Origin of the sequence: Ensifer adhaerens (assembly GCF_001270265.1) — a bacterium.
In the GTDB taxonomy this organism is placed as follows: Bacteria; Pseudomonadota; Alphaproteobacteria; order Rhizobiales; family Rhizobiaceae; genus Ensifer; species Ensifer adhaerens_B.
The window spans coordinates 1-56658 of sequence record NZ_LGAP01000006.1 but is presented as its reverse complement, the minus strand read 5'-3'; the positions used below and the strand labels follow the sequence as shown (position 1 = coordinate 56658).

Sequence of the window (56658 nt, the reverse complement as noted above, 5' to 3'; positions counted from 1 at the left end):
TTCCCACGCAGCACGGGATCTAGCGACGAAGCCGCTGTCCGTGCGCTTCAACTGGTCCTCGAGAGCCTAGAGGACTCGAAGGCAGAAGATATCGTCACCATCAACATTGCCGGCAAGTCGGCGCTGGGAGACTTCATGGTCGTTGTCTCCGGGCGATCGAGCAGGCATGTGGCGGCGATTGCCGACCATCTGACCACGGATCTGAAGGACGAGGGCTTCGGCAACGCCCGCGTCGAAGGTCTGGAAACAGGCGACTGGGTGCTAATCGATAACGGCGATGTGATCATTCACATCTTCAGGCCGGAAATCCGGGAGTTCTACAACATCGAAAAGATGTGGGCGACACCGGAAATCGAGGACGGCACGCTGCATTGAGACCGCCGGGTTCGTCGGACGTCTGAGCCGTCGCGCGAGCCGAGTTGCGGTCATGCATGTTGGGAATGTGGCTGTCATCGCCGAAGCGGCGTATCACAGCCGAGATGATTGTTGCGACTGACCGTAGCTTGCAGCGCTGCCGCGTCTGGTATGACGCGTAAAGGTCGCTGTTGGGCTTTAGAGCGCTGCAGGATCTTCTCCTTGAATCGATCCCGGTTTCAGGAGGTATGCAGGTGCGCGGTCCAGCGCAGGCGGAGACGGATTTTGTCATGCGTATCGGACTTTTCGCAGTCGGCCGCCTGAAGGCGGGGCCGGAAAAAGACCTTGCGGCCCGCTATCTCGATCGTTTTGCCAAGGCCGGTCCGGCAATCGGTCTTGAACTTTCCCGCGTGGTCGAAGTCAACGAAAGCCGCGCGTCCAATTCCGAGACGCGCAAACGCGACGAGGCATCGCAGCTCGAAAAGGCGCTCGCCGAAGGCAGCCTGCTGGTGCTGCTCGACGAACGTGGCAAGGCGCTTGATTCCGAGGGCTTTGCATCGCTGCTCGGCACCTTTCGCGACGGCGGCAAACGCGACCTGATGATCGCGATCGGCGGTGCCGACGGGCTCGACCCGAGCCTTCATTCCCGCGCCGACGCCGTGCTCAATCTCGGCAAGATGACCTGGCCACACCAGCTGGTGCGCATTCTGATCGCCGAGCAGCTCTATCGCGCCGTGACCATCCTTTCCGGACATCCCTACCACCGTGTCTGAGACGCACGACGCACCGGCGATAACGCGAATATGTGTTGGTCGCATCCCCCAAATCAGATTAGGCTTTTTTTGAAGAGGGCGTCGCGCGCCCGGCAAGGAAGCGCGGCGAACGCTCAGAAACGTTGAAACTGCGCATGACGCTTTCCGAAAATCGTTTCCGGTTGGCGGTGATAAGCGCAGGCATTTCCGGTTGGACGCCTAGGGACGAATGACGCGCCGAAGCATGATGAGCGCTTTCGAAAAGATCGGTGGCAATGCATGGCGGCCCAGCCGCTATGCGGCGCTGCTGGCGCTTGGACTTGCCGTCGCGCTCCCCGCTGCGGCCCAGGATGCCCCGGCAACGCCTGCGACATCGGGCGCGGATCAGCAGCAGGGGCCGCCCGATCCGGCCGCGAACCTGACGCTTCGTCGCGATAGCACCCGCAGCGAACTCGATGCGCTGTCGAAGACCATTACGCTGTCGCAGGAGCGCGCCGACGAGCTGGCAGCAACCATAGCCGAGATCGACAAGAACAACGAGGCACTGCGCGCCGCCATCGTCGATTCCGCCAAGAAACGGCAGGATCTGGAGCAGCAGATCGTCGACGGCGAGAAGAAGCTGAGCGAGTTGCGCACCAAGGAAGATACGGTACGCCGATCGCTGCGCGCCCGGCGCGGCGTGCTTGCCGAAGTGCTGGCGGCGCTGCAGCGCATGGGCCGCAACCCGCCGCCGGCGATCCTGGTGACGCCCGAGGATGCGCTCGGCTCCGTTCGCAGCGCCATTCTGCTCGGTGCTGTCGTGCCCGGAATTCGCGAGGAAACGGATAACCTCGTCGCCGACCTCAAGGCGCTCGCCGATATCCGCGCCGGCATCGGCAAGCAGCGCGAGGAGCTGACCGCGGCGATGACGGCCAATGCCGAGGAAGAGCGCCGCATGTCGATGCTCGTGGCCGAGAAGGAAAAGCTGCGTCAGAAAAGTGCCGCCGAGCTCGCCGCCGAGCAGCGCAAGGCGCAGGAACTCGCCTCCCAGGCGACCAATCTCGAAGGCCTCATCGGTTCGCTGGAAAACGAAATCGCCTCGGTGCGCGACGCGGCGGCCGCCGCCCGCGCCCAGGAGGAAGAGCGCCTGCGCATGAGCGAGGCCGAGCGCGAAGCCGCGCGCGAGCTTGCCCGCAGCGCCGTGCCCGACAAAAACCGCATTGCGCCAGCATACGTGTTTTCGGAGCTGAGGAGTAAGCTTGCCTATCCGGCCGCGGGATCGCTTTTGCGAAAGTTCGGCGATGCCGATGGTACGGGGCACTCCCTGCAAGGGATCATGTTGGAAACCAATCCCGGTGCGCTGGTGACTGCGCCGTCAGATGGCTGGATCGTCTATGCAGGCAATTTCCGCAGTTATGGGCAGATGATCATTCTCAATCCGGGCGACGGCTACCATGTGGTGCTGTCGGGCATGGAGAAGGTGAGCGTGCAGACCGGACAATTTGTCGTGGCGGGTGAACCGCTTGCGACGATGGGTGCAAAAAGAGTCGCAAGCGCTGCGGCCTTGGCGCTGGAAACCGACCGGCCGACGCTTTACATTGAATTCCGAAAAGACGGAAAACCGGTTGATTCCCGACCGTGGTGGACCGCAGCAGAGGTTGGAAAGGCGCGAAATGATACGTAGGGCTTCACTTGTTCTGGTCGGGGCGCTGATGGGTGCGACCGCTATGGGCGTCATTTATTCGGCTGTCGTTCCAGCCGTCGCGGCCAATACCTCGACCTATCGCGAACTGGCGATTTTTGGTGACGTGTTCGAGCGCGTGCGCGCGCAGTACGTCACCCCTCCGCAGGATGACAAGCTGATCGAGAATGCCATCAACGGCATGCTCTCTTCGCTTGATCCGCACTCGAGCTACATGAACTCGACAGATGCCGAGGACATGCGCACCCAGACCCGTGGCGAATTCGGCGGCCTCGGCATCGAAGTGACGATGGAAGACGACCTCGTCAAGGTGACGAGCCCGATCGACGACACGCCAGCGGCCCGCGCCGGCGTTCTCGCCGGTGACTTCATTTCCAAGATCGATGGCCAGGATGTTCGTGGCCTGAAGCTCGAGGATGCGGTCGAGAAGATGCGTGGCGCCGTCGGCACCCCGATCAAGCTGACGATCCTGCGCAAGGGCGCAGACAAGCCGATCGAACTGTCGATCGTGCGTGACGTGATCGCCGTTCGCGCCGTCAAGTTCCGCACCGAAGGCGACGTCGGCTATCTCCGCGTCATCTCGTTTACCGAGAAGACCTACGACGACCTGAAGAAGGGCATCGAGAAGATCAAGTCCGAAGTACCGGCCGACAAGCTGAAGGGCTACGTCCTCGACCTTCGTCTCAACCCGGGCGGTCTGCTCGACCAGGCGATCAACGTTTCCGACGCCTTCCTGGAGCGCGGCGAGGTCGTTTCGACCCGTGGCCGCAATCCGGACGAGACCCGCCGCTTCAACGCGACGCCAGGCGATCTGAGTGACGGCAAGCCGGTGGTCGTTCTCGTCAATGGCGGCTCGGCCTCCGCATCGGAAATCGTTGCCGGCGCCCTGCAGGACCTGAAGCGCGCGACCGTGCTCGGCACGCGTTCCTTCGGCAAGGGCTCGGTCCAGACGATCATTCCGCTCGGCGAAGCCGGCGCTCTGCGCCTGACGACGGCGCTCTACTACACGCCGTCGGGCAAATCGATCCAGGGAACGGGCATCACGCCCGACATCAAGGTCGAACAGCCACTGCCGCCGGAACTGCTCGGCAAGGTCGAAGCACAGGGCGAATCCGATCTGCGCGGCCACATCCAGGGACAGAGCGAAACCGACGAAGGTTCGGGCTCGGTCGCCTACGTGCCGCCGGAACCCAAGGACGACCTGCAGCTCAACTACGCGCTTGACCTCTTGCGCGGCAAGAAGACCGATCCGGCCTTCCCGGCAAGCCCCGAGCAGGCCGAACTCAAGAAGTAAGCCATTGAAGGCGCCGGGCTGGTCAACCCGGCGCCTTTATACTATGTGGGCAGCAGGTGCTGCCGGAAACCGCTGATTCTCATAAAGACGGCGCATCCCTCACCGGCAACGCTCCTTCAGGTCGACCGAGGCTCCGTTTGGGAACAGATCTCAATGCCCCCCTTGGCCAGAACCGCCGGGTAAAGCCCGCGCCCAAACGCGACCGTCGTCGCCTTCTCAGCTATTCCCTTGTCGGCATCTTTGCTGTTTCCGTGATCGGCCTTTCCGCCTGGAACACCATCGCTCCGGATGGATTGCGCAGACAGGCTTCGACGCAGGGCGAGGCTTCGCCGGAAACGGCCCAGACGGCGGAAAAGACACCCAACCCGACAAGCGGTCAATCATCGAACACCAGCGGCGGCGCGCTGAAGCCGGGCACCGCCTTCTCTGGAGCTCATGTCGAGGAAACCCTGACGAATGACGGCACGACCGTCACCAAGTTCTCGCCGCGCCAGCGCGACGGTAGCGGTCCCGCGCTGATCAATGTCGGGCCGATACGCGGCCAGGACCCGCGCATGGCCTCCCTTCCGAATGACGACCTGTTGGAGGACAGCGCTGAGGGCCGATTGCCGATCACCGGCGCGGATGGCTTGCGGCCGATGGATCAATATGCCCGCCCCTGGTCGGGCGCGCGCGGCACCCGCATCGCGCTTGTGGTCGGCGGCCTTGGGCTCAGCCAGACCGGCACGCAGAAAGCCATCCGCGACCTGCCGCCCGACGTCACGCTCGCCTTTGCCGCCGCCGGCAACAGCCTGCAACGATGGATGCAGGAGGCAAGGCGCGGCGGCCATGAAATCCTGCTGCAGATCCCGATGGAGCCGTTCGACTATCCCGACAACGACCCGGGACCGCACGCGCTCCGTCTGAAGCTCGGTGCGACGAAGAACCTGGCCGAGCTGCACAAAAGCATGGCGCAGATCACCAACTATACCGGCATCATGAACTATCTCGGCGGGCGCTTTCTCTCCGATCCCGATGCTCTCGAGCCGGTGATGCGCGATCTCGGCAAACGCGGCGTGCTGTTCCTCGATGACGGCACCTCGGCGCAATCGCTGTCCGGCAAGCTCGCCGGCGCCTTCGACGTTCCGCACGGCTTTGCCGACATGACCGTCGACAGCGAACTCAGCCGCAGCGCCATCCTGAAAAAACTCGACGAACTGGAACGCATCGCCCGGCGCAACGGCACGGCTATCGGCGTCGCCTCCGCCTTCGACGAGAGCGTCGCCGCCATCACGCAATGGGCCGGCGAGGCGCAGGGGCGCGGCATAGAGATCGTCGGCGTCTCGGCGCTTGTCAAGGATCCGCAGCAGAAGTAGGCGAAGTGCGCGGTTCACGGCACCATCAGGCCAGTGGGCGCGAGCGAACGGCTCCGGGAGAATTGCTTAGATCGAATCTGGCTTAAGGGGAAAAGTATGCTGCGCGCCAAACGTGCTGCAGCATTCGTAGCGCGTCATATGTGAAGCGCGGCACCTTGGGCGAACCGCACGAAACCATTGCGGACCCGGAACAGGGGTGCGATGAGACATCTCGACAGGTCGAACATTTCAGGGCAGCGCTCGACCGTGATCGAGCGGCGCCTTGCGCCTTGAGCCAGGAGAGGACAGCGGATGAGCAAACACAACGACAAGAACCTGCGGCCGGAAGACCTGCCCTATCGCCCCTGTGTCGGCGTCATGGTGCTGAACCGCGCCGGCCTCGTCTGGGCCGGCCACCGGATTGCCGTCGACAACTCCGAATATGACGGCTCGCCGCAACAATGGCAGATGCCGCAGGGCGGAATCGACAAGGGCGAGGACCCGCTGAAGGCCGCCTATCGCGAACTCTATGAAGAGACCGGCATGCGCACGGTCTCGCTGCTGGCCGAAGCGCCGGGCTGGATCAATTATGACCTGCCGGCGCATCTGATCGGCATCGGCCTCAAGGGCAAGTATCGCGGCCAGACACAGCGCTGGTACGCTTTCCGCTTCGAAGGCGACGAGAACGAAATCGCCATCAACCCGCCACCCGGCGGCCACGAGCCGGAATTCGACGCCTGGGAATGGAAGCCGATGCGCGACCTGCCGGAGATGATCGTGTCGTTTAAGCGCAAGGTTTATGAGGACGTCGTCGCCGCCTTCGCCCACCTGGCACCCTAGAGCGTTTCCGGTTTAGACGGAGTCGCAGAAACGCTCTATCTCTTTGTTTTTACGCATTTCCTGACGGAAAACCGCTTCGCACTTTTCCTGGAAATGCTCTAAAGGCTCGGCGATCTCTGAGATTCGTTTGCTGCGCCTTGGGCTCATGCTTTTGCATATGTCGTGATCGCAAAACCGCTGCGCACGCTTGCGCGTCATGCTTTAGGAACCGCCCTCAACGGCGTTGCCTGGGCTGCCGTTTCGCCCCGGGGGCCGACCGGGCGCTGCACTTCCGGAACCTCTCCCTGCTATGGTGCCGATGGGGTTTGCACGCGTCGGCGAATGCGATCGACGAGAGGGATAGTTGTCGGTACGGGCAACGTACGCGGAAGGCAACGGCGCGACATGCCGCGGAATGACGGACCTCCACCTTCGAGCAGCCAAGGACAGGCCTTGGTGAATGTCGGACTTGCCGTCGCACCGGGGCTTGAAGCTCGGAAACGAAAAAGGCCGCCGAGGTGATCGGCGGCCTTTTCATGTGAATGGAGCAAGGGCTCAGTCGGGTTCGGCTTCGTTGGCCGGCGCGGCATTGAGCTGGCCGTACTTCTCTTCGCCGATCTTCTCGAGCAGGTCGAGTTGGGTTTCGAGGAAGTCGATGTGGCCCTCCTCGTCGGCGAGCAGCTCTTCGAAGAGCTTCATGGAGACGTAGTCTCCGGCGTCATGACAGATGTCGCGTGATTTCTTGTAGGCCGTGCGGGCGTCGTATTCGCCGGCAAGATCCGCCTTCAGCACTTCCTTGACATTCTGGCCGATGCGCAGCGGACCGACCGTCTGCAGGTTCGGATGACCTTCGAGGAAGATGATGCGCGCGACGAGCTTGTCGGCATGGTGCATCTCTTCGATCGACTCGGCACGTTCCTTCTTGGCCAGGAGCGTATAGCCCCAATCTTCAAGCAGGCGGAAATGCAGCCAGTACTGATTGACGGCACCGAGTTCGAGATAGAGCGCTTCGTTAAGCTGCTCGATGACCTTTTTGTCGCCTTTCAAGATCCGCCCTCCGGTTGTCTTCATGAAACTGTTTGAGACGGGCCATGAAATCAAATATCTCGACGTCCGTCGAGTCGCGACGGCCGTGATATTGCTCGGTGGTACGGATGATGATGTCGACGACGTTGGGGAAACAACCGCAGCAGCGGCCGCGTTTTTCCATCGCGTGATAGACTTTCGCCGGCACGATCAGCTGCCAACAGTCCTCGTCGAGGAGGCTTACGATCGTATCCTCGATCTCTTTTTCCGTGATGAAATTGCAGCTGCAAACCAGCATGTCGTCTTGCCTGTGAAACGCAACGCCCTGAATTCGCTCATAAAGCAAAAGAGGATATTTATTGTCAACAAAAAACTCCGCGAGCGGAAGTTGTACGCTGATTAGAACGAATCTAAACATGACAAAAAACATCGCATTTTCATAATATTAGCTCAGCGTTGATGACCTATCTTCCTGTGGATTTCGCCGTAACCGCCGCAGGAAACTGCGACATTTTTACACAGTCCCGCGGCCAGGTTCTGCCTGTTGAAGGAAGCCGAAAGCGAGCGGCCGAAACCCGACCCGGCAATGCGGGCCTCGAAAGCGCGATCTACGAAATGGGCATGGGAGGCCGGGTCTTCGAAGCCATGCCGACCCCACCGTGCCTGTCCGTCAATGAAAGTTGCGGCCTTTCGGCATCACGTCGGCAACTTCGGTCGCGACGGCCTGGTGATCGGCACCGGCGGCACGGCGGGCAGCCGCCAGGCGCAGCTCCTTGAGCACCTTCTTCTCGCGTGCGTCGGCTGTTGGTCGCAGCACCTCGTCAGCACGATCGTTGGCGCCGAAGTGTCGAACCTCCTTGCGCAACAACCCGAGCATCGGGGTCATGTCCTCGATATATTCCGCCACCACATGGATGACCTCGCTTTCGCGCTGGAGCCGGCCGCGGATCTTGACGAGACGCGCACCCATGATCACCGGCCGGTATTTTTCGAAGACCTTCGGCCAGACGATGGCGTTGGCAACCCCGGTCTCGTCCTCGATCGTCATGAAGATCACGCCCTTGGCCGAGCCTGGACGTTGGCGAACGAGCACCAGCCCGGCGACCGTCACTCTACGGCCAACGGGTGCCGTGGCGAGCGCACGGCTTTCGACCAGGCCCTGAGCCGAAAGCTCCGTCCGCAGGAAGGAAACCGGATGTGCCTTCAGCGAGAAGGAGAGATAGCGGTAATCATTGATGACCTGCTCGCCTTCCGGCATCACCGGCAGCGAAACCGCCGGCTCCAGCTGGAATTCGTCCTGCGTCGCCTGCTCGAAGAGCGGCAGCCGCTCGGCAGCGCTTTTCTCGTCCAGCGCCTTTACCGCCCAAAGCGCGTTGCGACGATCGAGGCCAATCGAGCGAAACGCATCTGCATCGGCGAGTTTCTCCAACACCGAGCGCGGCAGTCCCGAACGCAGCCAGAGATCGCGAACCGAGGTATAGCCGGAACCGCGATGGGCGACGAGCTTGCTCACGATCTCCTCTTCCCTGAGGCCCTTGACCCGGCTGAAGCCGAGGCGGATGGCCTTTTTCGTCTTGATCACATCCAGCATGTCCCGATGGCGCGGCTCCACCGCACCACGATCATGCCCACCTTTTTCGAGGTCCGAATCCCAGTCCGAATGGTTGATATCGACCGGCAGCACCCGCACCCCATGTTCGCGTGCGTCCCGCACCAGTTGGGCGGGAGCATAGAAACCCATCGGCTGCGAGTTCAGAAGCGCCGCGCAGAAGACATCGGGATAATAGGTCTTCAGCCAGGAAGAGACATAGACGAGCAGCGCGAAGGAAGCGGCGTGGCTTTCCGGAAAGCCGTATTCGCCAAAGCCTTCGATCTGTTTGAAGCAACGTTCGGCAAACTCGAGCGGATAATCGTTCCGAACCATCCCATCGATCATTTTCTGCTTGAAGGTATGAATGGTGCCGGTGCGTTTGAAAGTCGCCATCGCCCGCCTGAGCTGATCGGCCTCGCCGGGCGTAAAATTTGCCGCAGTGATGGCGATCTGCATTGCCTGCTCCTGGAACAGCGGCACGCCCAGGGTCCGCTCCAGAACCACTTCCAGTTCCTTGCTCGGGTATTCGATGGGTATGTTGAGATCATGCTGCTCCCGCCGCTTCAGGTAGGGATGCACCATGTTGCCCTGGATCGGTCCCGGCCGAACGATCGCCACCTCGATGACGAGATCATAGAATTTTTTAGGCCTGAGGCGCGGCAGCATGCTCATCTGCGCCCGGCTTTCGATCTGGAAGACGCCGATCGTATCGGCCCGGCAGATCATGTCGTAGACGGCCTTCTGCTCATCCTTGAACAGCGTGTGCAGATCTTTTGTGACGCCATAATGCCGATCGAGAAGCTTGAAGGCTCTGGCGATACAGGTCAGCATGCCGAGCGCCAGTACGTCGATCTTCAGGATCTTCAGCGTATCGAGGTCGTCCTTGTCCCATTCGATCATGTAGCGGTCGGGCATCGCCGTGTTCATGATCGGACCCCCCTCGTCGAGCCGGTCGCGGGTGATGACGAAACCGCCGACATGCTGGGAGAGATGGCGGGGAAAACTCATCAGCGCAGTGGCGTAGTCCAGTACCCGCACCGTCGTCGGATCCTTAACATCAAGCCCGGCGGCCTTGGCTTCCCGCTCCGACAGATCGGCGGCCGACCAACCCCAGACCGAACCGGCAAGCGCCGACTGCACGTCCTCCGAAAATCCGAAGGCCTTTGCCGTTTCGCGCCCGGCCGACCGCGCCCGGTAGCTGATGACGGCGGCGGTCAAGCCCGCATGCTCCTTGCCGTAGGTCCTATAGATATGCTGGATGACCTCTTCCCGCTTCTCGTGCTCGAAATCAACGTCGATATCCGGCGGCTCGTCACGCTCGGTCGAGAGGAAGCGGTCGAAGAGCAGGGTCGTCGAAAGCGGATCGACCTCGGTGATGGCAAGGCAGTAACAGACCGTCGAATTCGCCGCCGACCCACGCCCCTGGCAGAGAATATCGACGCTTCGCGCATATTCCATGATGTTGCGCACGGTGAGGAAATAGGGCTCGTAGCGCTTGCTGGCGATCAGATCGAGTTCGTATTCGATCTGGGTCGAGACCTTCTCGGGAATGCCGCCGGGATAGCGCCGATGGGCGCCTTCCATCGTCAACCGCCTGAGGGTCTGCGTCGTCGTCTCGCCTGCAAAACTCTCGTCGGGATATTGGTATTCGAGTTCCAGGAGGTTGAAATTCAACCGGCGGAAAAAATGCCCGGTATTGGCGATCGCCTCGGGATAGTCGCGAAAGATGCGCGCCATTTCCGCCGGCGGTTTCAGATGGCGTTCGGCATTGGCCTGAAGCCGGAACCCCGCCTGCGCCACCGTCACATGCTCGCGGATGGCGGTGACGATATCGGCCAGCGGTCGACGCGCCGGCTCGTGAAACAACGGGCTGTTGGTGGCGATCAGCCTCGTGCCCGTGTTGCGGGCGATGGTCGCAAGCCCGGCAAAGACAAGCTGATCGAACCCGTCATAGCGCGGCACCAGCGCCAGATAGAGCCGGTCGGCAAAATGCGGCTTCAGCCGCTTGAGAAACGCCGCAAGATTGCTGGCCTCCGGCGCACCGATCACCGGATCGGGCAGGACGGCAATGAGGATATCGTCACCCCACTCGACAAGATCGGCCTCATAGAGCGTGCAGTCGCCTTTTGTCGCCCTAAGGTTCCCGGCGCTGAGCATGCGGCAGAGATTGCCCCAGCCTCGACGGTTGCGCGGATAGGCGAGCACATCCGGAATATCCTCGGCAAAGCAAAGCCGGGCGCCGGGCTGGAAGGAAAACCCCTCCACCTTCGCCTGCGCATGGGCGCGGACCACGCCCGCCACCGTATTGCGATCGGCAACGCCGAGACCGGAGATGCCAAGGCGGCTGGCGGCAACGATCATTTCGCCCGGATGCGACGCCCCTTCAAGGAAGGAGAAATTCGACCAGGCGCCGATCTCGAAATAGGGCGTGCTCATGCGAAGACCCCATGCATGAACCAGCGCGGCTGCGTCGGCCCGCCATAATGCCCCTCTCGAAACAGCCAGAACCGCCGGCCTCTTTCATCCTCCACCCGGAAATAATCCCGCTCGGCCGCCTTTTCGCCATCGACCCACCATTCGGCCGCGATCCGTTCCGGGCCTTCGGCGCGCGCGATGCGATGGAGGCTCCGCCGCCAGCGAAAGCTTCTGGGTGGCCCCTCCGGCACCTCGGCCACCGCCTCCACCGGTTCCGGACTTTGAAACAGCCGCTGCGGCCGAACGGAAGCCACCAGCAGGTTGGCCGGAACAGCGGAAGCGGCTTCCTCGACCGTCTTCAGCATCTCCACATCGGCAAGCGGCTGAAAGACGGCGGCACGCTCCGGCACGTGGCTCTGCGACAGGACGGGCAGAAACAGGCTTTCCGCGCCCAGCCGCGCCATGACCCTGTCGGCAAAGGCGGCAAGCGGTCGCTGCCGATCCGGCGTGCCGGAAAAATCCTCCTGCATTACCTCGTATTTTTCGCTCTTGGGAACCGACAGCCGCAGGATCTCGAAGCCGAAACCGGCATCGAGATCCTCGTGCACCGCCTGCAGCCGCTCGCGGAAAAGGCCGGCAATGCGGCCCGGTTCAATCAACGGCGAGGACGTTCCGGCGGTGATGCGAAAGACCCTGCCGTCGACACGAAACAGCAGGAGTTCGAACAGCCGTCCGCCTTCGCCGCGCTTTTCCAGCTCCGGCTTCAGCCTTGCTGCCAACTCCTGCGTCAGGCCGAGAATGTCGTCCTCGCCCTGGACCGGCTCGGAAAGCCGCCGCTCGGCCGAGAGGCTGGCAACGGCAAGCCGCGGCGAAAGCGGTTCGTCCTCCAGCCCCATGGCCTGATCGAGGCGCAGAAGCAGGGTGGATCCGAAGCGGCGGGCAAGCGGCGCGCGCGGCGCCTCGATGATGTCGCCGACCTGCTTGAGGCCGACCCGGCCAAGCGTCTCGATCGTGTCGGTCGCAAGCCTGAGGGCCGCCATCGGCAACGGCGCAAGCACGCGCGCGGCTTCCTCCGGAGCGATCACGCTTTGCGAGCCGAAGCGCGCCACCGCCCAGGAGAGCCCTGCCGAAGACGAGATCGCCGCACGCGCCTCGATACCGAGATGGAAGAGCCGGGCCAAAAGATCGTCGAGAAGCGATTTCTCGCCACCGAGAAGATGGGCGCAGCCGGTAATATCGAGATAAAGGCCGCTTTCGCCGTCGAGCGCCACCAGCGGCGTATAGCGGCTGCACCAGTCCGCAAGCCCTTCGAGAAGGGCGCGATCCGCCGCCCGGTCGGCGGGCAGCACATCGACATCAGGACACATGGCCCGCGCTTCGGCAACGCCCTGACCCAATTGGAATCCTAACTTTTCGGCAAGGCCATCGAGCGCAACGAGGCGCATCGCATTTCTGACCCGGTCGGCAAAGACGACAGGCGGATGATCAGGACGCCCGCGGGAAAGCCAGGAGGTGCCCCAGCGTATCCGCGCCACCCGGTCGGCCGGAAGATGCGGAAAGTCGAGCGATAGAATGCGCTGGCTCTGGGTCTGCCGCAGCAGCGGCTGGTAGGGGCTCGACGGGGTAAAAGCGGCGGTCATGGGGGTTCCACTCCAGGAAGAGGCCGACGGGAGCAGGAGACCTGCTTTTTTCGGCAATGACGTGAAAGACGGGGTGGCCGATGCTGCCGCAAAGCATCGAACCGTCAGGGAGGGGGCGCTCGCGGGCGGGCGCCGGTTCAATATGAAGCCGGAAGAAGGCGCTGCTCGCCTCCTCGTGGCCGGACTGGCGCAGAAGCAGAAGAGGAATGCGCCCGGCGCGGGCGCGAACATGCAGGCGCCGGCTTTCACTCAAGGCCAGCGATGCCGGATTGCCGCGAATTTCGAGAATGACGGCACAGAAGACCGGGACGGAAAGCGCCGTCTCGGCGATCCAGAGCGCGTCCTTGACCGTGCGTGGCAGGCTGAGGATCAGGCTTCGAATGTCGAGCCCGTAAGCCTTGAGACCAAGGCCATAGGGCAGGCCGGCCTCGGTCGAGGCGAGCGACTGGCTGATCCACAGAACCGGGGCCCCGACATCGCCCGTTTGCCGGCGCGCCTGCTGACAGAGGGCGCTGAGCGCGGTTGCAAAACCGGCGGCAGCGCCGGCATCGCGCGTCTCGGAATTGCGGATCTCCGTCATGCCTTCGAGCGGCAGCCCGCCCTCGAGGATATCGTCGAGTTCGGGAATGCCGAGCGGCAGGACCTTGCGGCCGGATGTCTGACTACCTTCTTCCTTGCGCCGAAAGCCTGCGGGATCGGCCGCCTTGACCGCCTTCACGACCCCTGGAAGCCTACGGTTCTCGATCCTGGCTATGGTTTCGCGAAGCGAAAGAACGGTCTCCCGCTGCACGGCGTTCTCGGCCATGACGGTCAACTCCCATTTAAGATGTTCCTGTTATGTTCTTATAGATTCCAGAGCTGCCCGGAGGAGTCAACAGCCAAATTTAAGAATTTATTCCTCACCCGTTGCAGCCGGATTTCAACACTCGAAAAACAAAGGCAAAATCGCTATATGGAGGGCAACAAGGAGTGCCTATGGCCCGCATTGACCAGACCGATGATTGGCGGGATCGCCACGCACCGACGCTCACGACATTCGAACAACTCGCAGTGGAAGCCTACAGCCACCTGCCGCAGGAGTTCCGCCAGCTGACGACCGACCTCATCATCGAGGTTGCCGATTTTCCAAGCGACGACGTCTTCGAGGATATGGCGCTGGAAACGCCGTTCGACCTGCTCGGCCTGTTCGAAGGCCGCGGCATCAGCGAACGTTTCACCATGGAAACCGGCGAGTTTCCGAACCGGATCACCCTTTATCGCCGCCCGATCATCGACTATTGGGCGGAAAACGAGGAAACGCTGGGCGACATCATCACCCATGTGCTGATCCACGAGATCGGCCACCATTTCGGCCTCTCCGACGACGACATGGAACGGATCGAGGCGAGCGTGGAGCACGTGGGCAACTAGAGCATTTCCAGGAAAAGTGCGAAGCGGTTTTCCGTCAGGGAATGCGTAAAAACAAAGAGATAGGCGTTTCTGCGACTCCGTCTAAGCCGGAAACGCTCTAAGCTCCGAAAAACCTCTCGCGCTGGTCAGGAGCATCCAGCTTAGAGGCCCGCCCCTTCTGAAAAACAATCGGAAGACAAAGAAACGCTCCGGCCGTAAAACCGGAGCGTTCCTGCTTTTATTGCTCCGACAGCTTGATGTCGGGATGATAATCCTTGCCTTCGACTTCCTTGAATACGGCCTGTCCGCATTGCATGTGCTGCGTATCCGCATTGAAGGCGTAGGTCGGCGAGCCGTGCAGGGACCAGCCCTGATTCAGCGCCGCCGTCACCTTATGGCAGAAGGACGCATCGTCGGGGCCGGTGAGGAAGCGGTAAAGTTTCAAAATCTTGCCTTTCGTTTTTCAATCGTGTCCGCCTTGGCGGCGAGCTTCAAAGCCTGATCGAGATGCAGCCGCTCGATCATTCGGCCATGAAGATTGATGACATTTTTGTCTGCGTTCCCCGGCAGCGCGAAGGCGGCGATGATGGCGCGCGCCTCGTCGACGGCGGCCTGCTCGACGCCGAAGCGTTCGTTGGCCGGGCCGATCTGCAGCGGATGGATCAACATCTTGCCGTCATAGCCCATGTCGCGACCCTGCCGGCACTCCTCGTCGAAACCATCGGCATCTCGGAAATCGTTGAACACCGCATCGATGACGTCGAGACCGCTTCCGCGTGCGGCGAGCAGGATCTGCATCAGCCAGGGGATCAGGTAAGGCCGGCCGGGACGGTCGGGAACGCCGGTTTCCTTGCGCAGATCGTTGAGGCCGACGACGAAGCAATCGAGCCTGCCGCCGAAGGTGCGGCCGGTCTCGGCGATCGCCGGCGCATTGACGACACCGCGCGGCGTCTCGATCATCGCCCAGAGACGTAAGCCCTCCGGCGCATCGTTATCGGCCAGCCAGTCGGCGGCGATCTGGATATCGGCCGGGCTTTCGACCTTCGGCAAGAGGATCGCGTCGGGCTTTGCCGAAACGGCTGCCGCCAGATCCTGCTGGCCGAAGCCTGATCCGAGCGCATTGATGCGGATGATGATTTCGCAATCCGGCCTGTTTTCGATGAGGTGGCGAACGAGCCCGTCACGCGCCGCGGCCTTGCGCTCGGGCGCCACCGCATCCTCGAGGTCGAAGATCGCGGCATCGGCTGCCAGTTCCGAAACCTTGGCCAGTGCGCGGGCATTGTCGGCCGGCACGGAAAGCACCGAACGGCGCAGGCGAACGGGGTGGTGTTCGATCGATTTTGTCATGCGGCCAGTTGTGCCCCCCTTTCATTTTTTCCGCAAGGCGAGGCGAACGGCCGCACCCCCTCTTGCAAGCGGCGGCAGCAACACCCACATCGGAGCCAGAAAGGTGACGATCATGCAAAGCATACGTTCTGTTCTTTTTACGGCTGTAGCCATCACCACTACGCTGGCGGCCTTCGTCTTCACCGCATCGCTTGCGCTCGCGCTCGCCGGCATCGCCGCCGTTGTCGCGATCGGCAGCGCCATTGCCGCCCGGCTGAACCTGAAGCCCGCGCGCGCAACTGCCCGCCAGACCTCCGGCGCCGCCCCGCGCGAAATGCGCATCTGGAACGACGGTCGCGGCACGATCATCGATCTCTAGGCCACGCGGCACCGGTCTCCAAAGCCGAGATAAAATTTTGCGACACCCATGTCGGGCGGACCCGTTTCCGTTCGTCCTTGGACCAGGCCAGCAAAGGCCATGCCCTCGTGACGAAGGATAGGAGCACGACATGGACAACACGACGCAGAAAACAGACGCAAACCAGCTGCCACCGGCCCTGAACGGGCTGGTGCCTTATCTCCAGGTCGACGGCGCGGCCAAGGCTGCGGAATTCTACAAGCATGCCTTCGGCGCAAAGGAAGCCTATAGGCAACCGGTCGACGACCAGGGCCGGACGATGCACATCCATCTCCACATCAACGGCAGCTCGCTGATGCTCAGCGACGCTTATCCGGAATACGGTCATGCCCTGGAAAAGCCGCAGGCCTACAGCCTGATGCTGCCGGTCGACGACATCGACGGATGGTGGAGCCAAGCGGTGGCTGCCGGCGCCGAAGTCGTGATGCCCATCGAGGTGATGTTCTGGGGCGATCGCTACGGACAGCTGCGCGACCCCTTCGGCGTGCTCTGGGCGCTGAACGCCCCAGTCAAGGCAGGCTAGGTCAAGGCAGACTGACACCGGCGCCAGACACCGGCCGATGTCCGCAAAGCCGGGAGGCAAGGCGCTCCAACTGATAAAACAACCGCGACGACAGCTGCCGGGCAGGCAATTTCACCCGCCCGGCAAGTGTCTTCGGGATAGATTTTCCTTCATTTCGGCGCAAAACTGATCTAAACGCTTACGCAACATTTCGCTGAAATCGAAGGCCTGAAGTTATGGAAAAGTTCGTCAAGCTCACCGGCGTCGCCGCTCCCCTCCCCGTCGTCAACGTCGACACGGACATGATCATTCCGAAGGATTACCTGAAGACGATCAAGCGCACCGGCCTCGGCACCGGACTTTTCGCCGAAGCCCGCTACAACGAGGACGGCTCGGTCAACCCGGACTTCGTGCTCAACAAGCCCGCCTACCAGAACGCCAAGATCCTGGTCGCCGGCGACAACTTCGGCTGCGGTTCCTCGCGCGAGCACGCGCCGTGGGCGCTCCTCGACTTCGGCATCCGCTGCGTGATCTCGACCTCGTTCGCCGACATCTTCTACAACAACTGTTTCAAGAACGGCATCCTGCCGATCGTCGTCAGCCAGGAGAACCTGGACAAGCTGATGGACGACGCCTCGCGCGGCTCCAACGCCATCCTGTCGATCGACCTGGAATCCCAGGAAATCACCGGCCCGGACGGCGGCACGGTCAAGTTCGAGATCGATGCCTTCAAGCGCCACTGCCTGCTGAACGGCCTCGACGACATCGGCCTGACGCTGGAGAAGGCAACGGCCATCGACAGCTTCGAAAAGTCGACCGCCGCCTCGCGCCCCTGGGCGTGAGCTTAAGAGATGACGCGCAAGCTCATCTCCTCCGGTTCGCCCTTTGAGAAGACGGCAGGCTATTCGCGTGCCGTCGCCAAGGGCGACTGGTGCTTCGTCTCCGGCACCACCGGCTACGATTACGCCACCATGACCATGCCGGAAACGGTGGAAGAGCAGGCACGCAATTGCCTGAAGACGATCGAGGGCGCGCTGAAAGAGGCGGGCTTCTCGCTCTCGGACGTGGTGCGCAATCACTACTACGTCACCAATGCCAGCTTCGCCGACCGGGTTTTTCCGATCTTCGGCGAGATGTTCGGCGATATCCGCCCGGCTGCCACCATGATCGTCTGCGATCTCATCCGCCCGGAAATGCTGATCGAGATCGAGGTCACCGCCTTCCGCGGCTGACGTCTGGCGAGCTTCGGCCGGCGCGGCATTGGCACCTGCCCCGCTTATGCGCTACTGCAGAGGCACCACGTCGGGTTCTTCGCAGACCCGTCGTCCGCATCGCCACGACCGGAAGAAGCCCATGCAATTCGAAGGTACCGCCGACTATATCGCCGACAAGGACCTGATGATCGCGGTCAACGCCGCGATCCGGCTGGAACGGCCGCTGCTCGTCAAGGGCGAGCCCGGCACCGGCAAGACCGAGCTTGCCCGGCAGATCGCCGCGGCCCTCGGGCTCGAGCTGATCGAATGGAGCGTCAAATCGACGACCAAGGCCCAGCAGGGGCTTTACGAATATGATGCCGTCTCGCGCCTGCGTGACAGCCAGCTTGGCGACGAGCGCGTCAACGACGTCAAGAACTACATCCGCAAGGGCAAGCTCTGGCAGGCGTTCGAGGCCGGGCGGCGGGTGGTGCTGTTGATCGACGAGATCGACAAGGCCGACATCGAGTTTCCAAACGACCTCTTGCAGGAACTCGACCGAATGGAGTTCCACGTCTACGAGACGAACGAAACGATCCAGGCCCGCCAGCGGCCGATCGTCGTCATCACCTCCAACAACGAAAAGGAACTGCCGGACGCTTTTCTGCGCCGCTGCTTCTTCCACTATATCCGCTTTCCCGACGCAGACACGCTCGCCCGCATCGTCGAGGTGCACTATCCCGGCATCCGCAAGACGCTGCTTTCGGCCGCCCTTGCCGCCTTCTACGATATCCGCCAGGTGCCGGGGCTGAAGAAGAAGCCTTCGACCTCCGAAGCGCTCGACTGGATCCGCCTGCTCGTCGCCGACGAGATCGAGCCGGCCGACCTGCGCGCCGATCCAAAGACCATGCTGCCGAAGCTGCACGGCGCGCTGCTCAAGAACGAGCAGGACGTCCACCTCTTCGAGCGCCTGGCCTTCATGGCACGCCGCGACGGATGAGGCCGGACGCGCATAAGGTCCTGATCTACGCCACCTGGCGTAAGCATCTGCTGGTCTTCGACGAGCCGGATTTTCCGGATGTGGATCTGCAGGTTCCCGGCGGAACGATGGAGCCGGGCGAAAGCCCTGAAGCCGCCGCCTTGCGCGAATTTGTCGAGGAGACCGGGCTGGCGCCGCCGACGACATTGCTGCCGCTTGCAACCCAGGACTACCGCTTCACCAAGGACGGCCGGCAAATCTGCCATCGCCGGCATTATTTCCACGCGCCGCTTGCCGGCGAACAAAGGCAAACCTGGCTGCACCTGGAAATGACGCCGGACAGCGGTGGGCCGCCGATCCGCTTTCGCTTCTTCTGGCTCAGCCAAAGCGAGGCTGGCAACCGACTGGGATACGGGATGCAAGAAGGTCTGGACTTGCTGCAAACCAGTTTGCGCCTCACCGCTCAGCGGTAATTCGCCCCTCACCCTAACCCTCTCCCCGCAAGCGGGGAGAGGGGACGCGAATGACGCACGGTCGCCACTTGACTGGTATCGCTCATCGGGAACGGTCGGGCACCACGAGTTCCCTTCTCCCCCCCTGCAGGGAGAAGGTGGCCGGCAGCCGGATGAGGGGCCTTTTAGCCGGCGAATCGTTTTTCATTGACCCCCGCGCCCCTGCCGCGCTATCAAACAATCCGTGGTGATTTGGCCGGCCGGCTTGCAGCCACGTTAAACAAATCGCTAAAGGGCCGAGGAAACGTGGATTTTCCGAGGACCGGTCGCGATCAATCGCCGCCGGTTTTTTTGTATTGATCGAGTGGAAGCCCCATGCCCATCAAGATACCCGATACGCTGCCCGCCTTCGAAACCCTCGCGACCGAGGGCGTGCGGGTGATGACCGAGACCGTGGCGATCCGTCAGGATATCCGCCCGCTCCAGATCGGGCTCCTGAACCTCATGCCGAACAAGATCAAGACCGAGATCCAGATGGCGCGCCTCATCGGCGCCTCGCCGCTGCAGGTCGAGCTGTCGCTGATCCGCATCGGCGCGCACCGGGCAAAAAACACCTCCGAGGAGCACCTGCTCGCCTTCTACGAGACCTGGGAAGAGGTGAAGGCCCGCAAGTTCGACGGCTTCATCATCACCGGCGCCCCGGTCGAAACGCTGGAATACGAGGACGTCACCTACTGGAACGAGTTGAAGCGCATCCTCGACTGGACGACGACCAACGTGCATTCGACGCTGAACGTCTGCTGGGGCGCGATGGCGGCGATCTATCATTTCCACGGCGTGCCGAAATATCCGCTGAAGGAGAAGGCCTTCGGCGTCTATCGCCACCAGAACCTGCAGCCCTCCTCGGTCTACCTCAACGGCTTTTCCGACGATTTCGCCGTGCCGGTGTCGCGCTGGACCGAAGTGCGCCGCACCGACATCGATCGGGTGGCCGACCTCGAGATCCTGATGGAATCGAAGGAGATGGGCGTCTGCCTCGTGCACGAGCAGAAGGGCAAGCGCCTCTACATGTTCAATCACGTGGAGTATGATTCCACCTCGCTGTCGGATGAGTATTTCCGGGATGTGGATGCGGGCGTGCCGATCAAGATGCCGCACGACTACTTCCCGCACAATGATTCAACCCTGCCGCCGCAGAACCGCTGGCGCAGCCATGCGCATCTGTTCTTCGGCAACTGGATCAACGAGATGTATCAGACGACGCCCTACGAACTGGACATGATCGGCAGGGGCGAAAGCTAAGGCTCAGAGGCTCTAAATGTTCATCCCCTTCTTCCTCGAATTGAAGGCTGCGAAGATCCCGGTCACGCTCCGGGAATTCCTGTCCTTGATCGAGGGCATGGAGGCGGGCATCGCCACCTTCGATATCGAAGCGTTCTATTTCCTCGCGCGCACCGCGCTGGTGAAGGACGAACGCCATATCGACCGCTTCGACGGCGTCTTCCGGCATTGCTTTTCCGGCCTCGAGGCGATCAATCCCCCGGACGAGTTCGAGCAGGCTGAAATCCCCGAGGAGTGGCTGCGCAAGCTTGCCGAGAAATATCTGAGCGAGGAAGAGAAACGCCTGGTCGAAGCGCTTGGCGGCTTCGAGACGCTGATGGAGACCTTACGCCAGCGGCTGCGCGAACAAGAGGGGCGCCACCAGGGCGGCTCCAAATGGATCGGCACCGCCGGCACCTCCCCCTTCGGCGCCTATGGCTACAATCCCGAAGGTGTCAGGATCGGCCAGGATGGCTCGCGGCACCGCCGCGCGGTCAAGGTCTGGGACCGGCGCGAATTCAGGGATTACGACGACACGGTCGAGCTCGGCACGCGCAACATCAAGGTGGCGCTCAAACGGCTGCGGCGCTGGGTGCGCCAGGGCGCTGCCGACGAGCTCGACCTTTCCGGCACGATCCGCGCCACCGCCGAGCACGGCTATCTCGATGTCGTGACCCGGCCGGAACGGCGCAATGCCGTCAAGCTCTTGATGTTCTTCGACGTCGGCGGTTCGATGGACGACCATATCCGCATCGTCGAGGAGTTGTTCTCGGCCGCACGTGGCGAGTTCCGCCACATGGAGCATTTCTACTTCCACAATTGCGTCTACGAGGGCCTGTGGAAGGACAATCGCCGCCGTCGCGCCGACATCACCCGCACGGCCGAGCTGCTGCGCACCTTCGGCAGCGACTACCGCGCGATCTTCGTCGGCGACGCATCGATGAGCCCCTATGAAATCAGCCACCCCGGCGGCTCGGTCGAACACTGGAACGACGAAGCCGGCGGGCTTTGGCTCTCGCGCATCGCCGCCCACTTTCCCCGGTCCATCTGGCTCAATCCGGTCCCCGAGCAGCACTGGGCCTATACCCAGTCGATCGGCATGATCAAGAGCCTGCTTGGCGGGCGGATGTTTCCTTTGACGCTCGCCGGACTGCAGGACGCGACAAAACAACTATCGCGCTGAATCTACCGCAGAAAATCTCGATTTCCGGTTGCCGATCCACCTGAAATGACGCAGGTTGCTTGCCGCGAGGACTGCATGTTTCCGTAAATCCTAGCCGATTTAAGGATAAAACATGCAGCAGTTCTAGAGTGTACAGCGACCTTTGCGCGTCTGCTAAGACGCGCGGCGCTGTAGGGGAGCCAGGCAATGGACAAGCATGCGGACACGGAAATCTTCGGACACCTGCCATCGGGTGAACCGGTTCATCGTGTCGTGCTTTCCGGCGGCGGCCTGACCGCTCATATCCTCACCTGGGGAACGGTGATCCAGGACCTGCGGCTGGACGGCCATGAGCCGCCGCTGGTGCTCGGCTTTACCGATCTCGAAAGCTATCTCGCCCATTCCCCCTATTTTGGCGCGACGCCCGGCCGCTGCGCCAACCGCATCGGCGACGGTCGCTTCACGCTCGACGGCGCGACCTATCAGCTCGAATGTAACGAGAAGGGCGTGACGCACCTGCATGGCGGCAGCGACAATATCGGCAAGCGCAACTGGACGATCGTGGACCAGACGCAGGACAGCGTCACGCTTGTCATCACCGACCCGGACGGCCGCGCCGGCTATCCCGGCAACTGCCTGATCCGCTGCACCTACCAGCTGAAGCCCGGCGGCGTGCTCAGCGTCGTCTACGAGGCGGAGACGGACCGGCCGACGCTCGCCAATGTCTGCCAGCACAGCTATTTCAATCTCGATGGCAGCGCGGATGCGCTCGGCCATGACATCATGATCGCCGCCGACCACTATCTGCCGACCGACGAGCGTCAGGTCCCGACAGGGGAAATCCGACCGGTCGAAGGCACCGCCTTCGATCTTAGGGAAATGACATCGCTCAAGCGCCAGGCCGAGGGCGAACGCATCGCCTACGACCATAATTTCTGCCTCTCGCCGGAGCGCATGGCAAAACATTCCGTCGCTCTTGCGCGCAGTCTTAATTCCGGCGTGACGATGGAAGTGCTGACGACCGAGCCCGGCGTCCAGCTCTATACCGGCTTCAAGCTCGACGTGCCGGTGCCCGGCCTCGAGGGACGCCGCTATGGCGCCTTTGCCGGTTTCTGCCTGGAAACCCAGGTGTGGCCGGATGCCGTCAATCACGAAGGCTTTCCGAACGCGGTTCTGCGCCCCGGCGAAATCCGTCGCCAGGAAACGGACTATGTCTTCATGAAGAGCTGATACCAACCTGCGCTGATATTGGCCTATTGCGCCGGAGCGATTTTGGTTTCCGGCAAGAAGAAAACCGCAATCGGACCCAAGCGGTCCGGTGAGGATTGTCGACGCCGTCCGGAGGCCAAAAGCGCCCGGCCCTTCGGGTGGGCCGTGTGTCGGCCACCGGCCGCGTCGCAATCCTCGACCGATGCCAAGGCATCGCTCTGCGGTATGCTCTTTGCCGGACGACCGCAGACGGTCCCACGCAATCGGTCAATATCAGCGCAGGTTGGTATGAGAGGCGAGTGCATCGGCGCTCGCCCGCAGACACGCGACGGCTGCGGCTCTTCGCCCGGGGCGAATGCATTGGCCGAAGCCAAAAGCATTTATAAATGAAGTGGTTGGGAAAATTGGAGCGGGTGAGGCGATTCGAACGCCCGACCCCAACCTTGGCAAGGTTGTGCTCTACCCCTGAGCTACACCCGCTCATTACCTCGGTCCGGGGGTAGTCGGTGGACCGTGGGTGCCGCGCTGTCTTGCGGCGACGGGCGCTATATGGCCTAAGCGATTTTGGAATGCAACAGGGAAATGACGAGAAATCGAATATTTTTTGGGAGCCTCCTCGGGAAGCCCGCAAATGCCGCGTTTTCACACCGCTCCGCCGTCTCTGAGATTGCACGGCGCGGCCGTTCTCCCCTAAAGCAGACTGGAAAAAAACCGACCGGCAGGAGAATCACCCCGATGAACGAAGCGCAACCGAAGTCCGCGGACGAGCTTTTCCGCTTTCTCGACGATCTCGGCATCGAACACAGCACCAAAAAACACGAGCCGGTGTTCACCGTGGCCGAATCGGTGGCACTGCGTGACGAGATCCCCGGCGGCCATACCAAGAACCTGTTCGTGAAGGACAAGAAGGACAACTACTTCCTGCTGACCGTCGAAGAACACGCAACCGTGGATCTGAAGACGGTGCACCAGGTCATCGGCGCGGCGAGCAAGGTTTCCTTCGGCAAGCCGGAGAAGCTGATGGAGTATCTTGGCGTCATCCCGGGAGCGGTGACCGCGCTTGGCGCCATCAACGACATCGGCGGCAACGTCAAGATGATCATCGACGAGGAATTGATGACGTTCGATGTGATCAACTGCCATCCGCTTTCCAACGACGCGACGACCTCGATCGCCTCGAAGGACCTGTTGCGTTTCATGGAAGCCACAGGACATGAACCGCTTGTCTTGAAAGTGACGGCCTGACATACGATCTTTGGCGCGAATGCAGGAAGCCGGATTGAGAGCCGGCGAGGAGAGAAGAATGACGGGCAACGACAATCCCTATGCAGGGTCCTTCGGCAACCAGATGACCGCTTCGGCTTCCTTCGGCGGCCAGCCGGCCGCGGCCGCCGCACCGGGCGGCGACCTGATCAAGGAAACGACGACCGCCAACTTCAGCAAGGACGTGCTCGACGCCTCGCGCCAGCAGCCTGTTCTCGTCGACTTCTGGGCGCCCTGGTGCGGACCGTGCAAGCAACTGACCCCCGTGATCGAAAAGGTCGTGACGGAAGCTGCCGGCCGCGTGAAGCTCGTCAAGATGAACATCGACGACCATCCATCGACCGCCGCCCAGCCCGCCATCCGGTCAACCCCCGCCGTTATCGCCTTTGTCGGCGGACGGCCGGTCGACGGCTTCATGGGCGCGGTGCCTGAAAGCCAGATCAAGCAATTCATCGAAAAGATCGCCGGTCCTGCCGTTGACGACAGCAAGGCCGAAATCGAGGCCGTGCTTGCCGATGCCAAGGCGCTGATCGAGACGGGCGATGCCGAGAACGCCGCCGGCCTCTTTGGCGCCGTGCTGCAGGCAGACCCGGAGAATGTCGTGGCGATCGCCGGCATGGTCGATTGCATGATCACGCTCGGCCAGATCGCCGAAGCGCGCGAAGCGCTTTCGAGCCTGCCGGAGGATCTCGCCAAGGATGCCGGCATCAGTGCGATCGGCAAGAAGCTCGACCAGATCGAGGAAGCCCGCAAGCTCGGTGACCCGACAGCCCTGGAACAGCGCCTGGCGGCGAACCCGGATGACCACGAGGCGCGCATGATGCTCGCCAAGATCCGCAACGTGGAAGGCGACCGCAATGGGGCGGCCGACCACCTGCTGACGATCATGAAGCGCGACCGGGCTTTCGACGATGATGGCGCACGGCGCGAGCTCGTCTCCTTCTTCGAAGTCTGGGGTCCGAAAGACCCGGCGACGATCGCCGCCCGCCGCAAGCTGTCGTCGATTCTCTTTTCCTGAGCAGCGCGCCGAGATCGGTGCGTTTTTCCCTTGAGATTTTCAAGGGACGCACCATTTCATGATCTGGTTGGCCACGCTGCTTAGCGTGGCGAGGCAAGGCAGGATATCTGCAAGGTCAATCGGAATGCATGTCGGAAATGCACGTTATCTCGGTCCGCAGGACTTACCGGAGATCATTCCGGTGTTTCCGCTGACCGGTGCGCTGCTGCTCCCCGGCGCCCAGTTGCCGCTCAACGTCTTCGAGCCGCGTTACCTGGCGATGCTCGACGATGCCCTTTCCGGCAATCGGCTGATCGGGATCGTGCAGCCCTCCTTCTGCGAAGGCCGCGACGATATCGGCGTCGGGCCGATACCGGCGCTCTGCCAGGTCGGCTGCATCGGCCGCATCACCTCCTTTGCCGAAACCGGCGACGGCCGCTACATCACCTCGCTGACCGGCGTATGCCGCTACCGGCTGTTTAGCGAGGTGGCCGGCACGCGCGGCTACCGCCGCTTCCGCATCGGCCCCTTCACGGCCGACCTCGAAAATCGCGACGATGAAAGCCTGGTCGATCGCTCGGCGCTGCTGGCAGCCTTCAGGGCCTATCTGGAGGCCAACAAGCTGAAGGCCGACTGGGAGAGCGTCGAACGCGCCAGCAACCGCACGCTGGTCAATTCCATGGCGATGATGTCTCCCTATGGGCCGGCGGAGAAACAGGCGCTGCTCGAGGCCCCCGACCTCAAGACCCGCGCCGAAACGCTGATCGCCATTACCGAGATCGTGCTTGCGCGCAATTTCGGCGACGTCGACAACATCCTGCAGTGAGTGAGGGGCCATGGACGTCAACGCCAGCAAGGTCGATCCGAAACTGCTCGAACTGCTCGTCTGCCCGCTGACCAAGGGCCGGCTCAGCTATCGCGCCGAAGCGGGCGAACTCGTCTCGGAAAAAGCGCGGCTCGCCTATCCCATCCGCGATGGTGTTCCGATCATGCTGATCTCCGAGGCGCGGAAAATCGAGGACTGACACCGGCGGTCGACGTCGACCCCTGTCCGCATGTGTCTATCTGCCCCTCATCCGGCCTGTCGGCCACCTTCTCCCCGCCCGCGGGGAGAAGGAAACCCGCGGCGACCGCTCGTATCCATGACGACCGCTCCTGTTCTCCAAAGATATCTCACGTGACAACGCAGCCACGTCCGCGTTCCCTCTCCCCGCCTGCGGGGAGAGGGTTAGGGTGAGGGGCAAGGCTCAGACGTTAGAAACTTTGGCGTCTCAGATCGGCTGGCCGGAAAGCAATCGCGGGTCGGCGTCGCCGGCAACGCCGGCCGCCTGGCGGATGAAGAAGCTTTTCAGCGACGGCAGGCGATCGACGAGGCCGAGACCGAAGTCACGGGCGATCCTGACCGGCGTGATGTCGTTCGAAAACAGCCGGTTGAGCACATCCGTGGTCACCCCCATGCGGAAGGTGTCGAACCGGCGCCAGCTCTGGTAGCGCTCGAGAATGGCCAGCGAACCGATGTCGAGCCCAAGCCGATCCGCCTCGACGATCGTCTCGGCCAGCGCCGCCACGTCCTTGAAACCGAGATTGAGCCCCTGGCCGGAGATCGGGTGGATACCGTGGGCGGCATCGCCCGCAAGCGCAAACCGCGGCTTCACGAAATCGCGGGCAAGCGTCAGGCCGAGCGGAAAGGCGCGACGGCCGCCGACGACCTTGAGATGTCCGAGCCTGTGGCCGAAGCGGCGCTCCAGCTCCTCTTCGAAGAGGAAGTCGTCGCCCTTGACCAGGCGCTCGGCATCCTCGGTACGCTCGGTCCACACCAGCGACGAACGGTTGTTCTTGAGCGGCAGCGTGGCGAAGGGCCCGGCCGGCAGGAAATGTTCCTCGGCGGTGCCTTCGTGCGGACGCTCGTGCTCGACGGTGGTGACGATGCCCGACTGGCCATAGTCGAACTCGACCGTCTTGATGCCGGCCGCATCGCGCAGCTTCGAGCGCACGCCGTCGCAGGCAACCAGCAGGCGGGCCTCCAACTGCTCGCCGCCGGCAAGCGTCACGGCAACCGCGTGATCGCCGCTCTCGAAGGTTTCGACCATCGTCGATTGCCGCACGGTCACGCCGAACTCCTCGCAGGCGGCGCGCAGCGCGCCGACCAAGGCGGTGTTCGGCACCATATGGGCAAAGGGCCGCCCCTCTTCGCTGTCGCCGTCGAAGGTCAGGAAAACCGGGCGCACCGGATCGGATGTCTTCGAATCGGTGATGACCATGCGCCGGATCGGCTCGGCCTCCGGCGCAATTTCCTGCCACACGCCGAGAACGTCGAGCATGCGCTCGGCCGCCGAGGCGACGGCAGAAGCGCGCTCGTCGCGCTTCCAGGCGCCTTCCGGCGCGCCGTCCAAGACAGAAACTTCGAGATGCGGCGCCGCCTTCTTCAGCGATACCGCGAGCGAAAGGCCGACATAGCCGCCACCGGCAATCAACACATCGATCATCCGTTTTCTCCCGTCGCACTTGAGCATCGTTTCATGCCTATATAGATCAATGCCATCGCCGTTCCTACCATCGGAGACAGCCGAAATGTCGCGCCCCACTGAGACTGCAACGCCCATGGATGCGCTGCTTGCCACACTCGACCTCGAAAAGCTCGAGGAGAACCTGTTCCGTGGCCGCAGTCCGCAGGTCGGCTGGCAGCGCGTATTCGGTGGCCAGGTGATCGGCCAGGCCCTGGTCGCAGCCCAGCGCACCGTCGACGAGGGCCGCTACGTGCACTCGCTGCACGCCTATTTCATGCGCCCCGGCGATCCGTCGGTGCCGATCATCTACGAGGTCGACCGCATCCGCGACGGCTCCAGCTTCGCCACGCGCCGTGTCGTCGCCATCCAGCATGGCAAGGCGATCTTCTCGATGTCGGCGTCGTTCCAATATGACGAAGACGGCTTCGAGCATCAGATCGAGATCCCCGACGTGGCGATGCCGGAAACCCTGCCGGGCGAACAGGAGCTGAAGGACAAGTTCCTGGCGCACGCGCCCGAAGCGATCCGTCGCTATTGGGAGCGGCCGCGGCCGATCGAGATCCGGCCGGTCTCGCTCGCCCACTATTTCGCCCGCAACGACGGCAAGCCGACCCAGGACGTCTGGGTCAAGGCCGTCGGCCACGTGCCCGACGAGCGCCACCTGCAGGCGGCCGTGCTTGCCTATCTCTCCGACATGACGCTGCTCGACACGTCGCTCTATGCGCATGGAACGTCCGTGTTCGATCGCAACCTACAGGTTGCAAGCCTTGATCACGCCATGTGGTTCCATCGCCCCTGCAAGATGGACGACTGGCTGCTCTATACTCAGGACAGCCCCAGCGCCCATGGTGCTCGCGGCATGACCCGCGGCAGCCTTTTTGATCGTTCCGGTGTGCTGATTGCCTCGGTGGCGCAGGAAGGTCTGATCCGGAAAAAGGCAACTGAACAGAAATAGGGCAAATATTCTTTTCTGCCTATTTTTTAATCTTCTAAAGTGACGATTTTTTAGCGCGTCGCGGCACTCACGCTGCATGCGATATTTTTCCCATGCCTTTTCATAGGTTTAGCTCGCAGCAACGAATCTGGCACGCCCCTTGAATGTAGCTGTCCGGTTGCATGGCGCTTTCAGCGTTCGCAGCAAGGAGAGATGGCCTCCGGCCGGAGGCGAACAAGGATGGGAAACCGATGAAAATTGTGATGGCCATTATCAAGCCGTTCAAGCTCGATGAGGTTCGCGAAGCCCTCACTGCTGTTGGCATCCAGGGCCTGACCGTAACCGAAGTCAAAGGCTACGGCCGCCAGAAGGGACATACCGAAATCTATCGCGGCACCGAATACGCCGTGAGCTTCCTGCCGAAGCTGAAGATCGAGATCGCGGTCCCCTCCGAGGTCGTCGACAGGGCGGTGGAAGCGATCGCCGCTGCCGCCAAGACCGGCCAGATCGGTGACGGCAAGATCTTTGTCTACTCGATTGACCATGCCGTGCGCATCCGCACCGGCGAAACCGATTCAGAAGCGTTGTAAGCCACGCCGTTCAGGGAGCACTACTCGATGTCGTCAAGCAAACTTTCCATCTCTCTGGCAAGGATCGGCGCAGCCTCTGCCGCCCTTCTTGCGCCGGTCGTCGCCTTTGCCCAGGAAGCCGCACCGGCAGCAGCCGCTGCCACTGCCGCGGCACCCGTTCCCGACAAGGCCGACACGGCCTTCATGTTCTTCTCCACGCTGCTCGTCTTCTTCATGCTGATCCCGGGCCTCGCGCTCTTCTACGGCGGCCTCGTTCGCGCCAAGAACATGCTGTCGGTGCTGATGCAGTGCACCGTCATCGGCGCAGCGATGATGATCGTCTGGGTCGTCTACGGCTATTCCTTCGCCTTCGGCGGCTCCACCAGCCCTTACTTTGGCGGCTTCGCCAAGATGTTCCTCGCAGGCGTCTCGCTTGAAAGCACATCGGCCACCTTCTCCGAAGGCGTGGTCATTCCGGAATATATCTTCATGCTGTTCCAGATGACGTTTGCGGCGCTGACGCCGGCGCTCATCATCGGCGCCTTCGCCGAGCGCATCAAGTTTTCGGCTGCCGTGCTCTTCTCCATCCTCTGGGCAACCTTCGTCTACTTCCCGATCGCCCACATGGTCTGGGACGGCAATGGTCTGCTCTTCGGCATGGGCGCGCTCGATTTCGCCGGCGGCACCGTCGTGCACATCAATGCCGGCGTCGCAGGCCTGATCGGCGCGATCATGGTCGGTAAGCGCACCGGCTTCGGCAAGGACATGATGGCTCCGCATTCGATGACGCTGACGCTGGTCGGCGCGGCGATGCTGTGGTTCGGCTGGTTCGGCTTCAACGCCGGCTCCAATCTCGAAGCTTCCGGCGGCGCGATGCTGGCAACCGTCAATACCTTCCTCGCAACGGCAGCAGCCATCCTCTCCTGGTCGGTCGTCGAAACCTTCACCCGCGGCAAGGCATCGATGCTGGGTGCAGCCTCGGGCATGATCGCCGGCCTCGTCGCCATCACGCCGGCCGCCGGCATTGCCGGCCCCATGGGCGCGATCGTCATGGGCCTGATCGTTTCGCCGCTGTGCTACTTCTTCGTCTCGGTGGTGAAGAACAAGTTCGGCTACGACGACACCGCTGACGTCTTCGGCGTCCACGGCGTCGGCGGCTTCTTCGGCGCGCTGGCAACCGGCATCTTCGCGTCGTCCTCGCTCGGCGGCATCGGCTATGCCGACGGCGTCACCATGGGCGGCCAGTTCATGACCCAGGTCACCGCCGTTGCCATCACCATCGTCTGGTGCGGTGTCGTCTCGGCCATCCTCTACAAGGTGGTCGATGCGATCGTCGGTCTCCGGGTCTCGGTCGAAGCCGAGCGCGAAGGTCTCGACCTCTCGTCCCACGGCGAAGCCGCCTACCACAGCTAAGCTCATCGCGGCGCCATCGACGGGCGCCGCTCAAAGTCCCGTCGCGATCCGTCTGATGCGGATCGCCTTTGGCCCGGATCGAAAGATCCGGGCCTTTTTATCCGATCACGCGTCTTCCAAGCATTCGCCCACTGCTATTTTAGCGGCATATACGCATGGTTAATGTCGCATTAACCGTACTCCGCTTAGGTTGATTCCATGGCACGCAATGTGCCTTGAAGATCGAGACGGGCAGCAGGCAACATGAGCAGAAGCAATCCGGCAACGCTTGACAGCCGTTCCAACCGGTTCGTGCTAACCACTTTCGTTTGGCGACAGATCGCGTCGCTGGCGGGCTTCGCGCTGTTTGGCGCGCTGGCGCTGGCCATCGCGGCGCTGTCGACATGGAATGTTGCCGACCCGAGCTTTTCCTACGCCACCTCCGACGAGCCGACCAACGTGCTCGGTTATGCCGGCGCTGCCTTTGCCGACATCTTCATGCAGTTTTTCGGGCTTGCAAGCGTCGTCGCCCTGCTTCCGGCCGTTGCCTGGGCGCTGGCGCTGATCGGCGGCAAGCGCTTCGACAAGATCTTCAAGCGCCTCGGCCTCTGGTTCGCCGGATCCGTACTCGCAGGAGCGGCCTTGAGCTGTGTCCCGGCGCCGATCACCTGGCCGCTGCCCAACGGCCTCGGCGGTGTCTTCGGCGACATGATCCTGCGCTTTCCCGCGCTGTTCACCGGCGCCTTCCCGACCGGCACCTTCGCCACCGTGCTTGCCTGCATCTTTGCCGCCCCTGCCGCCTGGTGCCTGATTTACAGCGCCGGCCTGATCGGCGTCGGCGAGGAGGAGGACGAAGACGAGATCGAAGAGCCGACGCCGAGCAAGGCTCGCACCGTGCGCGACGAACTGGACGAAGACGACAGCGAAGGCCCCTTCACCCTGCTGATGGGCTCCTTCGCCCACATGCGCTACACCCTGCAGGCGCGTGTCCGCCGCATCTTCGGTATGAGCGGAACCCGCACCCCGACGAAACGCCAGTACGACGAGCCCTACGATTTCAACAATGACGAATTCGGCACGCTGAACGAGCCGGTCCGGCCGAAGCCGATGGCTGCCGGCGACCGCATCGAACCTTCGCTCGACCGCTCCGAACGCCGCGTCGTCACGCCGCCGCCGATCATGGCCGACGACGATGACGACATGCCCTTCGACATGGACGGCCGCCGCCCCGCCGGCATTCTGCCCGATGACGAAGACGACGATCTCGACGTGGCAGCCGACTGGGCGCCAAAGGCCGCACCGCCGAAGCAGGGCCTGCCGAAGGCCGGTTCGCGTGTTGCCACGCCGCCCCCCCGCCCGAAGACGAGCCAGCGGCTCGAGCGCGAAGCGCAGCGCTCCTTCGTCGAGGATGACGACGGCGATTTCGCGCTGCCGCCGATGCATTTCCTCGCCGAGCCGAAGAACGTCACCCGCGACGCCTCGCTCTCCGCCGATGCGCTGGAACAGAACGCCCGCATGCTCGAAGGCGTGCTTGAGGACTTCGGCGTCAAGGGCGAGATCATCCACGTCCGCCCCGGTCCGGTCGTCACGCTCTATGAACTGGAGCCGGCGCCGGGCATCAAATCGTCGCGCGTCATCGGCCTTGCCGACGACATCGCCCGTTCGATGAGCGCGATCGCTGCCCGCGTCGCCGTCGTGCCGGGCCGCAACGCCATCGGCATCGAGCTGCCGAACCAGCGCCGCGAAACCGTTTATCTGCGCGAGCTGGTCGGCTCGCGCGACTTCGAGACGAGCAAGGCGCGTCTGGCCATGGCGCTCGGCAAGACCATCGGCGGCGAACCTGTGGTCGCCGATCTCGCCAAGATGCCGCATCTGCTTGTCGCCGGCACCACCGGTTCGGGCAAGTCGGTCGCGATCAACACCATGATCCTGTCGCTGCTCTACCGCCTGCGTCCCGACCAGTGCCGGTTGATCATGATCGACCCGAAGATGCTCGAACTTTCCGTCTATGACGGCATTCCGCACCTGCTTTCGCCTGTGGTGACCGACCCGAAGAAGGCGGTGGTCGCGCTCAAGTGGACGGTGCGCGAGATGGAAGAGCGCTACAAGAAGATGTCGAAGATCGGCGTGCGCAACATCGACGGCTTCAACACCCGCGTCGAGCAGGCGCTGGCCAAGGGCGACGCGATCACCCGCACGGTGCAGACCGGCTTCGACCGCCAGACCGGCGAAGCGATCTACGAGACCGAAGAATTCGACCTGTCGCCGATGCCCTATATCGTCGTCATCATCGACGAAATGGCCGACCTGATGATGGTCGCCGGCAAGGACATCGAAGGCGCGGTGCAGCGGCTGGCGCAGATGGCACGTGCCGCCGGCATCCATGTGATCATGGCGACGCAGCGCCCGTCGGTCGACGTCATCACCGGCACGATCAAGGCCAACTTCCCGACCCGTATCTCCTTCCAGGTGACCTCGAAGATCGACAGCCGCACCATCCTTGGCGAACAGGGCGCCGAACAGCTGCTCGGCATGGGCGACATGCTCTACATGGCCGGCGGCGGACGCATCCAGCGCGTCCACGGTCCCTTCGTCTCCGACACTGAAGTCGAGGAAGTCGTCGCCTATCTCAAGACCCAGGGCACACCGCAGTATCTCGACGCGATCACCGAAGACGACGACGAGGACAATGACGGCGGCGGCCCGGCCGGCACGTCGAACCTCGCCGATTCCGACGACCCTTACGACCAGGCGGTGGCGATCGTTCTGCGCGACGGCAAGGCCTCCACGTCCTATGTGCAACGTCGGCTCGGGATCGGTTATAATAGGGCCGCATCGCTGATCGAGCGCATGGAACAGGAAGGCATCATCGGCCCGGCAAACCACGCCGGCAAACGGGAAATCCTCGTGCCGACCGAAGCGGAAATCACCGGCCGGTAAATCCGGCCCCAGCCCGGGCGACAAAATGGCAACCCGGTAACGGTCATGTGAGAGCGCAGCCCCTGGTAGGCCAGGACAAACGCCTTGAAGGCGCCGCACTTGCGCTCCAGATGATCAAGGAAATGAAGGAGACTGCGATGACTGAGACGAAAACCACCCAAGGCAACAATCCGGCGATGTCGCGCCGTGTATTCGTTTGCGGCCTCGCGGCGCTCGCGGGCATGGGTGGCGCCGGTCTTGACGTCACCAAGGCCTTCGCGCAGGCGCCGGGCTCCGCCCAGAAGATCGCCGACCACTTCTCCTCCGTGAAGACCATGTCCGGGGAATTCGTGCAGTTCGGCCCGCGCGGCGAACAGACCGGTGGCAAGTTCTATATCCGCCGTCCCGGCCGCATCCGCTTCAACTACGAGGCGCCTTCCCCAATGCGGGTGATTGCCGACGGCAAGTCGGTGGTCATCGGCAATATGAAGCTGAAGACTTGGGACATCTACCCGCTCTCCAAAACGCCGCTGAACCTGCTGTTGAGCGAAAGGATCGATCTGACCGGCAAGATGGTCCGCGACGTCAAGGAAGAATCCGACCTCATCACCATCGTGCTTGGCGATCGCTCGATCTTCGGCGATTCGACCATCACCATGATGTTCGATCCGAAGACTTACGACCTGCGGCAGTGGACGATCACCGATGCGCAGAAGAAGGACACTTCGGTGATGATCTTCAACGTCCGGACCGGCATAGCCCTGGACGACAAGGTGTTCAAGATCCCTTATGACGAAGTGCGCAACAAGGGCCGCTGACGGCCTGTCATCCAGCCGTCCTTGTGGACATCGGCCGCCTCCGGGCGGCCTTTTTCATGCCTTCCTTGTCGCCAGCCGCCAGACCTGCTTAAACCGCTCGGACATCAAACCACATCCGTCCGAGCCGGGCCCTCCTCACCTTCGATTGTCCGGCCTCATCCAAATAGAGGAATGAGGAATGGCCCTTTCCGTCGCCACCTGGAACATCAACTCCGTTCGCCTGCGCATGCCGCTGGTCGAGCATCTCCTGAAGACCTGGCAGCCTGACATTCTCTGCCTGCAGGAAACCAAGTGCCCGAACGACCAGTTTCCGTCGAAGCCGCTGAAGGCGCTGGGTTACAACCATATCGAGATGCACGGCCAGAAGGGCTACCACGGCGTGGCGACGATTTCGCGCCTACCCTTGCACGAGCTCAGCGACCGCCGCGACTATTGCGGCGTCGGCGATGCGCGCCATCTTTCGGTGGTGTTCGAGGCCGGCGGCAAGAAGGTCCGCCTGCATAATTTCTACGTTCCGGCCGGCGGCGACGAACCGGACCGCTCGATCAATCCGAAGTTCGGCCACAAGCTCGATTTCGTCGATGAGATGAAGCTGCTGCACGCCGAAGCGGAAGCCGGAATCTCGTCGATCCTCGTCGGCGACCTCAACATCGCTCCGCTTGAGGACGACGTCTGGTCGCACAAGCAACTCCTGAAGATCGTCAGCCATACGCCGATCGAAACCGAAGGCCTGACTACGGTGATGACCGGCGGTGCCTGGGTCGACCTGATGCGCCAGCATACGCCGGCGCCGACCAAGCTCTATACGTGGTGGAGCTACCGCGCCAAGGATTGGGAAGCCGCCGACCGCGGCCGGCGCCTCGATCATATCTGGTCTTCAGCCGACCTCGCGCCGAAGCTCACGCAGGTGGATATCCTGCGAGAAGCACGCGGCTGGGAGCGGCCGTCGGATCATGTGCCGGTGATCGCCCATTTCGATATCTAGAGCATGTCGCGCAAAAGTGTGCTGCGGTTTTGCGATCACGACATGCGTAAAAACAAGAACTTAAAGCGCAGCAAGCGCATCTGAAAGATCGCGATGCGCTTTAGGCATTTCCAGGAAAAGTGCGAAGCGGTTTTCCGTCAGGAAATGCGTAAAAACAAGGAGATAGAGCGTTTCCGCGGCTCCGTCTAAACCGGAAACGCTCTAGCCGCACCGTCGCCGACGGCTATTGCTCCGTCGGCCGGGAGCAACACTCGGCTCGCTCAAGAACAAATGGCAGGTGAAGACGTCTGGCGTCCAGCCGTCGACCGGGCGGGCGTCAGGCGAAACGGCCGGCGAGCGCGCCGGCGCGGCGGATCATCGCCTGCAGGTTCTCGCGGATGCGCGCCTCGACGAGGGCGGCAACTTCCGGGTACTCCTCCAGCATGCGCCGGAAGAGCGGCCGATTGATGCGGATCACCTCGCTGTCTTCGTCTGCGGTCGCGGTGAACTTGCGCTCCACCATCGAGATCAGCGCCAGCTCCGACAGAAGCGCGCCGCGGCCGACGGTGGTGATCTCCGCCATCGCGCCGTCGGCATCGGCTTTCGAAAGCGAGAGGCTGCCGCTGGCAATGGCATAGGCGCAGTCGGCCGGCGCGCCCTCGCGAAACAGCTCCTGCCCCTTGAACACGCGCCGACGTTCCGCGCCAAAGGCGATCAGCCTCAGCTTGTCCTCGCTGATATCGGCAAAAAGCGGCACATTGGACAGAAGAACGATGTCGTCGTTGAGCGCCAAGCGGCTAACCTCCCTGGACTACGATGCTTTCGGGGTCGAAACCCAGGAGCATCGCAATCGATGCGAATAGTCCGGAGCGGCTGACGTGCGGAGAAATCATCCCACGTCGCCGCCTCACGGAACGATCTTGTAGCCGCCGTTCTCTGTCACCAAAATCTCGGCATTGGAAGGGTCACGCTCGATTTTCTGGCGGAGCCGATAGACATGCGTTTCGAGCGTGTGCGTCGTCACCCCCGAATTATAGCCCCAGACCTCTTCGAGCAGCACGTCGCGCGTCACCACCCTCTGGTCGGCGCGATAGAGATAGCGAATGATCGCCGCTTCCTTTTCGGTAAGCCGGATCTTCTGGCCGTTTTCGAGCGTCAGCAGCTTCTGGCTCGGCTTGAACGTATAGGGGCCGACGCTGAAGGTCGCGTCTTCGCTCTGCTCGTGCTGGCGCAGCTGCGCGCGGATGCGGGCGAGCAGGACGGCAAAGCGGAACGGCTTGGTGACGTAGTCGTTGGCACCGGCCTCCAGCCCAAGGATGGTGTCCGAATCGGTATCGTGACCGGTGAGCATGATGATCGGTGCCTTGAAGCCGCCCTTGCGCAGGAGCTTCACCGCCTCGCGCCCGTCCATGTCAGGCAGGCCGACATCCATGATCAGCAGGTCGACCTGCTGGGCGCGGGCGGCCTGTATGCCCTTGCCGGCCGTCGCCTCCTGGAGAAGATCGAATTCCTCGTAAAGCGAAAGCTGCTCGACCAACGTTTCGCGCAGGTCATTGTCGTCGTCGACAAGAAGAATGGTACGGGTCGCCATGGGACAATTCCTGTTTGCTTCCGGTTTCAAACTAGCTCAAATGCTCGTGTTGGCAAGCGAACCGGTTTTGGAACCTCGTTATATATGCAACCGTGCTTATGGTGCCCGCCAAATCACGGACTATTCAAAAATCTGTGAGAGAGATGCGCAAGAAAACGTCGGGAAGAAGGCCAGCCAAATCCGTCATCACAGTCCGGCCGGCCCCACTTGATCGCAGGCGTGCACTGGTTACCTTCGATGGACGCGCGGAGCAAGCGGCCATCGGCCGCAATGGCATCACCAGCCGCAAGCGCGAGGGCGACGGTGCCACGCCGCGCGCCGCGATGAAGCTCATTGGCGGCTACGTCAGACGCGACCGGATCCTGCTGCCGCCCACACCGCTGCCGACACGGGTGACCCGCAAGGGCATGCTCTGGTGCGACGCTCCCGACCATGCCCGCTACAACCGCCCGGCCAACGCGCCCTTCGCGCCAAGCCACGAGGAAATGATGCGCTCGGACGGGCTCTACGACATCTGCCTGGTGATGGACTGGAACCTCACCAGCCGGCGCCGTTATGCCGGTTCAGCGATCTTCTTTCACCTCATCCGTCCTGGATACGAACCGACGCAGGGCTGTGTCGCCGTAAGCCTTGCTGCCATGCGCCGGCTGATCCCGCACCTGCGTCGCGGCACGGTCGTCAAGGTTCTCTGATACCGGGGCGTCGACGCTTCATATGAGCCAAGCTGAAGATCGATTAAAGAATTCGGAAAGCATAAGCCTGGCGAGAAATCTCATCGAGTACAACCATCAACACTTCCGCAAGCTCTGGTGTCTATTTAGCCTCAAGCGAGAATTGCAGGGCGAGTGCAGCCGATGCTGACCATGACGGCCAAAGCGATACCGGCAACCGACGGACGGTTCTTCGGGATGAAAGAGGTTCGCGACATCGCGAATGGCGTCTCGCAAGATTCTGACATTGCACGGCTGCTCGACTGGGTCGAATCCTATCTAATGAACGGCCATCCCGATCTCGGACGCGCCGGCGCCGTCTGCCCCTTTACCCGCCAGGCCGCCAGGATCGACACCGTTCGGCTGGCGATTTCTCACGCGCGTCCCGAAGACGAAGACGGGACCTTTGCCCTGATCCGTGGCGCCTTCACCGAACTTGAAGCGATCCCCTGCAAACCCGCGATGAAGCATTTTCGCACCGTGATCGTCGGTTTTCCTGATTGCGACAGCCCCGAAGGGATTGCGATGTTGAAGCGCATCCAGCGGCGGCACCGGTTCTATTCACTCGCCCGCGCCCGGATGATCGGCATGATGCATGCGGGCTCCGAGGAGCGCGGCCTCTGGAACCCGGAGTTCCGCCCGCTTCGCGCCCCGATGCCCGTTCTGGCGATCAGGCATCTGGTCGAGAACGACGCCCCGTTTGCCGCTCTTCATCCCGCTCTCATGGTTGCCTACCTCGCCCGTTTTCCCATCAAGGGAACGCGGCGGCTCGTCAATCATTTCCGTAGCGGCTGAGCCATGCCCGGCCGAGCAACGTCGCCGATCGCCGACGCGGTCGAAAGAATTCCGAGCTCCCGCGGTTTGGGCGAAGATCTTCAAATCAGCGTCGTCACAGACCTCGACGGTTTCGAGGCCCTGCGAAAAGAATGGGACGATCTGTTCGAGCGGGCAGCCGAGCCTCAGCAGGTCTTCCAGCGCCACATCTTCCTGCGCCACTGGGCGCAGCACTATCTCGACGCAGGGACACAGCTCTGCATCGTCACCGGGCGCCTGGACGGGCGCCTCGTCGCCCTCTGGCCGCTGGTGCGCCGCCGCAAACTCGGCCTCGATGTGCTCGGTTTCATGGGAGCGCCGGTGGCCCAGTTCGCCGACGTGCTTGTCGAGGCCGGTGGCGACCGACACGCCTTGCTCGAAGCCGGCTGGAATGCCGTCGCAGCGCTCGGCGCCGACATTTTCGAGGCCCGGCGGGTAAGAGCGGACGCAGCCCTGTGCGGGCCGGTTGTCCCGAGCGGCGCCCGTTTGCCTGGCAACGTCCAGGCGCCCTTTGCAAGCCTGTCGCGGCGGGTGGCTGTCGATGGCCCTGGTATCGCCTATTCCGCACGCGAGCGGTCGAACTACCGACGTCGGCTGCGAAGGCTGCGCGAGCGCGGCGACATCACCTTCACCGAGCCGGACCCGGGTTCAACAGCCGTAGCGGCCGCAGCGGCCGCCATCATCATCAAGAAAAACTGGCTGCTCGAAAATGCGATCCTGTCGCCGACCGTCATGGACAGCCGCTTCCAGGCGTTCTTCGAAGACCTGGCCGCCGATCCCGGCACCGGCCTGCATGTCTCGACGATCGCCTGCGACGGGCGGCCGATCGGTGTCGATCTGTCCTTCGATTGCAAGGGCCACACTTTCGGACACGTGCTGGCAACCGACCCCGGCTACGACCGCGAGGGCCTCGGGCGGCTGCTCATCCACCGGACATTCGCAGCCGCTGCCCACCGCGGCAACCGCGTCTTCGACCTGCTGGCGCCGGCGGACGGCTACAAGATGCAGCATGCCGACGGGCTTGTTGCCGTCGGGGACTATGCCTTCGCATTCTCCTGGCGCGGGCGGCTGATACGCGAGCTTGTGATGGCGCGGCTACAACCGATGGCCAGGACCTGGGCAAGGCGCCTTCCGGCCGACCTGCTGCGCAGGCTGGTAACGCGCGCAATCTGAACCGATCAGGCGAGCTGGCGCGGCGTCACGAAATCGACGAGGCGACATCCGCCTGATGCGAGGTCCTCCCAGCTGGAGCCGTCGAACTCGAAGACGGCAAGCGCCGCCGTTGGAAACTTCTCGCGCATGCGCGCGAGCGCCTCTTGCCTGCCCGATCCGGCAATGAGATGGGCCAGATCCTCCATGCCCGGATTGTGGCCGACGACAAGCAGGTTGCCGATGGCCGGATCGACCGCACGAATCGCCGTCAGAATGGCGGGCGCTGCCACTTCGTAGATGTCGCGCGTCTCGCGCGCGGGGATTGGCGGCGGCAAGTTGTCCTTGACCAGCGCCCAGGTTTCCCGCGCTCGTCGCGCCGTGGAAACGAGGGCAAGCCCCGGGATCAATCCCTTGCGCTCCATATAGGCGCCGACCAGCGGCGCCGCCTTGCGGCCGCGGTCGCCGAGCGGCCGATCATGATCGGGAACGCCTTCCGGCCAGGCGGATTTGGCGTGGCGCAGCAGCATCAGGCGGTATGTTTTCGCCCTGTGATCCTCGGCCATGACCGCCTCCTTTTGCTATGGCGAGCCGTTCCGCACGCGTTGGCACAACAGCGCCGCGCGTCTTATCAGACGCGCAAAGGTCGCTGTAGCACTTTGAATTGCTGCATGTTTTTACCCTTAAATCGGATGGGATTTAAGGAAACATGCAGTAGCTCCATTCTTGCACTGCCGCCGCATTTTGTCCTGCTGGGATGCGATGAAAAAAAGGCCGCCCCGAAGGGCGGCCATCAACGCCGGAAAAGCTCAAGAACCGGCTTATTTCCACTCGCGCCGGCTTATTTCCACTCGCGGATGTCGACGAAATGTCCGGCGACAGCTGCGGCTGCCGCCATTGCCGGCGACACCAGATGCGTACGTCCCTTGAAGCCCTGGCGGCCTTCGAAGTTACGGTTGGAGGTCGAGGCGCAACGCTCGCCCGGCTTCAGCCGGTCATCGTTCATCGCCAGGCACATCGAGCAGCCCGGCTCGCGCCAGTCGAAGCCCGCTTCCCGGAAGATCTTGTCGAGGCCCTCGGCTTCCGCCTGTTCCTTGACGAGGCCGGAGCCCGGCACGATCATCGCCGACACGGTCGACGCAACCTTGCGTCCTTCGACGACAGCGGCAACGGCACGCAGATCCTCGATGCGGCCGTTGGTGCACGAGCCGATGAAGACACGGTCGACGGCAATATCGGTGATCTTCGTGCCGGGCTTCAGGCCCATGTAATCGAGCGCGCGCCACTTGGAGCTGCGCTTGTTCTCTTCCGGGATCTCGTCCGGGTTCGGGACGATGCCCTGAACCGAGATCACGTCCTCGGGCGACGAACCCCAGGACACGATCGGCGGCAGATTGGCGGCGTCGAGCACGACGACGCGATCGTAGTGCGCGCCTTCGTCCGTGTGCAGCGTCTTCCAATAGTCGAGCGCCATCTCCAGGGCCTTGCCCTTCGGCGCGCGCGGCTTGTCCTTGATGTATTCGAAGGTCGTTTCGTCGGGCGCGATCAGGCCGGCGCGGGCACCGCCCTCGATCGTCATGTTGCAGATGGTCATGCGGCCTTCCATCGACAGCGCGCGGATCGCTTCGCCGGCGAACTCGATGACGTGGCCGGTGCCACCGGCGGTGCCGATCTCACCGATGATGGCAAGGATGATGTCCTTGGCGGTGACGCCCGGCGGCAACTGGCCGTCGACGCGCACCAGCATGTTCTTGGCTTTCTGCTGGATCAGCGTCTGGGTCGCAAGCACGTGCTCGACTTCCGAGGTGCCGATGCCATGCGCCAGCGCGCCGAAAGCGCCGTGCGTCGAGGTGTGGCTGTCGCCGCAAACGATGGTCATGCCCGGCAGCGTGAAGCCCTGCTCGGGACCGACGATGTGCACGATGCCCTGGCGCTTGTCGTTTTCGGAGTAGTATTCGACGCCAAACTCGGCCGCGTTCGTGGCGAGCGCCTCGACCTGGATACGGCTTTCCTCGTTCTTGATGCCGAGATGGCGATCAGGCGAGGTCGGCACGTTGTGGTCGACGACGGCAAGCGTCTTTTCCGGAGCGCGGACCTTGCGGCCAGCCATGCGCAGGCCTTCGAAAGCCTGCGGGCTCGTCACCTCGTGAACGAGGCGACGATCGATGTAGAGAAGACAGGTGCCATCGTCCTGGCTGTTGACCAGATGGTCGTCCCAGATCTTGTCATAGAGAGTACGCGGTGCGCTCATGGCGATATATCCATCGAATTTTCAGAAAGAAGGGAAAAGCCGGCAGCCAGGCGGCCGGAAACGCTGATCAAGGGATCAGGATAGCAGGCTTGTCAGCGCCCCGGATACGCGCGCGAAAAAGCGTGCCGGCAGACGCTTGTGGTCCTGCAGCACGACGATTTTCTGCTCTCGACATCCGAACTTGGATTCCATGCGGCCGTACATATCAATTTTTTGACACTTCGGCAATCGGTGGAAGCGGCCTCAACGCTGCTCGGCGCGCCGCAACCGCCGCTCGAGCCCCCGCAAGCCAAGCGACAGGCCGATGGTCAGGACGAGATAGACATAGGCAACGATCGAATAGGTCTCGAAGAAGCGAAAGGAACCGGAGGCGTAGACCTTGCCCATCTGGGTGATGTCGGCAACGCCCAGCACCGAGACCAGCGAGGAGTCCTTGACCATGGCGACGAAGTCGTTGCCGAGCGGCGGCAGGATGACGCGGATCGCCTGCGGGAAGATGACCAGGCGAAACCGCTGGTAACGCGTCAGGCCCAGCGCTTTCGCCGCCTCGACCTGCCCCTTGTCGACCGAGAGGATGCCGGCTCGAAACACCTCGGCGATGAAGGCGGAATAACCGATCATCAGCGCCATGATCGCCCGCCACATCAGCGAGATGTCGCGCACCACCACCGGCTCCGTCCAGCCGGCCGAAATCAGCGGCGCGGTGATGAAGTTGGCGACCGTGACAAGAGCCGGCGCTCCGACGAAGGCGATATAGAACAACAGGACGAGGATCGGCACGCCGCGAATGACCTCGGTATAGAAGCGTGCAATCTGGCGAAGTGCCGCATGCTCCGACAGCGCCATCAGGGCGATACCGAGACCGAGCGTCGTCGCCAGCACGAAACCCATCAGGGTCACGAAAATGGTGACGCCGATGCCCTTGAGAACGACGTTGAAGACTTCGGTGTAGATGTCATTGGTGACGATAACAGCGGCGAGCGCCACGGCAATCACCAGAAGGGCGACCAGCCACCAGGGATAGTCGCCCTTTCCGGACATATCAGAAGATTGTGGGGAGGCCATGGCCTGCGATCAGCCGCCCATCTTGTAGTCGAGGAACCACTTCTTGTCCAAGGCGTCGAAGGTTCCATCCTCCTTCAGAGCCTTGATCGCGGCGTTCACCGGAGCGACCAGGTCCGAACCCTTGGGGTAGATGAAGCCGAAGTCCTCGGTGCCGAGCGGGCCGCCGACGACTTTCAGCTTGCCTTCGGACGAATCGACATAGCCCTTGGCGGCGACGCTGTCGGTCAGGACGACGTCGACGTCGCCGGCCTTGAGTGCCTGCACGGTGGCGCCGAAGGTCTCGAACAGTTTGATGCGCGGGTTCTGCTCGTTGCCGTCGAGCATTTCGTAGACGGCAGTGTAGAACGGCGAAGTGCCCGGCTGCGCACCGACCAGGCCGTCGGCAAAGGCGCCGAAGCTCTTGCCGTCGGTGAAGCGGTTCTCGTCGCCGCGCACCAGCATGAACTGCTGCGAACGCATGTAGGGGTCGGAGAAGTCGACCTTCTCCTTGCGGTCGTCCTTGATGGTGATGCCGGTCATGCCGATCTGGTACTGGCCGTCATGCACCGCCTGGATCATCGCGTCCCAGCTGGTGTTCTGGTACTCGACCTTGAAGTTCAGACGCTTGGCGATCTCGTTCATCGCGTCATATTCCCAGCCGATCGCCTCACCGGTCTTGGGATCGACGAACTGCAGCGGCGGGTAGGCATTTTCCGTGACGACGACAACCGTCTTGCCGCCGAGATCCGGCAGGTCGCTGGCGAACGCCGGTGCGGAAAAAGCAAATGGAACGGCAAGTGCAGCTGCGATGCCCGCAAGCACATGGCGACGGATTGTCATTGGAAGAGCTCCCGAAAAGTGTGGCAGCGAAAAATGTCACGGATTGTGGAGAAAAGACAAGCGCATAGTACCAAAAAAGAAAGGCGGCCCGAGGCCGCCTTTCCAACAATCCGAAAGGATTGAAATCTTATTCCGCTGCGGCTTCTGCTGCCTTGGCTTCAGCGGCTTCTGCTGCTGCCTTAGCTTCGGCGGCTTCTGCTGCTGCCTTTTCGGCTGCGAGAGCCTGTGCTGCTGCGATCTTTTCAGCTTCGATCCGTGCCTTTTCCTCGGCAACGGCCTGGCGTTCGGCGTCGTTCAGCTTGCGGGCGCGGGTACCGGTGTTTTCAACGATACGAGCCGACTTGCCGCGACGATCGCGCAGGTAGTAGAGCTTGGCGCGACGGACCTTACCGCGGCGAACCACTTCAACGCTCTCGACGAGCGGGGAGTAAACCGGGAATACGCGCTCGACGCCTTCGCCGTAGGAGATCTTGCGAACGGTGAAGCTCTCGTTGATGCCGCCGCCCGAGCGAGCGATGCAGACGCCTTCATAGGCCTGAACGCGGGTACGTGTGCCTTCGACAACGCGGACGTTGACGCGCAGCGTGTCGCCTGCGGAGAAATCGGGGAGCGTGCGCTTGGCGGCAATCTTGGCGGCCTGTTCGGCTTCCAGCTGCTGGATGATGTTCATCGGGTTAACCTTTCAAGTTCTTCTGAAACAGCCAGAGCGCTCTCGATCGACCTGTCGGACTTGCCTTCAGATGTTGCCGGACCCGGCAGGAGCGGATTCACCATTCTTTGTTGGTGGTCGACGGGCAAAAAACCCGAACCGGGGCGGCACTTACACGAAGAAACCCCGCTTGTCATCCCCGCAAGCCATATTTTCCGGGCCATGGAGGCGTTCGGCGCGAATTCTATCAGAGAATTCGAAATAACGCGCATGGAAATGCATGCGAGCGCGGGCTTGCGGCCGCAGAGTCTGCGGGTTATGCCGGGCGGAGTGGTAGGGGGAGACCATGCATTTCTTCGAAATAATTCTGCTTTTCGTCGCCGGTCTCCTGTCGGGCATGGTCAATGCGATTGCCGGTGGCGGAACCTTCCTCACCTTCGGCGCCATGACCCTTGGCGGGTTGTCGCCCATTGTCGCCAATGCGACGTCGTCGATCATCCAGCTTCCCGGCTACATCACCTCGGCGCTTGCCTATGCCAAGGAGATCCGCGCAGACCGCCGCCAGGCGATCCTGCTCGGCGTCATCTCGGCGGTCGGCGGGCTTGTCGGCGCGGTGTTGCTGATCTCCCTGTCGAACGCTTCGTTTCGCGCGCTGGTCCCCTGGCTGCTGATCGTCGCGACGGCGATCTTCGCCGCCGGGCCGCTCTTGAAGCCCAAGGCCCGCATCGACGAACATGCGATCAGCCCGGCCGGCATCGTCAGCCAGTTCGCAACCTCGATCTACGGCGGCTTCTTCGGTGCCGGCATGGGCATCATGATGCTGGCCGTGCTGGGGATTGCCACCGGCGGCGGCTATCACCGCCTGAACGCGCTCAAGAATTTCATCTCCATCGTCATCGCCACCATCGCCATCGTCATCTTCGCCGCCGGCGGCGTCGTGTCGTGGCTGCATGCGGCGATCATGGTTCCAGGTGCAGCACTCGGCGGTTATCTCGGCGTCTGGGCGGCCCGGCGCGTGCCGCAGGCGGTAATCCGCGCCCTGGTCGTGGCAGTCGGGCTGTTGCTCGCCGCCTATTACTTTTTCACGGGTTGAGCGATGAGATCGGGCCGACGCTCCTCGGTCAGCCGACGGGCTTCGGCTTCGCGCCATTTGGCGATCGCGCCGTGATTGCCCGAGGTCAGCACCGGCGGGATCTCCCTGCCCTCGAAGACCTGCGGGCGCGTATAGTGCGGATGCTCCAGCAACCCGCCTTCGAAGCTTTCATGAACGCCCGACAGCTCGTTGCCCATCACCCCGGGCAGAATGCGCACGACGGCGTCGAGCAGCGTCAGTGCCGCCGGCTCGCCGCCGGACAGAATATAGTCACCGATCGAGACTTCCTCGAGGTCGCGCCCATCGATGACGCGCTGGTCGACGCCTTCGAACCGGCCGCAGACGATCACCACGCCGGGGCCGTCGGCAAGTTCGCGGACGCGTTTCTGCGTCAACGGCCGACCGCGCGGGCTCATCAGCAGCCGCGGGCGATGATCGTCCTGAGACACTTCGTCGATGGCACGGGCAAGAACGTCGGGCTTCAACACCATGCCGGCGCCGCCGCCGGCCGGCGTATCGTCGACCGTGCGATGCTTGTCCTCGGCAAAATCACGGATCTGCACGGCATCGATCGACCATTGGCCACGCTCCAGCGCCCGGCCCGAAAGCGAGGCGCCGAGATGGCCGGGGAACATTTCGGGATAGAGCGTGAGCACCGTCGCACGGAAGGGCATTGCCTTACCGCTCACTTGCGCTTGGCCGAAAACGGGCTGCCGGGCTCGTCCTTGTCGTCGATGAGGCCGGCAGCCAGCGGATCGACCAGCAGCTTGCCGCCTTCCAGATCGATTTCCAGAACGGACCACTCGGTGAACGGGATGAGCACCGGGCGCTTGCCCGGTCCCTTGAGCTCAAGCAGGTCGCCGGCGCCGAAATCGAACACGCCGGTCACGGTTCCATAGCTCTTGCCGCTGCCGTCGATGGCCTCGAGGCCCTCAAGGTCGGCATAGAAGAATTCGTCTTCGTCGAGATCGTCGTCCGGCAGATTGTCCCGATCGACAAACAATTCGAGACCGTTGAGCGCCTCTGCGGCCGTGCGGTCGTTGACGCCGCGAAAGCGGACGACAACCACGTTCTTGGCCTCACGGACCTCCAGCACCTCGAACACGCGCCCGTCGGCGCTATGAAGATGGCCGTAATCGCCAAGCGCGGTCGGATCCTCGGTGAAGGATTTGACCCTGACCTCGCCGCGCAGCCCCTGGGCCGCGCCGACAGTCGCCATCAGAACCGGGTTTTCGAGTTTGCTCATCATCCGCATCCGTTTCAGGATTTCAGGGTGCACATAACGGAAAACGGGCGGCATGGGAATGCCGCCCGTTTTCCACATCCGTTTGCCGGATATTATTCCGCAGCACCTTCGGCAGCGGCAGCAGCGGCGTCTTCGGCCTTCTGCTTGGCTTCAGCAGCGCGCTCCTGAGCCTTCTTGCCCGGCAGACCCTTGTTCGGGTTGCTGCGAGCCGGACGCTGAGCGATACCGGCCTGGTCGAGGAAGCGCATGACGCGGTCGGTCGGCTGGGCGCCCTGGGCGATCCAGTGGCTGATGCGCTCGGCGTTGAGCTCAACGCGCTTTTCGTCGTCCTTGCCGAGCATCGGGTTCCAGGAACCGATCTTCTCGAGGAAGCGGCCGTCACGCGGGCTGCGGGCGTCGGCAACGACGATCTGGTAGTAAGGACGCTTCTTGGAACCGCCACGGGCGAGACGAATTTTCAGTGCCATTTGAGTAACTCCTTGCAGGCTTTCTTGACCGCTTCGTTCAAGCGGAATGGGTGGTGCCGACGTTGCCCGCGGACTGCGAGCGATCGGCGGCGATGGCTTCATGATGCCGGATGACTTCCTTGATGATGAAGTTCAGGAACTTCTCGGCGAAATCCGGATCCAGATTGGCATCCTTCGCCAGATGGCGAAGGCGTTCGATCTGGTATTCTTCGCGCGCCGGATCGGCCGGCGGCAGATTGTGCTTGGCCTTGAGAACGCCGACCGCCTGGGTGCAGCGGAACCGTTCGGCCAGCATGTGAACGAGCGCGGCATCGATGTTGTCGATCGACTGCCGGTAACCCGCCAATTCTTTCTTGATCTCGGGATCAATCATCTCTCACCGATCCTCACTTCTTCTTGGGCAGGCCGGGAAGGCCGGGGAAACCGCCAAGGCCCGGAAGCTTGGCGCCGCCGAGACCGGGCAGGCCACCGCCACTGAGGCCCGGCATGCCGCCGGGCTTGAGGCCGGCCGCCTCCGCCTGCTTCTGCAATGCTTCGAGCTGCTTGGGGTCGATATTCGACAGATCGGGCATGCCGCCGCCGCCAAGGCCGCCGAGGCCCATCTTGTTGGCAAGGCCGCCCATCATCTGCTTCATCATGCCGCCTTTGCCCTTGCCGCCCATCATCTTCATCATGTCCGCCATCTGACGGTGCATCTTCAGAAGCTTGTTGATGTCGGCAGCATCCGTGCCGGAACCGGCGGCGATGCGCTTCTTGCGGGAGTGCTTCAGCATATCCGGGTTGGCGCGTTCGGCCTTGGTCATCGACGAGATGATGGCGATCTGGCGTCCGAACAGCTTGTCGTCGAGACCAGCCGAGGCCATCTTGTCCTTCATGCCGGCCATGCCCGGCATCAGGCCCATGATGCCGCCCATGCCGCCCATCTTCTGCATCTGGCGCAGCTGGTCGGCCAGGTCGTTCAGGTCGAACTTGCCCTTCGCCATCTTGGCGGCCATCGCGGCCGCCTTTTCGGCGTCAATGTTTTCGGCAGCCTTTTCGACGAGCGAGATGATGTCGCCCATGCCGAGAATGCGGTCGGCAACGCGGCGGGGATGGAACTCTTCGAGTTCACCCATCTTTTCGCCGACGCCGATGAGCTTGATCGGCTTGCCGGTGACGGCACGCATCGAAAGGGCGGCACCGCCGCGGCCGTCGCCGTCCATGCGGGTGAGCACCAGGCCGGTGATGCCGACGCGTTCGTCGAAGTTGCGGGCGAGATTGACGGCATCCTGACCGGTCAGCGCATCGGCGACCAGCAGGATCTCATGCGGATTGGACTTCCGCTTGATTTCCGCCATCTCGATCATCAGCGGCTCGTCGATATGGGTGCGGCCGGCGGTGTCGAGGATGACGATGTCGTGACCGCCGAGCTTGGCGGCCTGCACAGCGCGCGCAGCGATATCGGTCGGCGACTGGCCGGCGATAACAGGCAGCGTATCGACGCCGGTCTGTACGCCGAGCTGGCGAAGCTGTTCCTGGGCAGCCGGACGACGGGTGTCGAGCGAAGCCATCAGGACCTTCTTCTTGTCCCGCGTCTTCATCCGGCTGGCGATCTTGCCGGTGGTCGTCGTCTTGCCCGAGCCCTGCAGACCGACCATCATGATGACGACCGGCGCCGGCGCATTGAGGTCGATGGTGACGCCCTCGGAGCCCAGCATCTCGATCAGCTCGTCATGGACGATCTTGACGACCATCTGCCCCGGCTTGATCGATTTCACGATCTCCGCGCCAACCGCCTTCTCGCGAACCTTTTCGGTGAAGGAGCGCACGACGTCGAGGGCGACGTCGGCTTCGAGCAACGCACGGCGAACCTCGCGAAGCGCCGCGGAAACATCTGCTTCCGACAATGCGCCGCGGCCGGTCAGTCCATTCAATATGGAACCAAGGCGGTCCTGGAGGCTCTCGAACATTCTCACTTCCTTCTGGTTTCCGGTGGCATGGAGACTAGCCGGAAACGTGGGTTCCTTCGCCTGAAAAACAAGGCGCAAAGCCAAAAACCACCCGAGGGCGCAACGCGCTGTCGGATGTTGACCTCCGGGCTCTCTTTATACCTTTACGGGACCCGGTCGGTGGCTTCGAAGTCATCAACTTGCGAAGGAATTTGCCGCGATAAACAGGAAAGCGGCCGAAAAGTCAAGAACGACAGGCAAATCCGGCGGCAGGGATTTCAGTCAACGGCGGCGGCCGCGACGATCACGACGGCGCCAAGCCGGTAGAGAACCGCGATCATGGGTCCCCCTTCCTGTCCGGTGCGCCGAGTTCGCGCGCCAGGTCCTCGAACGCCGTCGCGACGCGCGTCATGACCCTGAGTGCCGCGACCACTTCGGTCTGGTTGATATCGCCCAGAACCGCGTGCAACAATTCGAGTTCGCGTCGGTGGATTGCCTCGAACAGGTCGCGACCGGCAAGGCTCGGCGCACAGAAATAGGCGCGCCGATGTTCCGGGTTGGGTCGCTTTTCCAAAAAACCCTTTTCCAGCAGTCCGACAACGACGCGCAGCACGAATTGCCGTTTCATCGACAGGCGCCGCGCCGCCTCGGGCACCGTCAACGGCTCCAGGCAGAGAAGCTCCAGCACCGCCCTTTCGGCGACGGATATGCCCGAACCCTCCAGCATGTGCTCGATCGAGCGATGCACATTGAGATGGATTGGCCGGACCAGCTTGATGGCCTTGTAGAGACGTTCCTGTTTGTCGAAGCGAATTAGCATAAGGCACGATAGCAATTGAGTTGCTATTTTCAAGAATTTCTTAAACCTTGCCCCTTCACCCTGTCACGGCGCACCGCAAGCGCCTATGTCTTTAAGACATTGCCACCGAACAATCGCCGGAAAACGACGATGCCGAAGGTCAATCCTTACTACCGGGGGCCTGCCTCCGACCACTTCGACGGAACGCGGTTCTTCAACCCCAACGGCCGGCAGCCGCGGGGCATGGCCGCCCTTCTGCGCTGGCAGCTCGGCCGCGGCAAGGTGAAGTGGCCGGCGCATTATCCAAGCCCGTTCGCACAGGCAAAGCCGGAACTGAGCATCGAGGCCGATCGCCTGCGCGTGACAATGGTCGGCCACGCGACCCTGCTTATACAGGTGCATGGCTTCAACATATTGACCGATCCGGTCTGGGGCCACAGGGCGAGCCCCTTTGCCCTCGTCGGCCCGTCGCGGCGCAATGCACCCGGCATCGAGATGGACGATCTGCCGCCGATCGACCTCGTGCTCGTCACCCACAACCATTACGACCACCTCGATCTCGACACGCTGGCAGCCCTCAACGAGGAGCACAGCCCGCTGATTGTCACGCCGCTCGGCAACGATACGATCATCCGCCGCACCGTGCCGGACGCGACCATATCCGTTCTCGACTGGGGCGACCGGCTGGACCTCGAAGACGAACTGGTGATCCATGCCGAGCCCTGCCATCACTGGTCGGCGCGCGGCTCCGGCGACCGCCGCATGGCGCTCTGGGCGGCCTTCGTCATCGAGACCCCGGTCGGCAAGATCTATCATGTCGGCGACACCGGCTTTCACGGCGGCATCAATTATCGCGCAGCCCGCGAAAAGCATGGCGGCTTCCGCCTCGCCAACCTGCCCTTCGGCGCCTACGAGCCGCGCTGGTTCATGCAGGATCATCACCAGAACCCGGAGGAGGCCGTCCAGGGCATGATCGACTGCGCCGCGGAGCACGTGGCCGGGCACCACTGGGGAACCTTCCGCCTGACCGATGAAGGCGTCGATGCTCCCGTGCGGGCACTCGAACAGGCACTGGACGAGGCCGAAATCGCACGCACCCGCTTCAGGGCCATGCGCCCGGGCGAAATCTTCGATGTGCCGCCCTCAGGCCCGACGGGCCAATGAAGCCGGCACTGGTAATTTCCGGGCTTTTCCGCCATATACAGCCCGAATGAAGGGTGCCTCCGCTTGGCGAGGCCGGTTTGGACAATCGCGACATGGCCGACAACGTGCAATTTGCCAGAATGAACGGGCTTGGAAACAAGATCCTGGTCGTCGACATGCGCGGCCGTCGCGACCGCGTCACGCCGCAGGCAGCCATAACGCTCAACGCCGATCCGGCCACCGCCTTCGACCAGATCATGGCGATCCACGATCCGAAGGCCTCTGGCACCGACGCCTGGATCGACATCGTCAATTCCGACGGCTCGATGGCGCAGGCCTGCGGCAACGGCACCCGCTGCGTCGTCCAGGCGCTCGCCGCCGAAACCGGCAAGAAGGCCTTTCTCTTCCATACGGTTGCCGGCCTGCTCGAAGCCAGGGAGCATGACGACGGCACGATCTCCGTCGACATGGGAAGCCCGCGCTTCGGCTGGAACGAAATTCCGCTGTCGGAAGAGTTTCACGACACGCGCCGGATCGAACTGCAGATCGGCCCGATCGACAATCCCGTGCTGCATTCGCCGTCGGTCGCCTCCATGGGCAATCCGCACGCGATCTTCTGGGTCGACAACGACGTCTGGTCCTACGACCTCGAACGCTTCGGACCCTTGCTCGAAAACCATCCGATGTTCCCCGAGCGGGCCAACATCTCGATCGCGCGCGTGCTTTCGCGCGGCGAGATGGATCTCCGAACCTGGGAGCGCGGCGCCGGCCTGACGCTCGCCTGCGGTTCTGCCGCCTGCGCCGCGGCAGTCAACGCCGCCCGAACCGACCGCACCGATCGCAAGGTGATCGTCAACGTGCCCGGCGGCCCGCTGTCGATCGAATGGCGCGAAGTGGACGACCACGTCGTCATGACCGGCCCTGCCGAATGGGAATGGTCTGGAACCGTCGATCCCGCCAGCGGCGCCTGGCAGCGCGATGAGGCCCAACCGGGAACCGCGGGGGCCCGGGCGCTTTGAGCGGCGTCGAGGTCATAACCTTCGGCTGCCGTCTCAATACCTACGAATCCGAAGTGATGCGGGCGGAAGCCGAAAAGGCGGGGCTGAACAATGCCATCCTCGTCAACACCTGCGCGGTGACCGGCGAGGCCGTGCGCCAGGCGCGCCAGGCGATCCGCCGCGCCCGCCGCGACAACCCGCATGCCCGCATCATCGTCACCGGCTGCGCCGCCCAGACGGAGAAGGAAGTCTTCGCCAGCATGGCCGAGGTCGACGCCGTGCTCGGCAACGAGGAGAAGCTGAAAAGCGCGTCCTATCGCTCCCTGCCCGACTTCGGCGTTTCGGCGGAAGAAAAGCTGCGCGTCAACGACATCATGAGCGTGCGCGCCACCGCGCCGCAGATGGTCAAGCATATCGACGGTCACGTGCGCGCCTTCATCCAGGTGCAGAACGGTTGCGATCACCGTTGCACCTTCTGCATCATCCCTTACGGCCGCGGCAATTCCCGTTCCGTGCCGATGGGTGCGGTGGTCGACCAGGCGCGTAAGCTCGTCGACGGCGGCTACAGCGAGATCGTCCTGACCGGCGTCGATGCGACGAGCTACGGCGCCGACCTGCCGGGAACGCCGACACTCGGACTGCTGGCAAAGACGCTGCTGAAACAGGTTCCGGACATCCGCCGCCTGCGCCTCTCGTCGATCGATGGCATCGAGGCCGACAGCCATCTGTTCGATCTGATCGCCGACGAAGCGCGCTTCATGCCGCACCTGCACCTGTCGCTGCAGCATGGCGACGACATGATCCTGAAACGCATGAAGCGTCGCCATTCGAGTGCGGACGCCCGCGCCTTTACCGATCAGGTCCGGCGCTTGCGCCCCGAGATCAGCCTCGGCGCCGACATGATCGCCGGCTTCCCGACGGAAACCGAAGACATGTTCGCAAACGCCGTGCGGCTTGCCGAGGATTGCGGCATCGCCCACCTGCATGTCTTTCCCTATAGCCCCCGCCCCGGCACGCCGGCAGCGCGGATGCCGCAGCTCGACCGGGCGCTGGTCAAGGATCGCGCCGCGCGGCTTCGCGCGACGGGTGCTGCACTCCATGCCCGCCACCTCGAAAGCATGGTCGGCAGCGAGCAGATGCTGCTGGTCGAAAACAACGGCCTCGCCCACACGGAAAACTTCACGCTCGTCGATGCCGCCGGCCTCAAACCGCGTGCGCTTGTGCCGGTCACGATCGCCGGCCACAATGGCAAGCATCTGACGATGCAGGTAAAACAGATGGCTGCGGCCTGACTCATGCGGAATCCCTGAATGGCAATCGGTTTCATCAAGAAGATCTTCTCCTTCGGCAAGGGCACTGTCGAGGAAACCAAGCCGCAGGATGCCGCGCCGGAGGCTGACGTCGCGGCGACGGTTCCGGCTGAAGCGCAACCGGCGCCGGAGCCGGCTGTCCCCGAGGAGATTGCCCCGGTCGACGTGCTCGTCGACGAGCCCGTTGCCGAGCAACCCCCGGCCGAAGAAACCTCCGAAGAGCTGCTTGAACCGCTGTCGGACCTCGAAGCCCTGCCGCTTTCCGTCGAGGACCCGATCCTGCCGGCCGAGATCGAGACCGCAGGCGGACCGGCACCGGACGAGGCCCGCAGCGACGAGGACGTTGTCGTCAGCAACGAAGCGGTCGCGTCTGTTGAACCCGCCGCAGAACAGGAAGAGCTGTCGCCGGTGGCGCAAGAGGCGCTTGAAGCTTACGGCGCACTTCAGGAATCCGTGCCGGAAGAGCCGTCTGTCACGCCTGAGGATCTGGCCGAGCAGGAAGAACTCGCCACCGTTGAAGATCAATCAGGCGACGACAACGCGAGCGACGAACCGGCCGCAGATGCGGAACTCGCCGAGGAAATCGTTGAACAGAACGACAGTGTTTCCGCGGCGCCGGTCGCCGAGGCGCCAGTCCTTGAGACCTCTGTCCCCGAAGCACCCATCGCAGCCAGCCTTCCCAAAGGTTTTGCCAGCGCCGCCGAGCGCGCAAAGGACGAAACCGTTGCCGCGCCGCAACCAAAGCTCACCTGGTATCAACGCCTGCGCCGCGGGCTCGCGCGCACCTCGTCGCAACTGACGGGCCAGATCGCCAGCCTCTTTACCAAGCGCAAGCTCGACGAGGCGACGCTGCAGGATCTGGAAGATCTTCTGATCCAGGCCGATCTCGGCGTCGAGACGGCGATGCGCATCACCGATACGCTTGCCTCCGAGCGCTACGGCAAGGACGTTTCCGGCGAGGATGTGTCGCGCATCATGGCCGGCGAAATCACCAAGGTGCTGTCGCCCGTCGCCAAGCCGCTGGAACTCGATCTCAGCCACAAGCCGCACGTCATCCTGGTGGTCGGCGTCAACGGCACCGGCAAGACCACGACGATCGGCAAGCTTGCAGCCAAGCTGTCTGGTGCCGGCCTCAAGGTGATGCTCGCCGCCGGCGACACCTTCCGCGCCGCCGCCATCGAGCAGCTGAAGATCTGGGCCGAGCGCACCAAGTCCGACATTGTTTCTTCCAAGCTCGGCGCCGATGCCGCCGGCCTTGCCTACGAGGCCTTCCAGCAGGCGCGCGAAAAGAAGGCCGACGTGCTGATCATCGACACGGCCGGCCGGCTGCAGAACAAGGCCGAACTAATGGCGGAACTAGAAAAGATCGTGCGCGTGCTCGGCAAGCTCGATCCGGATGCGCCGCACACGGTGCTGCAAACGCTCGACGCCACCACCGGCCAGAATGCCCTGCAGCAGGTGGAGATCTTCCGCAACGTCGCCGGTGTCAGCGGGCTGATCATGACCAAGCTCGACGGCACGGCCCGCGGCGGCATTCTTGTCGCCATCTCCGCCAAGCACAAGCTGCCGGTCTATTTCATCGGTGTCGGCGAAGGCATCGATGATCTGGAACCGTTCGAGGCCAAGGATTTTGCCGAGGCGATCGCGGGCGTCGCCGCCTGACGGCGGATGTCCGCCACGTCATATTGGACGCGCACCACCATACAGCGCCGCGCGCCTGCGCAAACGTCGCTGTAACACTTTGATCTGCTGCATAATTTTGTGCCTAGATCGATTTCGATTTAGGGAATTATGCAGTGGCGTTTGCGCAAGCCGGCTGCCTTGATATGGTTTTGCCGCAAAGCTGGTGTTATGAGCGGCAGGCACATGCGAAAACAGGATCCCGAAATGTCGACGATCGAGGCTACCAAGCCGCAGAAGGAAGTCAGCCCGCTGTTGAAGCTGGTGCTGGAACTGGGGCCATTGATGGTCTTCTTCTTCGCCAATTCCCGCGGCGAGTGGTTGGCCGGGCATTTCCCGACGCTGGCCGAACTCGGCGGCCCGATCTTCGTGGCGACGGGCCTGTTCATGGCCGCGACCGCAATCGCGCTCGCCGTCTCCTGGATGCTCACCCGCACGCTGCCGATGATGCCGCTGATCTCCGGCATCGTCGTCTTCGTCTTCGGCGCGCTGACGCTCTGGCTGCAGAACGACACCTTCATCAAGATGAAGCCGACGATCGTCAACACGCTGTTCGGCAGCATCCTGCTCGGCGGGCTTCTCTTCGGCAAGTCGCTGCTCGGCTACGTCTTCCACTCCGCCTTCAAGCTCGACGAAGACGGCTGGCGCAAGCTGACTGTGCGTTGGGGCGTGTTCTTCCTCGTTCTCGCCATGCTCAACGAGGTCGTCTGGCGCTCGTTCTCCACCGATTTCTGGGTCGCGTTCAAGGTTTGGGGCACGATGCCCATCACCATCCTGTTTACACTGGCCCAAATGCCGTTGATCATGAAGCATTCGCTTGAACAGGATAGCGCTGAGTGAGCACAGCCATCGACGGCAACGACAGTCAGAACCGGCGTGCGCTGCTCTGGTTTGTAGCCTGTGTCGGCGTTCTCGCCATACAGGTCATCACCCAGCATCTGATGGGCCGTATCTGGATCTGCGAATGCGGCTACGTCAAACTGTTCGAGGGCGTGGTCAAATCGAGCGGTAATTCCCAGCACATCGCCGACTGGTACACGCCGTCGCACATCATCCACGGCTTCCTGTTCTACGGCCTCGGCCACCTGCTTCTGCGCGGCAAGCCGCTGACCGCCAAATTGTTCCTGGCGATGGTCATCGAATCAGCCTGGGAGATTGCCGAAAACACCCCCGTGGTGATCAACCGCTACCGCTCGGCGACGATCTCGCTCGATTATTTCGGCGACAGCATCCTGAATTCGACGATGGACACGCTGGCCATGGTCGCGGGCTTCATGTTTGCCGCCCGCATGCCCGTCTGGCTGACGGTGCTGATTGCCATCGGCTTCGAACTCTTCACCGGCTGGCTGATCCGCGACAACCTGACCCTCAACGTGCTGATGCTGGTCTGGCCGCTGGATGCAATCCGCGCGTGGCAGGCGGGGATTTAGTCGAGCCGGTCTTCGCCTTCCCCCTCATCCCGCTGCCGCGACCTTCTCCCCGCAGGCGGGGAGAAGGGAGTTGAGGCGCTCTCGTCCCCTCCGTCGCTGCTCTACGGAGTAGCGGTCGTCGTGCATGTCGTCGAGGCAATGCGGATTAGGGTAGGCGGGCGCCGCAGATGTCCTTCTCCCCGCAAGCGGGGAGAGCGACTGTCTTGTGGGTCAAGCGTTTTGCCATGGTTTGCGGTCCCGGATGATGGCGCTGAGGATGGTGAGCAGCTTTCGCATGGTTGCGACGATGGCGACGATC

The 56658-nt window shown here is 62.7% G+C and carries 57 protein-coding genes, 1 tRNA gene and 1 riboswitch (1 of these 59 only partly in view); of the genes, 36 read left to right on the top strand and 22 right to left on the bottom strand.

The genetic code is table 11. The features are described from left to right. The 6 genes from rsfS to AC244_RS12685 form a co-directional block, all read left to right on the top strand. A protein-coding gene (gene rsfS, locus AC244_RS12710; RefSeq protein WP_053249200.1) for a ribosome silencing factor crosses the window boundary here: on the top strand, positions 1–375 show its 3' portion. Its footprint begins 72 nt before the window's first position; the window shows 375 of its 447 coding nt (coding positions 73–447); the start codon falls outside the window, past its left edge; the stop codon is at positions 373–375. 269 nt (positions 376–644) lie between these two features. Continuing rightward, complete coding sequence (gene rlmH / locus AC244_RS12705; RefSeq protein ID WP_053249343.1) at positions 645–1127, top strand: 23S rRNA (pseudouridine(1915)-N(3))-methyltransferase RlmH; 483 nt, start codon at positions 645–647, stop codon at positions 1125–1127. Positions 1128–1353: 226 nt separating this feature from the next. After that, on the top strand, positions 1354–2769 hold the full coding sequence (locus AC244_RS12700) for a murein hydrolase activator EnvC family protein (RefSeq protein ID WP_152975934.1): 1416 nt from the start codon (positions 1354–1356) through the stop codon (positions 2767–2769). After that, positions 2759–4081, top strand: a complete 1323-nt coding sequence (locus tag AC244_RS12695; RefSeq protein WP_053249199.1) for a S41 family peptidase — start codon at positions 2759–2761, stop codon at positions 4079–4081. The genes AC244_RS12700 and AC244_RS12695 overlap by 11 nt, the downstream gene beginning before the upstream one ends. Before the next feature lie 137 nt (positions 4082–4218). Further along, positions 4219–5436, top strand: a complete 1218-nt coding sequence (locus AC244_RS12690; RefSeq protein WP_053249198.1) for a divergent polysaccharide deacetylase family protein — start codon at positions 4219–4221, stop codon at positions 5434–5436. A gap of 291 nt (positions 5437–5727) precedes the next feature. Next, positions 5728–6255 (top strand): RNA pyrophosphohydrolase, encoded by a 528-nt coding sequence (locus tag AC244_RS12685; RefSeq protein WP_053249197.1) that lies wholly within the window; start codon positions 5728–5730, stop codon positions 6253–6255. Positions 6256–6789: 534 nt separating this feature from the next. On the opposite strand, the gene bfr is transcribed toward AC244_RS12685, so the two are convergent. The 5 genes from bfr to AC244_RS38020 all read right to left on the bottom strand — a co-directional run bounded on the left by bfr (position 6790) and on the right by AC244_RS38020 (position 13711). Then, on the bottom strand, positions 6790–7281 hold the full coding sequence (bfr, locus tag AC244_RS12675; RefSeq protein ID WP_053249195.1) for a bacterioferritin: 492 nt from the start codon (positions 7279–7281) through the stop codon (positions 6790–6792). Next, positions 7247–7606, bottom strand: coding sequence for a (2Fe-2S)-binding protein (locus tag AC244_RS12670; protein ID WP_321166226.1), 360 nt, complete (start codon positions 7604–7606; stop codon positions 7247–7249). The genes bfr and AC244_RS12670 overlap by 35 nt, the downstream gene beginning before the upstream one ends. A gap of 324 nt (positions 7607–7930) precedes the next feature. Further along, on the bottom strand, positions 7931–11287 hold the full coding sequence (locus tag AC244_RS12665; protein ID WP_053249194.1) for an error-prone DNA polymerase: 3357 nt from the start codon (positions 11285–11287) through the stop codon (positions 7931–7933). Continuing rightward, positions 11284–12801 (bottom strand): Y-family DNA polymerase, encoded by a 1518-nt coding sequence (locus AC244_RS12660; protein ID WP_234716925.1) that lies wholly within the window; start codon positions 12799–12801, stop codon positions 11284–11286. Before AC244_RS12660 ends, AC244_RS12665 begins: the two co-directional genes overlap by 4 nt. Beyond that, positions 12752–13711, bottom strand: coding sequence for an ImuA family protein (locus AC244_RS38020; protein WP_053249192.1), 960 nt, complete (start codon positions 13709–13711; stop codon positions 12752–12754). Before AC244_RS38020 ends, AC244_RS12660 begins: the two co-directional genes overlap by 50 nt. Before the next feature lie 170 nt (positions 13712–13881). On the opposite strand from AC244_RS38020, the gene AC244_RS12650 reads away from it, so the two are divergent. After that, positions 13882–14316, top strand: coding sequence for a metallopeptidase family protein (locus AC244_RS12650; RefSeq protein WP_053249191.1), 435 nt, complete (start codon positions 13882–13884; stop codon positions 14314–14316). Positions 14317–14533: 217 nt separating this feature from the next. Here AC244_RS12650 and AC244_RS12645 read toward each other — a convergent pair whose 3' ends face one another. Together AC244_RS12645 and AC244_RS12640 are read right to left on the bottom strand one after the other, a co-directional pair. Further along, entirely contained in the window at positions 14534–14740 is a 207-nt protein-coding gene (locus tag AC244_RS12645) for a DUF1737 domain-containing protein (protein WP_025425138.1), read from the bottom strand. Further along, complete coding sequence (locus AC244_RS12640) at positions 14737–15642, bottom strand: HpcH/HpaI aldolase/citrate lyase family protein (protein WP_053249190.1); 906 nt, start codon at positions 15640–15642, stop codon at positions 14737–14739. The genes AC244_RS12645 and AC244_RS12640 overlap by 4 nt, the downstream gene beginning before the upstream one ends. A 112-nt stretch (positions 15643–15754) precedes the next feature. Here AC244_RS12640 and AC244_RS12635 point away from each other — a divergent pair, with 112 nt between their 5' ends. From AC244_RS12635 to AC244_RS12595, 9 genes are all read left to right on the top strand, one after another. Beyond that, positions 15755–16000, top strand: a complete 246-nt coding sequence (locus AC244_RS12635) for a hypothetical protein (RefSeq protein WP_053249340.1) — start codon at positions 15755–15757, stop codon at positions 15998–16000. A 130-nt stretch (positions 16001–16130) separates the two neighbouring features. Continuing rightward, entirely contained in the window at positions 16131–16562 is a 432-nt protein-coding gene (locus tag AC244_RS12630; RefSeq protein ID WP_053249189.1) for a VOC family protein, read from the top strand. 215 nt (positions 16563–16777) lie between these two features. Further along, entirely contained in the window at positions 16778–17383 is a 606-nt protein-coding gene (gene leuD / locus AC244_RS12625) for a 3-isopropylmalate dehydratase small subunit (protein WP_053249188.1), read from the top strand. A 9-nt stretch (positions 17384–17392) separates the two neighbouring features. Beyond that, positions 17393–17773 (top strand): RidA family protein, encoded by a 381-nt coding sequence (locus AC244_RS12620; protein WP_053249187.1) that lies wholly within the window; start codon positions 17393–17395, stop codon positions 17771–17773. A 121-nt stretch (positions 17774–17894) separates the two neighbouring features. Next, a complete protein-coding gene (locus tag AC244_RS12615) occupies positions 17895–18734 on the top strand; it encodes an AAA family ATPase (RefSeq protein WP_053249186.1) in 840 nt (279 codons plus the stop codon). Further along, complete coding sequence (locus AC244_RS12610; RefSeq protein WP_053249185.1) at positions 18731–19186, top strand: NUDIX hydrolase; 456 nt, start codon at positions 18731–18733, stop codon at positions 19184–19186. Before AC244_RS12615 ends, AC244_RS12610 begins: the two co-directional genes overlap by 4 nt. A gap of 213 nt (positions 19187–19399) precedes the next feature. Then, positions 19400–19477: riboswitch (SAM riboswitch) on the top strand. Between the two features lie 63 nt (positions 19478–19540). After that, on the top strand, positions 19541–20467 hold the full coding sequence (gene metA / locus AC244_RS12605) for a homoserine O-acetyltransferase MetA (RefSeq protein ID WP_053249184.1): 927 nt from the start codon (positions 19541–19543) through the stop codon (positions 20465–20467). Positions 20468–20483: 16 nt separating this feature from the next. Beyond that, positions 20484–21668 (top strand): vWA domain-containing protein, encoded by a 1185-nt coding sequence (locus tag AC244_RS12600; RefSeq protein WP_053249183.1) that lies wholly within the window; start codon positions 20484–20486, stop codon positions 21666–21668. 186 nt (positions 21669–21854) lie between these two features. Next, entirely contained in the window at positions 21855–22877 is a 1023-nt protein-coding gene (locus AC244_RS12595; RefSeq protein ID WP_053249182.1) for an aldose epimerase family protein, read from the top strand. A gap of 384 nt (positions 22878–23261) precedes the next feature. Here the strand turns inward: AC244_RS12595 and AC244_RS12590 are convergent. Further along, positions 23262–23336 (bottom strand) — tRNA-Gly (locus AC244_RS12590). A gap of 255 nt (positions 23337–23591) precedes the next feature. Here AC244_RS12590 and AC244_RS12585 point away from each other — a divergent pair. The 4 genes from AC244_RS12585 to AC244_RS12570 all read left to right on the top strand — a co-directional run bounded on the left by AC244_RS12585 (position 23592) and on the right by AC244_RS12570 (position 26141). Then, positions 23592–24101: a prolyl-tRNA synthetase associated domain-containing protein gene (locus AC244_RS12585; RefSeq protein ID WP_053249181.1), complete on the top strand. Its 510-nt coding sequence runs from the start codon at positions 23592–23594 to the stop codon at positions 24099–24101. 58 nt (positions 24102–24159) lie between these two features. Next, positions 24160–25137, top strand: coding sequence for a thioredoxin (gene trxA, locus AC244_RS12580; RefSeq protein ID WP_053249180.1), 978 nt, complete (start codon positions 24160–24162; stop codon positions 25135–25137). 124 nt (positions 25138–25261) lie between these two features. Continuing rightward, positions 25262–25942 carry an LON peptidase substrate-binding domain-containing protein gene (locus AC244_RS12575; protein WP_053249179.1) on the top strand — a complete coding sequence of 227 codons (681 nt, stop codon included), beginning with the start codon at positions 25262–25264 and terminating at the stop codon, positions 25940–25942. A gap of 10 nt (positions 25943–25952) precedes the next feature. Beyond that, positions 25953–26141, top strand: coding sequence for a Trm112 family protein (locus AC244_RS12570; RefSeq protein ID WP_053249178.1), 189 nt, complete (start codon positions 25953–25955; stop codon positions 26139–26141). 246 nt (positions 26142–26387) lie between these two features. Here AC244_RS12570 and AC244_RS12565 read toward each other — a convergent pair whose 3' ends face one another. Next, on the bottom strand, positions 26388–27602 hold the full coding sequence (locus tag AC244_RS12565; RefSeq protein ID WP_053249177.1) for a ubiquinone biosynthesis hydroxylase: 1215 nt from the start codon (positions 27600–27602) through the stop codon (positions 26388–26390). A gap of 85 nt (positions 27603–27687) precedes the next feature. On the opposite strand from AC244_RS12565, the gene tesB reads away from it, so the two are divergent. The 6 genes from tesB to AC244_RS12535 all read left to right on the top strand — a co-directional run bounded on the left by tesB (position 27688) and on the right by AC244_RS12535 (position 35240). Further along, a complete protein-coding gene (tesB, locus tag AC244_RS12560) occupies positions 27688–28578 on the top strand; it encodes an acyl-CoA thioesterase II (RefSeq protein ID WP_053249176.1) in 891 nt (296 codons plus the stop codon). 230 nt (positions 28579–28808) lie between these two features. Further along, positions 28809–29147, top strand: a complete 339-nt coding sequence (locus AC244_RS12555) for a P-II family nitrogen regulator (protein WP_053249175.1) — start codon at positions 28809–28811, stop codon at positions 29145–29147. A gap of 27 nt (positions 29148–29174) precedes the next feature. Beyond that, entirely contained in the window at positions 29175–30539 is a 1365-nt protein-coding gene (locus AC244_RS12550) for an ammonium transporter (RefSeq protein WP_053249174.1), read from the top strand. 243 nt (positions 30540–30782) lie between these two features. Then, positions 30783–33458 (top strand): FtsK/SpoIIIE family DNA translocase, encoded by a 2676-nt coding sequence (locus AC244_RS12545; protein ID WP_053249173.1) that lies wholly within the window; start codon positions 30783–30785, stop codon positions 33456–33458. A gap of 137 nt (positions 33459–33595) precedes the next feature. Further along, positions 33596–34255, top strand: a complete 660-nt coding sequence (locus tag AC244_RS12540) for an outer membrane lipoprotein carrier protein LolA (protein WP_053249339.1) — start codon at positions 33596–33598, stop codon at positions 34253–34255. A 178-nt stretch (positions 34256–34433) separates the two neighbouring features. Next, the gene (locus tag AC244_RS12535) at positions 34434–35240 is read left to right on the top strand and encodes an exodeoxyribonuclease III (protein ID WP_053249172.1); all 807 of its coding nucleotides are present in this window, start codon (positions 34434–34436) and stop codon (positions 35238–35240) included. 316 nt (positions 35241–35556) lie between these two features. On the opposite strand, the gene AC244_RS12530 is transcribed toward AC244_RS12535, so the two are convergent. Continuing rightward, positions 35557–36012 (bottom strand): cyclic nucleotide-binding domain-containing protein, encoded by a 456-nt coding sequence (locus tag AC244_RS12530; RefSeq protein WP_053249171.1) that lies wholly within the window; start codon positions 36010–36012, stop codon positions 35557–35559. A gap of 114 nt (positions 36013–36126) precedes the next feature. Further along, positions 36127–36810: a response regulator transcription factor gene (locus tag AC244_RS12525; protein WP_053249170.1), complete on the bottom strand. Its 684-nt coding sequence runs from the start codon at positions 36808–36810 to the stop codon at positions 36127–36129. A gap of 143 nt (positions 36811–36953) precedes the next feature. Between AC244_RS12525 and AC244_RS12520 the strand changes: the two genes are divergently transcribed. From AC244_RS12520 to AC244_RS12510, 3 genes are all read left to right on the top strand, one after another. Beyond that, positions 36954–37502, top strand: a complete 549-nt coding sequence (locus AC244_RS12520) for a L,D-transpeptidase family protein (protein ID WP_053249169.1) — start codon at positions 36954–36956, stop codon at positions 37500–37502. 162 nt (positions 37503–37664) lie between these two features. Continuing rightward, positions 37665–38315 (top strand): DUF6875 domain-containing protein, encoded by a 651-nt coding sequence (locus AC244_RS12515; RefSeq protein WP_053249168.1) that lies wholly within the window; start codon positions 37665–37667, stop codon positions 38313–38315. A gap of 3 nt (positions 38316–38318) precedes the next feature. Then, on the top strand, positions 38319–39506 hold the full coding sequence (locus AC244_RS12510) for a GNAT family N-acetyltransferase (RefSeq protein WP_053249167.1): 1188 nt from the start codon (positions 38319–38321) through the stop codon (positions 39504–39506). A gap of 5 nt (positions 39507–39511) precedes the next feature. Here the strand turns inward: AC244_RS12510 and AC244_RS12505 are convergent, their stop codons facing one another. The 5 genes from AC244_RS12505 to rplS form a co-directional block, all read right to left on the bottom strand. After that, a complete protein-coding gene (locus tag AC244_RS12505) occupies positions 39512–40048 on the bottom strand; it encodes a SixA phosphatase family protein (protein WP_053249166.1) in 537 nt (178 codons plus the stop codon). 275 nt (positions 40049–40323) lie between these two features. Then, entirely contained in the window at positions 40324–41733 is a 1410-nt protein-coding gene (gene leuC / locus AC244_RS12500) for a 3-isopropylmalate dehydratase large subunit (RefSeq protein WP_053249165.1), read from the bottom strand. 243 nt (positions 41734–41976) lie between these two features. Further along, a complete protein-coding gene (locus tag AC244_RS12495; protein ID WP_053249164.1) occupies positions 41977–42798 on the bottom strand; it encodes an amino acid ABC transporter permease in 822 nt (273 codons plus the stop codon). 9 nt (positions 42799–42807) lie between these two features. After that, positions 42808–43617, bottom strand: coding sequence for a transporter substrate-binding domain-containing protein (locus tag AC244_RS12490; RefSeq protein WP_053249163.1), 810 nt, complete (start codon positions 43615–43617; stop codon positions 42808–42810). 127 nt (positions 43618–43744) lie between these two features. Beyond that, entirely contained in the window at positions 43745–44287 is a 543-nt protein-coding gene (gene rplS / locus AC244_RS12485; RefSeq protein WP_053249162.1) for a 50S ribosomal protein L19, read from the bottom strand. Between the two features lie 325 nt (positions 44288–44612). Between rplS and AC244_RS12480 the strand changes: the two genes are divergently transcribed. Then, on the top strand, positions 44613–45359 hold the full coding sequence (locus tag AC244_RS12480) for a sulfite exporter TauE/SafE family protein (RefSeq protein WP_053249161.1): 747 nt from the start codon (positions 44613–44615) through the stop codon (positions 45357–45359). Here the strand turns inward: AC244_RS12480 and trmD are convergent. From trmD to AC244_RS12450, 6 genes are all read right to left on the bottom strand, one after another. Then, positions 45341–46033 carry a tRNA (guanosine(37)-N1)-methyltransferase TrmD gene (gene trmD / locus AC244_RS12475; protein ID WP_053249160.1) on the bottom strand — a complete coding sequence of 231 codons (693 nt, stop codon included), beginning with the start codon at positions 46031–46033 and terminating at the stop codon, positions 45341–45343. The two genes, AC244_RS12480 and trmD, sit on opposite strands and share 19 nt — an antisense overlap. Positions 46034–46044: 11 nt before the next feature. Then, positions 46045–46605: a ribosome maturation factor RimM gene (rimM, locus tag AC244_RS12470; protein WP_053249338.1), complete on the bottom strand. Its 561-nt coding sequence runs from the start codon at positions 46603–46605 to the stop codon at positions 46045–46047. Positions 46606–46697: 92 nt separating this feature from the next. Further along, entirely contained in the window at positions 46698–47072 is a 375-nt protein-coding gene (rpsP, locus tag AC244_RS12465) for a 30S ribosomal protein S16 (RefSeq protein WP_025425174.1), read from the bottom strand. Positions 47073–47109: 37 nt separating this feature from the next. After that, positions 47110–47445, bottom strand: coding sequence for a chorismate mutase (locus AC244_RS12460; protein ID WP_053249159.1), 336 nt, complete (start codon positions 47443–47445; stop codon positions 47110–47112). 13 nt (positions 47446–47458) lie between these two features. Beyond that, on the bottom strand, positions 47459–49021 hold the full coding sequence (gene ffh, locus AC244_RS12455; protein ID WP_053249158.1) for a signal recognition particle protein: 1563 nt from the start codon (positions 49019–49021) through the stop codon (positions 47459–47461). A 316-nt stretch (positions 49022–49337) separates the two neighbouring features. After that, positions 49338–49820: a MarR family winged helix-turn-helix transcriptional regulator gene (locus AC244_RS12450; RefSeq protein WP_053249157.1), complete on the bottom strand. Its 483-nt coding sequence runs from the start codon at positions 49818–49820 to the stop codon at positions 49338–49340. A gap of 129 nt (positions 49821–49949) precedes the next feature. Here AC244_RS12450 and AC244_RS12445 point away from each other — a divergent pair, with 129 nt between their 5' ends. From AC244_RS12445 to AC244_RS12420, 6 genes are all read left to right on the top strand, one after another. Beyond that, positions 49950–50963: an MBL fold metallo-hydrolase gene (locus AC244_RS12445; RefSeq protein WP_053249156.1), complete on the top strand. Its 1014-nt coding sequence runs from the start codon at positions 49950–49952 to the stop codon at positions 50961–50963. A 92-nt stretch (positions 50964–51055) separates the two neighbouring features. Further along, the gene (dapF, locus tag AC244_RS12440; protein WP_202596069.1) at positions 51056–51961 is read left to right on the top strand and encodes a diaminopimelate epimerase; all 906 of its coding nucleotides are present in this window, start codon (positions 51056–51058) and stop codon (positions 51959–51961) included. Continuing rightward, positions 51958–53232 (top strand): tRNA (N(6)-L-threonylcarbamoyladenosine(37)-C(2))-methylthiotransferase MtaB, encoded by a 1275-nt coding sequence (gene mtaB, locus AC244_RS12435; RefSeq protein WP_053249154.1) that lies wholly within the window; start codon positions 51958–51960, stop codon positions 53230–53232. Before dapF ends, mtaB begins: the two co-directional genes overlap by 4 nt. A gap of 18 nt (positions 53233–53250) precedes the next feature. Next, positions 53251–54912: a signal recognition particle-docking protein FtsY gene (ftsY, locus tag AC244_RS12430; protein WP_053249153.1), complete on the top strand. Its 1662-nt coding sequence runs from the start codon at positions 53251–53253 to the stop codon at positions 54910–54912. A 225-nt stretch (positions 54913–55137) separates the two neighbouring features. After that, complete coding sequence (locus AC244_RS12425; RefSeq protein WP_152975932.1) at positions 55138–55770, top strand: septation protein A; 633 nt, start codon at positions 55138–55140, stop codon at positions 55768–55770. Then, a complete protein-coding gene (locus AC244_RS12420) occupies positions 55767–56360 on the top strand; it encodes a DUF2585 domain-containing protein (RefSeq protein ID WP_053249152.1) in 594 nt (197 codons plus the stop codon). Before AC244_RS12425 ends, AC244_RS12420 begins: the two co-directional genes overlap by 4 nt. Positions 56361–56658: the final 298 nt, after the last annotated feature.

Bases quoted from the DNA above. Each gene is read 5' to 3' on its own strand.
- rlmH (WP_053249343.1), top strand. From the start codon at position 645: ATGCGTATCGGACTTTTCGCAGTCGGCCGCCTGAAGGCGGGGCCGGAA.
- AC244_RS12700 (WP_152975934.1), top strand. From the start codon at position 1,354: ATGAGCGCTTTCGAAAAGATCGGTGGCAATGCATGGCGGCCCAGCCGC.
- AC244_RS12695 (WP_053249199.1), top strand. From the start codon at position 2,759: ATGATACGTAGGGCTTCACTTGTTCTGGTCGGGGCGCTGATGGGTGCG.
- AC244_RS12685 (WP_053249197.1), top strand. From the start codon at position 5,728: ATGAGCAAACACAACGACAAGAACCTGCGGCCGGAAGACCTGCCCTAT.
- AC244_RS12665 (WP_053249194.1), bottom strand. From the start codon at position 11,287: ATGAGCACGCCCTATTTCGAGATCGGCGCCTGGTCGAATTTCTCCTTC.
- AC244_RS38020 (WP_053249192.1), bottom strand. From the start codon at position 13,711: ATGGCCGAGAACGCCGTGCAGCGGGAGACCGTTCTTTCGCTTCGCGAA.
- AC244_RS12650 (WP_053249191.1), top strand. From the start codon at position 13,882: ATGGCCCGCATTGACCAGACCGATGATTGGCGGGATCGCCACGCACCG.
- AC244_RS12640 (WP_053249190.1), bottom strand. From the start codon at position 15,642: ATGACAAAATCGATCGAACACCACCCCGTTCGCCTGCGCCGTTCGGTG.
- AC244_RS12635 (WP_053249340.1), top strand. From the start codon at position 15,755: ATGCAAAGCATACGTTCTGTTCTTTTTACGGCTGTAGCCATCACCACT.
- AC244_RS12630 (WP_053249189.1), top strand. From the start codon at position 16,131: ATGGACAACACGACGCAGAAAACAGACGCAAACCAGCTGCCACCGGCC.
- leuD (WP_053249188.1), top strand. From the start codon at position 16,778: ATGGAAAAGTTCGTCAAGCTCACCGGCGTCGCCGCTCCCCTCCCCGTC.
- AC244_RS12620 (WP_053249187.1), top strand. From the start codon at position 17,393: ATGACGCGCAAGCTCATCTCCTCCGGTTCGCCCTTTGAGAAGACGGCA.
- AC244_RS12615 (WP_053249186.1), top strand. From the start codon at position 17,895: ATGCAATTCGAAGGTACCGCCGACTATATCGCCGACAAGGACCTGATG.
- AC244_RS12610 (WP_053249185.1), top strand. From the start codon at position 18,731: ATGAGGCCGGACGCGCATAAGGTCCTGATCTACGCCACCTGGCGTAAG.
- metA (WP_053249184.1), top strand. From the start codon at position 19,541: ATGCCCATCAAGATACCCGATACGCTGCCCGCCTTCGAAACCCTCGCG.
- AC244_RS12600 (WP_053249183.1), top strand. From the start codon at position 20,484: ATGTTCATCCCCTTCTTCCTCGAATTGAAGGCTGCGAAGATCCCGGTC.
- AC244_RS12595 (WP_053249182.1), top strand. From the start codon at position 21,855: ATGGACAAGCATGCGGACACGGAAATCTTCGGACACCTGCCATCGGGT.
- AC244_RS12585 (WP_053249181.1), top strand. From the start codon at position 23,592: ATGAACGAAGCGCAACCGAAGTCCGCGGACGAGCTTTTCCGCTTTCTC.
- trxA (WP_053249180.1), top strand. From the start codon at position 24,160: ATGACGGGCAACGACAATCCCTATGCAGGGTCCTTCGGCAACCAGATG.
- AC244_RS12575 (WP_053249179.1), top strand. From the start codon at position 25,262: ATGCATGTCGGAAATGCACGTTATCTCGGTCCGCAGGACTTACCGGAG.
- AC244_RS12570 (WP_053249178.1), top strand. From the start codon at position 25,953: ATGGACGTCAACGCCAGCAAGGTCGATCCGAAACTGCTCGAACTGCTC.
- AC244_RS12565 (WP_053249177.1), bottom strand. From the start codon at position 27,602: ATGATCGATGTGTTGATTGCCGGTGGCGGCTATGTCGGCCTTTCGCTC.
- tesB (WP_053249176.1), top strand. From the start codon at position 27,688: ATGTCGCGCCCCACTGAGACTGCAACGCCCATGGATGCGCTGCTTGCC.
- AC244_RS12555 (WP_053249175.1), top strand. From the start codon at position 28,809: ATGAAAATTGTGATGGCCATTATCAAGCCGTTCAAGCTCGATGAGGTT.
- AC244_RS12550 (WP_053249174.1), top strand. From the start codon at position 29,175: ATGTCGTCAAGCAAACTTTCCATCTCTCTGGCAAGGATCGGCGCAGCC.
- AC244_RS12545 (WP_053249173.1), top strand. From the start codon at position 30,783: ATGAGCAGAAGCAATCCGGCAACGCTTGACAGCCGTTCCAACCGGTTC.
- AC244_RS12540 (WP_053249339.1), top strand. From the start codon at position 33,596: ATGACTGAGACGAAAACCACCCAAGGCAACAATCCGGCGATGTCGCGC.
- AC244_RS12535 (WP_053249172.1), top strand. From the start codon at position 34,434: ATGGCCCTTTCCGTCGCCACCTGGAACATCAACTCCGTTCGCCTGCGC.
- AC244_RS12525 (WP_053249170.1), bottom strand. From the start codon at position 36,810: ATGGCGACCCGTACCATTCTTCTTGTCGACGACGACAATGACCTGCGC.
- AC244_RS12520 (WP_053249169.1), top strand. From the start codon at position 36,954: ATGCGCAAGAAAACGTCGGGAAGAAGGCCAGCCAAATCCGTCATCACA.
- AC244_RS12515 (WP_053249168.1), top strand. From the start codon at position 37,665: ATGCTGACCATGACGGCCAAAGCGATACCGGCAACCGACGGACGGTTC.
- AC244_RS12510 (WP_053249167.1), top strand. From the start codon at position 38,319: ATGCCCGGCCGAGCAACGTCGCCGATCGCCGACGCGGTCGAAAGAATT.
- AC244_RS12505 (WP_053249166.1), bottom strand. From the start codon at position 40,048: ATGGCCGAGGATCACAGGGCGAAAACATACCGCCTGATGCTGCTGCGC.
- leuC (WP_053249165.1), bottom strand. From the start codon at position 41,733: ATGAGCGCACCGCGTACTCTCTATGACAAGATCTGGGACGACCATCTG.
- AC244_RS12495 (WP_053249164.1), bottom strand. From the start codon at position 42,798: ATGGCCTCCCCACAATCTTCTGATATGTCCGGAAAGGGCGACTATCCC.
- AC244_RS12490 (WP_053249163.1), bottom strand. From the start codon at position 43,617: ATGACAATCCGTCGCCATGTGCTTGCGGGCATCGCAGCTGCACTTGCC.
- rplS (WP_053249162.1), bottom strand. From the start codon at position 44,287: ATGAACATCATCCAGCAGCTGGAAGCCGAACAGGCCGCCAAGATTGCC.
- AC244_RS12480 (WP_053249161.1), top strand. From the start codon at position 44,613: ATGCATTTCTTCGAAATAATTCTGCTTTTCGTCGCCGGTCTCCTGTCG.
- trmD (WP_053249160.1), bottom strand. From the start codon at position 46,033: ATGCCCTTCCGTGCGACGGTGCTCACGCTCTATCCCGAAATGTTCCCC.
- rimM (WP_053249338.1), bottom strand. From the start codon at position 46,605: ATGAGCAAACTCGAAAACCCGGTTCTGATGGCGACTGTCGGCGCGGCC.
- rpsP (WP_025425174.1), bottom strand. From the start codon at position 47,072: ATGGCACTGAAAATTCGTCTCGCCCGTGGCGGTTCCAAGAAGCGTCCT.
- AC244_RS12460 (WP_053249159.1), bottom strand. From the start codon at position 47,445: ATGATTGATCCCGAGATCAAGAAAGAATTGGCGGGTTACCGGCAGTCG.
- ffh (WP_053249158.1), bottom strand. From the start codon at position 49,021: ATGTTCGAGAGCCTCCAGGACCGCCTTGGTTCCATATTGAATGGACTG.
- AC244_RS12450 (WP_053249157.1), bottom strand. From the start codon at position 49,820: ATGCTAATTCGCTTCGACAAACAGGAACGTCTCTACAAGGCCATCAAG.
- AC244_RS12445 (WP_053249156.1), top strand. From the start codon at position 49,950: ATGCCGAAGGTCAATCCTTACTACCGGGGGCCTGCCTCCGACCACTTC.
- dapF (WP_202596069.1), top strand. From the start codon at position 51,056: ATGGCCGACAACGTGCAATTTGCCAGAATGAACGGGCTTGGAAACAAG.
- ftsY (WP_053249153.1), top strand. From the start codon at position 53,251: ATGGCAATCGGTTTCATCAAGAAGATCTTCTCCTTCGGCAAGGGCACT.
- AC244_RS12425 (WP_152975932.1), top strand. From the start codon at position 55,138: ATGTCGACGATCGAGGCTACCAAGCCGCAGAAGGAAGTCAGCCCGCTG.